A 57671-nucleotide genomic window follows, 5' to 3' on the forward strand; every position below is an offset into this window, starting at 1 on the left:
TCAAGTGGTTTTCACGAACCCAACGAACCCAAAAGTGGGACATCCACCAATCACTCAAGCAAGTCACTACCTTATTTATATGAAAAGCCTCTCAGGTCTTACGATCTGAGAGGCTTTTTTTATGCGCTTGTCGCTCAACTGATTTCTACATTTTTAGCTGGCGACTTGAAAGATTATCCGGCATCCTGGGTGAACTCTATTGGAGGAACCCATGAGCCTGTGGCCGGAAACCAGCGAAAGTCTGATTTGTCGTGTAAAGGATCCGCAGGATGAAATGGCCTGGAATCAGTTCATGGCCATTTATCGTCCGGTGATCTATCGCCTTGCAAAGGCAAAAGGCCTCCAACATGCAGATGTTGAGGATCTTGTTCAGCGAGTCTTTGTCTCTCTTGCCGGTTCCTTGGCAGATTGGAAGCCAACTGCAAGTGGGCCTGCGTTTCGGAACTGGCTTGGTCGCATCGCTAAAAACGCGATTCTTAATGCGCTTGCGCGAGCAAAACCGGACCAGGCTGCTGGTTCTACCACGGTCAATGACTTGCTGAATGATTGGCCTGCCGATTCGGCAAGTGAAGAAGATCTACTTCGTGAAAGTCGCTTGCAGGCCTTTCGCTGGGCTACGGAGCAAATCGAAGGTGAATTTAATGAACCTACCTGGTTTATGTTTCAGGAGACGGCGATCAAAGGGCGTCCTGTTGCCGAAGTCGCCGGCCAGGTAGGTAAATCGGCTGGGGCGGTTTATATCGCCCGTTGTCGTGTGATGCAGCGGATCAAGGAAAAGGTCAACGAAGTTTCTGAAATGTGGAATGGCTAATGAGCACGTCAGTTTGCCTCGGTGTGGAAGAGATTCACGTTTTGCTGGCAGGTCAAATGGAGCCTAGTCTACTGAGTGAGGCTGAGCAGCATTTATCTGCTTGTGATCATTGTCGGGCAAAGCTGGAAAACCAAATAGGGGATTCGCTTTGGTGGGGGGAAGCCGAGAGGTCTCTGCGTTCGGCAGAAAATAATCAAGCGGAAGTATCAGGCAATGAACCTCCAAATGTTGCTTGGTTGGAACTTCTCGGGCCGACCGATGATCCTGATTTTCTGGGACGTATAGGCCCGTACGAAATTGTGGGCTTGTTAGGGCAGGGGGGGCATGGGAACGGTTTTCAAGAGTTTCGATCGTAGCCTGAACCGTTTTGTCTCGCTTAAGGTGATGCTTCCTCATCTTGCTGCTTCCGCCGCAGCTCGAAAAAGATTTGCGCGAGAAGCACGGGCGGCAGCAGCTGTCGTGAACGATCATGTCCTGCCCATTTATGGTGTCGATCAGTGGCAGGGAATTCCCTATTTGGTTTCGCAGTATATTTCTGGGCAAAGTCTGCAGAAGCGATTGAACCAAGAGGGCCCGCTGGAATTAAAAGAGATTTTGCGAATTGGTTTGCAAGCCGAGCGAGGCTTGGCAGCAGCACATGCTCAAGGGCTTGTTCACCGAGATGTCAAACCATCGAATATTTTGCTGGATGGCACGGTTGAACGGGCTTTGCTTACCGATTTTGGCCTGGCCCGTGCTGTCGACGATGCTTCGCTAACGTGCAGCGGTTTTCTTGCCGGAACGCCTCAATATATGTCGCCGGAACAGTCCCGCGGTGAAGCGGTTGATCAGCGAAGCGACTTGTTCAGTCTCGGTGGGTTGCTCTATGCCATGGCCACGGGAAATCCACCCTTCCAAGCCGAAACATCGCTGGGAGTATTGAGGCTGATTAACGAACAAGATTCAAAGCGGCTTAAAGAAGTTAATTCGAAGCTACTGGTCTGGCTGCAGACATTGATCGATAAGTTAATGGCAAAACAGCCAGAGGATCGTTTTCAATCCGCTGACGAAGTGGCAAATTTGCTTGAGCAGTGCCTGGCCCATTTGCAGCAACCGAATCATGCCGAGATTCCCAGCGAGCTTCTGCCAAAGTCCCGCTGGCTTTCCGCTGGAATGTTTCGGGTTGGTATATGGGGGATTCTTCTGGCTACCCTTTTCGGTGGCGGCGCATTTGCATGGCAAGCGGCCAGTGAGCCTGCCGATCCCATTGAGGGAAACTGGAACGGCGAGAGCTGGGGAAACATCTCACTGCAACGAGATGAGTTCGATAACCTACGCGGCACATTCGTTGAAAAGGATTCTCAAGCCAAGGGAACGTTCACCATAGAATGGTCTCGCATTCAGCAGCGTTACATCGGGCCTTGGAGAAATGAAAAAGGAGCCCGTGGGAAGCTTTCGTTACGAGTCGTCAGTGGCGAAATTCGCGGAGCAAGAACTGCACGTCAGGGGAAAGACGATGGCAGCTCACCCAATTTGCCTGCACTCGGAGATTTCCGTTGGATGCGGGCGATCGAAGCGAAGCAAATGACGGCAACCGAAGTCGCGGAAGCGGTCTACCAGGCAATTTATGAACAGAATATCCCCAATATAAAACGGCACTTAGCCAAGCAAAATGCTATGCCGTCAGATAGCACAGGATGGGTGAGCCATGTTGCAAAAACGATATCAAGTCTTTCGCCGCATCATCCCAAGGTGATTGTGGAGTCCGATCGAGCGGTCGCGGTTTTTAACTCGATGAAGTCACCCGCAGAGATGCGATTTCAAGAAGGGGAGGACCGTCTTGGTGAGAGGTGCCATTTTGTCATTGAGCTAAATCGCCTCAATGGAGTGTGGTCTGTTTGGAATATCAATCTTTGGTCTGAAGCCAAGGTAAAGCAGTGGCAGGAGGAGGTCATTCAAAGAGTGATAGCTCGGCAGCAGCGTCCCAAGCCTCGTCCGACCATTCATTTAGCGGCTCCTTCGAGCGAGGCAGAGAAAGCGTTGGCGGCGTTGGAGTTGGTTTTCTTTCAGGACAAGGCACGGCGGAAAGTGCCAGCGATTCTCGTTGGTACAGAAAGTGGAACGTTGGCTATTACTTCTAGGCTTGCGGTCTCCGCTCCGAAGGAGTTGCCCCGTGCGACCGATCAGGTTTTTATTGATGCTCCTGGAAACTCGCCGGTAGAAGCAACTTATTTTCCCCGTGGTTCAACGAAGGAGTTGTTTTTTTATCATACCGCAGAGCAGCTCAGTGATTTTCCCCTCGGGGAAATTGCCACGCTTCGTGTGGGAGACAAAGTGTCGGTTGTCCAGCCAGGCTCGCGGATGATTATCCTCTCGGACGCAGCAATAGTAACCAAGCAAAACGCCTGGATGTATCGTGTTGTTTCCCAACAACGAAACGAAATGGAAGAATATCGTGACCTGGTAGTCGTGGATGCCAATTTGCCACCAGGCACGGTTGTGTTCAAAGAAGGTCAGCTGGCAGGAATTGTGCTGTGTAATAAAGGCGAAGGGAAAGTGGAATCTTTTGTCGTACCTGCTCGAAGAATCCAAGAGGCTGTCCAGCAACTTCGAGATTCAAAGCCGTAAGCCTGGCGACTGGCCCCAGGCCGCGATCAGAAATCGGACGCCAGCAGATGCGTCAGGAATTTTGCCCGGTGAAATCTGGGTGAGGCGTGTTAGAATACGTAAATTGGTTCTTCCGCTGGTATTTATGGAATGTTTTTCTCATGGCCGATTTCAAGCTTCCTCCCCTCAAAAAAGCGAAGAAGGGACAAGCTCCGAAGTTTTCTGATTCGGGGCCGCTAACGAAGAGCATGGTAAAGCAGGTCGAGTCTTACTTGCCTATCATTCTGACGCGTTTGAAAGCAGGCCAAGATTTCGAGAAGATCGCTCGCGACATCGCAACCCATGCTGGGGTGCAGCCTGATCAGGTCGCGAAATATGTGCAAGCGGTTATAAAAACCGGCGCGTCGGCCTAGTGGCTTCTCTTGTTTGCAGCCGCGCATGAAAAAGGGTTTGCGACTAAAGAGAACGCAAACCCTAAAAAAGTGGGCCCGACTGGAGTCGAACCAGCACGTCCTAAAGCGGACACTAGGCCCTCAACCTAGCGCGTCTGCCAATTCCGCCACGAGCCCACAATATTGGCATCGGATCAAGCTAAACAGTCTACGTGAAACACTCGAAAGGTCAAGTGGGGGACACGCCGGTCCCTGGCGAAGTTCGCGCTGGTTAGTGATCGTTTTTTCGCTTCACCAGAACCAATGTCTTGTCGGCGTTAATCCTGATAGCAGCAGAGTTTAGGCGTTCTTGTACGGCACGCATGATGCGATCGGTCGGAAGGTCCATGTGCCGCACGATTAGGTCGCAGAATTTGGCTTGCCAGTTCTTGCCGTCTAGTTCTTCGAGCGTCTCGGAGAGCCCTGAGGAGAGCAACGCCAGCGTTTCGCCGGGCTGAAGCATAGCGGTGGCTAGTTGCGGTTCAACTTCCGGACTGCTACCCAGTGGCCAAGATGGGTTCCAGAGGGGCTTCACGGAATTGTGTTTGAAGGCAAACCCTTGAACATGCCCGCACGATCCGGCTTCCATGGTGCCGAGCATAGGATCGAAAATTGCGTAAGCCAACGAAGCAAAGTGGTCGCCTGCCGACGCTTCCCAGAAAGTTCGGTTGACGCGGTCGAGCATCATTTCTGCGTTGTGTGCGATGCGACAATTTGCTTTGACGGCCGTGGCCAAGCTGGTCGAGGTCATCACGGCGTCGAAATTGTCGTCCATGGCATCGCCAACAAAAATTGCCAGCTTGCCATCTTCGATTACGGCCCAATCATGGAAGTCGCCTCCCATGTCGTTTCCTTGTTGCGTCCAGGCCGAAACGTCCCAGCCGTCGACCAGCGGTTTCACGTTGGGGAGTTGTGCCTTTTGACGATCAGCAATTTGGTTTTTTTGGCGAGCAAGCTTTTGCGTGGTCCGTCGTTCAGAAATGAGTTGATCTCGTTCCAAATCGACTGCTAGTTTGCCTGCGATGATTTCTAAGAGGTTCGTCTCTCGCAAGCTAAAATCTCGCGATGTTTGTGAGTAGACCCACAACGTTCCCAGGGGAGTCGTGGAGGTTGAAATCGGAATGCAAACCGCCGAAGGGGCTTCTTCTGGGCAGGGCCAGTGGGGCAATAGTTTAGTATCTTCCAGGACCACGGCATGGCCAGATAACGCTTCCAGGTCGGCCAGGCTTCCTTCTAAGGGACGCGGCGGATCGAGCAAGCGTGTTGCGGGCAAGTTGTGGGAAGCGCGAAGTTTGAGCTGGCTGGTCGCGTCGTCTAATACATAGAGGCCAGCCGCGTCGGCACCGGTTACATCGACGGCTGAGGCGAGGGCCGCTTCCAGGCGTTCGGCCAAGTCTTCGATAGAAGGATTGGCAATCACGGGAATATGCGTCGCTAGTTCCGCTTCTTGCTTCCGCAGCGTGATCCGTAAGCGGTCGATTTCTGCCAGCAAAAATTCGAGTCCGCCAGCGACTCCGCCCATGCTTTCGGCAGTCAGGGCGTCACTGGCAGCGGAGGACGCTTGCTTTTCGGCTGCGTGCAGTTCGATGCGTGCGGTATTGCCGCCCCGTGTCACTTGTTGCTGTGACATACGTTTCCCCTTGTTAGGTTGACGTTCTTCACGAAGGGCCAAGCGAAAACCGGTTAGGTTGGCTAAGGCCTGGGAGATTTGTGTCAGCCCAGGATAGGCTTCCTGCTTCGCGGTTTCACTGACAGGGGACTCTTCGCGATGGACTCGCAAATAATCGGGAATCGGTCGGGGCATGGAAGTGGCCACGTACTGAAGTCGTTTGTGAGCTATGCTTCGTCCGTGACCATCAAGCGAGAAGCCTTCATGGCAAATCCACTTGCCGGAATGTCTCGTCGTAACGGCATCCTTCGCCGCTAGTAGTGGGAATCGTCACACAAGGCGTTACACATTAGCCAGTCTCGCTAGTTTCTCAGACTCCCGTTCCGGTAATGCCTTTTGCATAAGCAGTGCGGCTTGCACGGCCCAAAAACGCTAGGCATTTTTTGAAACTTTCTTGCAAGCCGTGAATCGCGATGACCAAACGTGTCCCGTAGATCACTGAACATCAGAACAGTGCTTTTGGAAATTGCTCATTAGGGAGATAAGCCATGTTCTGGCATTACACTACCGGACGTCATATCGATGCCATTTTCAACCGCGGTGTTCTCGAACCGCATGTTGCTTCGTGGGCTCAGGGAGGGCTGTCTGCAGTTTGGTTTTCGACGAACGATTTTTGGGAGTCATCGGTCAATTGTGCCGTGCAACGCCCAGCCACGCAGCATCGATTGCTGGGAACTCGCGAGATGACCGAGCTGTTGTGCGACGGCTTATTTCGTTTCTCGGTAAAGTCGACCGTGGGCGTTGTGACGTGGGGGCAGTACTGTGAAGAAAGTCGTTTGACCAACCGCTGTGTCGAAGCATGTCGCCGCGTGGCAGCCATCGAAGGTTCGCACCCAGGCCGCTGGTTGGCCTGCCTCGGAGAGGTTCACGCCGACGAATGGCTTACCGTCGAACGGTGGTACGGCGATCAATGGGGCGTGATTGAAGGAGTGGAAGAGGTATTACCACCCCTGTGGGCTGAAGAAGACTTTTTGCTGCAAGCTGCGGGGTAAAATGTGAGCCCGCGAATGATTACTGCTCTTTCACGGCGCTCACAATATCGAGCACCGCCTTCTTCCCATCGGAGAAGAACATGAGCGTGTTATCAGCGGCGAAAAGCGGGTTGGGGATTTTCGCGAAGCCAGGGCTGAGACTGCGTTTAATGACAATGACGGTGCGGGCCTTGTTGACTTCGATGATTGGCATCCCGCTGATTGGGCTGTTGGGATCGGTATTGGCTAGCGGGTTCACCACGTCGTTGGCCCCAATCACGATGGCTACGTCGACCTGACCTAAGGTTGGATTGATTTCGTCCATTTCCTTAAGCTGTTCGTACGGAACGTCTGCTTCCGCGAGTAACACGTTCATGTGACCTGGCATTCGTCCGGCCACCGGGTGAATCGCGTACTCGACTTCAACGCCTTTGTCGCGTAGTAGGTTTGCCAGGTCACGCACGGCATGTTGGGCCTGGGCGACGGCGAGACCATAACCAGGCACAAAGACCACGCGTTGGGCCGTATCGAGAATCATCGCAATGTCTTCGGCTGATGTCGAACGAACATTGGCGTAGATTTCGTCATCGGAGCCAGCCGGGCCACTGGACGATTGCATGGTGCCAAACAGGACATTAACTAGCGATCGGTTCATCGCTTTGCACATGATTTGCGTAAGAATGATCCCTGACGCGCCAACGAGCGAGCCAGAGATGATCAGCACGTTGTTTTCAATCACAAACCCCGTAGCTGCGGCAGCCAGCCCGGAGTAGCTGTTCAGCAGGGCGATCACCACCGGCATATCAGCCCCGCCAATCGGCATTACTAAGGTAAAGCCCAGAACCGTGGCCAGCACTACGATTGCCAGGTAAGGCCAGCCCACGCCTGCGGTGGCCATCACAATTAGCATTAATATCGCGGCGACCGAGATCAGGGCGTTGATTGCTTGGGGATAAGCGATTGGGAGCGGACGTTCGAACAAATCAATCTCTTGTAGCTTGCCAAAGGCAACGAGCGAGCCCCAGAATGTGACGGTGCCGATTAAGCCCGATAGGCCGATCGCCAGCATCACATCGGGGGTTGCGGTCGTGTCGGTAATGCCCACTAATTCTGCCCCAGCGACGAAGACAGAGGCCGCACCACCCAGGCCGTTGAACAGGGCCACCAATTGCGGCATCTGGGTCATCTCGACCTTGATGGCCATGACGGCTCCGATGGCACCCCCAATTGCCAAGCCGAGGCCAATCAACAGCCAGCCAGACCAAGTGGCATCGCCGTCGGCCAGAATCTGATATGCAGTGATTAACACGGCCAGCAGCATGGCGATACTGCTAATTAGATTGCCTCGCACGGCACTGCGCGGATGGGCCATCATCTTCAGCCCAACGATGAATAAGACCGCAGCGACCAGATAAGTGAGGTTGACGATAATTTGCGAGTCGAACATGGTTGCTCCTTCTGGTTGCTTGCTTGCGACTGCACGGACTCGGCTTCGTTTCGAGCCGTGACACGCGATCTCGCTTCTCTCTTACCGCTTCGCTTTGAACATCGATAGCATGCGGTTGGTAACCATGTATCCGCCAACCACATTTACCGTGGCCATGATGATTGCTAGAAAGCCCAGCAGCGAGGCAAACCAGTTCGCCCCTAACGCCGTGGCCAGCAAAGCACCGACGATGGCAATGCCGGAAATCGCGTTCGAGCCAGACATTAGCGGGGTATGCAGTGTGGGCGGAACTTTGGTGATGATTTCAAAGCCTACAAAAACTGCGAGGACGAAAATCGTGAGACTAGCGACCAGGGCAGTCCATTTGCTGAACTTTGGGGATGTCGCTTCTTCTTCGGGCGGAGCGGGCTGTTGCGGCGAAGTCAATTCTCTTTCGACTTTAGGCGTGTCAGCAGCCGGGCTCGCCGCTTCCTTTTCGGTTTGAGCGAAACTGGTCGCTGGCGAATAGACGCCAACCAGCGTGAACGCGACAAGCAGTAATAGCAGCTTACGAATCACTTGGTGTCTCCTTTTTACCGGTTTGGGGTTCCGTGGCTGGGGAAGGTGAAATCGGTTCCAAGCCCAGCATTTCTCTTAGCCGGTTGTTGACCACCTCGCCTCCTTGAGTGGCAATCGTACCGGAGACAATGGCGTCGTCCATGTTCAGGTGAAGTTGGTTGTCCTGCACCATGTTCAGAAGAAACTTCGTGATATTGTTCGAGAACATCTGACTGGCATGGTTAGGAATCTCTGACGGTAAATTGGTTGGACCAAAGATCGTGATTCCCTCCAGGTCGATCTGCTGGTTGGCTTGGCTTGGTTCGATGTTGCCACCTCGTTCGGCTGCCAGGTCGATGGCGATACTGCCGGGGGCCATGCGTTTAATCCCTTCGGTGGTAACCAGTAGCGGGGATTTGCGACCTGGGATGGCGGCCGTGGTAATTACCACGTCGTTGTCAGCACAGATTTCTCCCATGAATTCGCGTTGCTTTTGGTAGAACTCTTCCCCGAGATCTTTGGCATAGCCACCTTTGTCTTGAGCGCCTTCTGCAGCCAGTTGGAATTGGGCCGCTTTGGCCCCCAGGCTTTCAATTTGTTCGGCCGCTTCAGGGCGAACATCGTAAGCCGTGACGACCGCACCTAAGCGTTTGGCGGTGGCAATCGCCTGCAGGCCAGCCACGCCAGCCCCAATCACAAACACCTTAGCCGGCGAGAGAGTGCCCGCCGCTGTCATTAACATGGGGTACATCTTCGGAAGGTGGACAGCCGCCAGAAGTACCGCACGGTATCCAGCGATAGTGGCCTGGGACGAGAGAACGTCCATGCTTTGAGCCCGGGTAATCCGGGGGATCATTTCCAGGGCAAACATATTTACCTGGCGATCGGCCACTTCTGAAAGAGCCGACAGATTGCCGAGCGGGTCCCACATGCCGACGACGACTTGATTGGGCTTCATCCAATCGAGATCGGCCTTGCCTGCTTCTGGATTGGCACCGTAGCCACGAACCTGGAAGAGAATGTCTGCTTTCTCGAAAGCTTCCTGGCGAGAACCGACCAGTTGGGCCCCTTTGTCGAGGTAAAATTGATCGGGGAATCCGGCCGCGATGCCAGCTCCTTGTTCGATAAGGACGGTGGCTCCTGCTTTGGTGAGGGGGGGAATCGACGCCGGGACCAGGGCGACTCGCTTTTCACCGGGGAAATTTTCGCGTACGACACCAACAATCATGATGGGCGTCTCCGGGGGGCTTGGGATGTCTGACAAGTTGTGCATTCATGGCAAGCCGTGCCCTCTTGCTGAGGGCCTTTTGTCCGGGGGCTTTCCACAAGGTGTGATGGTGAAGGGAAATTGTCCCATAGCGATTCCGCCTTGAGAAGCGTGTTCAGCAGCTGGCTCAAGGATACGTGTTAGGGTAAGTGGAAAAGTTTAGCGGCAATGCCAGATAAACCCCCTCTGGTTCCTCTATTAATCTATTGAGAAACAGCCAGAAGAGTCGAGCAAGGCAACAATCCCCAAGGTGAGTGCCAATTTCTAGGTTTGGACCCTTGTGAGGTTACCGGCCTCGCGGTAAGATACGTGTTTCTAATTTCCCCCAGCATGCCAATAGGGCGTGTAAAACCTTGCGGGGACTTAGGTTACGAAAGCCACGCGGTTTTTGTGGTTCAAGCTTCTTCAGCGGCAAGCAGGAGGCCGGCTTGAGCCCCAGTAGTGAAATTAACAAAACGATGACGACCAAAACATTCTCAGCCAAACCTGGACAAGTCGAGCAGAAATGGTGGCTCGTCGACGGCGAAGATCAAATCGTCGGACGTTTGGCCAGCGACATCGCCGTGCGTCTGATGGGCAAGCATCGCCCCACCTACACCCCGCACGTCGACACCGGCGACTTCGTCATTGTCGTCAACGCTGAAAAAGTGAAGTTCAGCGGCACCAAATGGGAAAAGAAGCGTTATACCTGGTACACCGGTTACACGCGTCAGCGTAGCGAATCGGCTGCAGAACGTTTGGAATCGCATCCAGACGAAATCTTGCGTGAAGCCGTTCGCCGTATGCTTCCCAAGAACAAGCTCGCCACGAAGATGCTCAGCAAGCTGAAGATCTTTGTCGGTCCCGATCACAATCATCAGGCCCAGAATCCAGAGAAGCTGGAAGGCCTGGGACAGGTTCGCCAGAAGAAACGCGACTAGTCCTGGCGGTCGCGGTTGGATGAATCGCGACCCTGTTTTTGATTTCTCCCCGAACATTTCTGGTCAATAGAGTTAGCAAGTTATGTCGACTGCGGATCCTCAAACCGAAGACGTGCAAGCAGAAGTTGCCGTGGAAACCACCACCACCGAAGTGGCCGAGCCGGCACCGGTTAAGCACATTGAGAAGACTGACCCCAAGACGGGTGAGCACCTCGGCACGGGGCGTCGTAAGTCGAGCGTCGCTCGCGTTCGTATCAAGCCGGGTTCCGGTAAGATCGTGATCAACGATCGTGAACTGAACGAATACTTCCCGCACGAACAAGACCAGAACGCTGTCATGGCTCCGCTTCGCGATAGCGGTTACGACAGCAAGGTTGACGTCCGTATCCTGGTCACCGGTGGTGGTCCGACCGGCCAGTCAGGTGCTTGCCGCATGGGCTTGGGCCGTGCGCTGCTGAGCATGGATCCGGAAGTTGGTCACCAGCTGAAAGACAATGGTCACCTGACCCGCGATAGCCGTATGAAGGAACGTAAGAAGTACGGTCTGCACGGTGCCCGTCGCGGTACTCAGTTCTCGAAGCGTTAATCGCCGAGACGACAATTGGAACATCGAAGAGAGCCTTGTCTGCGGACGAGGCTCTTTTTGCGTGCGCTGTGTGATCTTCGTGGCTCTTTGCGGGAGGTGCTCGGTTATGGCAATTCAATTCGATCGGGATGGTCTTGGGCGGATTAGGTATCGGGGAACCGGCTTAAGCGAATGTTCACGAATCGAAGAAAAGCGGTACCAGGTTCTCGAAATGCCATACGCGGTTGTTGAATGGGTGGAACGATACGTGATTTTTCCACCGCTTCCTCCCTATGTCGAAGATGACGAGGAGGTTTCTAGGCCTCAGACTTGCCCACGATGCTGGCGTTTGATTGTTGTTAGCGACCCTGGGTTCTCGTATTGTACGAATTGCTTTGGCGTGCTTTGCGTGACCGATGCGTTGGAAATTCTGCAAGTGACTCCGCATCCTTTTCATTGCCCGGACTGTCATGGGGCGTTGGAGGAAAAAGATTGCGAGTCTACGGGTGACGGTTACGTGTTCTGCCATCTTTGCGGCTGCCTATTTATTGGTAGCGACGTGCAGCCAGATGGCGTTCAGTTGGTTGGGCCTGGCGAAGATGAATTCTGGCCGTACTGAGTCGCCTGGGGTTTGTCAGGTCGTTAGAAGGTCTCGATATACCCAAGCCGGGCTGCCGTAGCTAGGTCGTCTAGCCAGCTTTCGACTAGCGTAGCGATATTCGCATTCGCGTCGAGTTGAATTTCGGCTTCGGAGCAGCGCTGTAAGCAGGCGGCGGCTCCATCCAGGCCGGCAGGAATCGCCATGGCGGCCGTTCGTAGTGCTGGGTCTTGCGAAGCCTCTTGGCTGGCTGCCAATGACAGGGGAATAAGCTGGTTGCGATAAAAGTCGGCGGCCAGCTCGATTAGGTGAGACAACGCTTCGCGCTTTTTCGGGGCGTCGTCTCCCATTTTCTGAAGGTAGTCGGCAATATCTTTGGCCAATTGCACACTGTGAAAGTCGCGTTTGGCCAGACTGCTCAACAGAACCTCAGCAATCCCTTGCAGGCTATCATCGCGAAGCTGATCGGCACGGGCCAGGCTTCCTTTGCTTTGCTGGGCCAGCTTTTGGGCGGCTGCTTCGTCGCTGACCCATTCTAAATCGAGCAACAGCTTGGCTACCACATCGTCGGGAAGGGGAGCGAAACGGAGGATCTGGCAGCGTGAGCGAATTGTCGGAAGCTGACGCTGTTCGCTTTGACTAATCAAGATGATGACGCTATCGGCAGGGGGTTCTTCTAGCGTTTTCAGCAGGCAGTTCGCCCCTTCCTGGTTCAGATCGTCAGCATCGTCCAGGATGGCGACTTTGCGTTGTCCGCGAAAAGGACGCATGGCAATGTCGTGGCAAAGGCCAGCTTCCATGCGATGCTGCCCGTCGCCAATCAGCAGTTCGATCGGAATGCGGGTTTTGTCTTTCGGACGCGAGACGGTCAGCAAGTCTGGGTGCGTCAGGGCGTCGACCTGTTTGCAGTCTTCGCAATTACCGCAGGGGCGCATGTGATAGGCGGGAACGTTCTGGCAAAGGAGCGTTTTGGCCAGCATCAAAGCAAATTTTCGCTTGCCAATCGAGGCAGGCCCCACAAACAGAAACGTGCTGGCGAGACGATTCTTACTGAGGGCCGTAGCGAACATCTCGCGAATTCGATCGTGCCCCAAGATGTCGTCCCAATTCATCGAGCCAACTCCTTTAGCCGCTTTGTAACCGCCGAGCGGATGGCTGTTTGGATTGCATCAATCGATTGGGCAGCATCGACCACCACCACGTGCGGGTAGACTTCGGCTTCTTTGAGGAAACCTTCTCGCACGCGGTGCATAAAGGCCACCCCTTTGGCTTCCATTCGGTCGAGATTCTTACCCAGGCGAGGGAAAGCAACGTCTTCAGGAAGATCTAACAGGATGGTCAGATCGGGCATTACGTGGTCGACGGCCACTTTGCCAACGCTACGTACGTCTTCTAGCTCGAGTCCGGAGGCATGCCCTTGGTAAGCGATATTCGCCAATAGGTAACGATCGCACAAAACCGTCTTGCCAGCCGCTATGGCCGGACGAACGACATCGTCCACCAATTGAGCCCGGGCTGCCATGTACAAAAGCATTTCGGTTCGCGGATGCAGATCAAGCTCTTTACGATGCAGCAGCAAGTCGCGCACGCGCTCTCCAGCCTCGGTCGTACCAGGATCACGGCACAGGACCACATCGTGTCCTTGCTCGCCAAGCCACTGGGTCAACAGGTCGCGCTGCGTCGATTTGCCTGCACCATCGATACCATCGAAGGAGAGGAATAATGGGCGTACTGCATTGGTTTGGGTCATGCCTCGGATTGTAAAGGAGCCAAGCCGGACGGCAAAGGATAGAAACGAAGATTCGATTTATTGATCACATGCGCAAGGAATCCACGCTTTATTGATGTCTGCGCCGGTAATCCAACATAGCAACGGACCGTTTTGCCACGATTACCGGGCCTTCCGTTGATCGCCTCTGGTGGATCGCTGACGCAGACGTCAATCGGGGCCCCAAGATTGGTGAATTGAAAGGCACCAAAGAACTAGGACTGGTAGTTCTCGATGATTTTACGAGCGTGATCGGCAATCAGTTCTTTTAACGAGTCGGGTTGCAGCACCTTGGCCCGGCTCCCGTAGCCAAGGATCCACCAACTGATTTCACGAATCCCGGAAACGGTGACTTCGTAATTGATGCTGCCGTCGTCGTTCCAGTGAACCTGTTGCGTCTTGTGCCACTGGACTTCTGCCACGTTTTGGGCGACCAGCGGATCGAAGCGAATAACGATCTGTTGATCCGGGCCAGGCTCGGGGATCATGTGCCAGGCGTTACGAAGGAAGCGATCGACCTGGAAGTTCTGGGGAATCTCGAACGTGTCGTCAAGCATCGTGATTTGTTCGATGCGGTTGACTTTAAATGTCCGCACAGCGCGGTGAATCGAGCTTCGACCGATGACGTACCAACTGTGACGACTGAACAGCAGCTTATAGGGGGAAAGCTTGGTTTGAATCGTATCGCCATCAAAGATACTGTGGTACTCGATCCGCACGTTGCGGCGGTGCCCCGAGGCGTCGACGAGCGTTTGGTAGGCCGAGTGGGCTTCTTCGGGTTGGTTAACTGGATTGAGTTTGATTTCTACCGAGTTCGAAATTTCACGAAGCTGCCGCTTCATGTGTTCCGGTAGGCTGTTTTCCAGCTTGGTAGCTGCGCGGCGAGCGGAAGAGTAGTAGGGCAGCCCGGTGCCGTCACCTAGTTCGTGGCACAAGACCATTACCGAGAGGGCTTCTTCCGAGCTTAAGTTGGTGGGGGCAAGGAAGTAAGTTTCAGGGATGTGAAACCGGCTACCTTCAGAATCGAAAGCGAGCGGCACGCCGGCCGCTCGCAAAGTTTCCAGGTCTCGAAAGATTGTACGCCGGCTTACGCCGCACGCATCGGCCATCGAATTAACGTTTTGCGGCCTGCCACCCTGAAGAAGTTGCAGCAGTTTTAGCAGGCGTTGGATTTTGGCCAGATTCATGCGAAGCAGACTCAGTGATGCGTCGCGAAGCAGACTTGGCAGCCGAGATCGGCTGTGGCGTGCTCTTTGATTCGCGGACTTCAGAAACCAATTTGGTTAGTCCTAGTTTATTCCAATCGAGCTCTGATTTCGATTGGGGCGAACTACGAGCTACTTTGGTTGTGGTTGGTGGCTCTAGGCTAACCGCTTCTAACGATGTGGGCGTCTTAGCGGGAGTTGGTGTTTGGATTTCCTCACCATCTTCCGAGATCACATGGTCGTGGATGATCGTGCTATCTTCAGTGAAACCCAACCCGCTCGATCCTTGGGGAACTGGTCCGCGGCTGATAACCGCTGGGCGAGTGTAACCGTAGTCGATGTAGTGGCTGGCCGAGCGGCGTCGGGCATGCCCCTGGGCGTCGAAGTAAGCCTTTTCTGGCCATGGGCCTTCTGCCAGGTACACACCGTTGTAATCGAGCAAGCTTCCCTTTCGCATGTGAACGTCCTTGATCGCGATGTTGTAGCCCACCAACGATTGGAAGTAAGCGATTTGAGCATCGCTACGGCGACGCTGGGCATCGAGTAACAGGTCGAGCGTCACGGTACCGGTATCGTAGGCTGCTTGAACCGAATCGACTTCACGATCGGCAGCAATCAAACGGTTAAGGTTGGATTGAACCAAGTTGTAGTTCGAGTCGAGATCGCGGATGGTGTCGGTCAGCAGGTGCGAAACTTCCAGTTCCATATCTTCCATAACCGCTTTCGCTCGGGCGATTTGCAATTGGACATTGCGGACGCCAGCGAGTTCCTTGCGGAAGCCGATCGGCATCGAGAACTGAGCCCCGAGGGTGTATTCCTGAAAGTTGCCTTCCGTCAGCACGTCCCATGCTTTGCTGCCAACTTGGTTGAAGTTTTTGCCGTCGCGGTTACCGCTGATCAGTTGATCGCCCAGACCAAGGAAGCGGTACAAGCCGACCACGTCTAATTGAGGCAATAACTGGTTGCGGGCGGTGATCATTTCGATTTCCCGCTGCTTGATTCGCCAGCCTTGGCGGCGAAGTTCGGGGCTGCGGGCTAGGGCTTCGTTGTGGATATCGAACCAATCGAATTGCACCCAGGCGTCGGTTGGCTCGGTGGCCGGACGTATCAGTCTTCCATCGGTGGCGGCCAAGCCCATGAAGTAACGCAGGCTCCCTTCCGCTTTGTATAGGTCTCGCAAGGCACTTTCGGTGCGGCTGCGGAACTCGAAGTATTGTTGCATGGCCTGGGCTTCTTTTTCGGCCTCGCCCCCTTCGGCACCGTTGACCTTCAACGCATACACACGACGCCAAGTTACCAGGGCACTGTCGCGACCGATCTTAGCTGCTTCCAGATTGTGATAGGCGAAGTAGAGCTGCCAGTAGGCTTCTTCCACGTCGCTGACCAGGTTGCGGATATTGGTCTCGAAGTCAGCAATGCTAACGTCTTCTCGGATACGAGCCAGCATCACATTCACGCGATTGACCTGAACGCCGCTGCCTCGCAACAACGGATGGCGAGCTTCCATTTCAACGTTCGCCAACCACGAGCTAGGGTAGATCAAGCTGGTTCGGTTGTTGTAATCGTAGGTGTTGTTTTGTCGCAAAAACCAACGCGTACCGGTGGCAGCCTTCTTGGTCAATTCCAGATTGCCGGTGAACAGGTTCTGGCCAAACTGGGAGACGAAGAACGGGTTGCCGGTCTGGTAGTTTTGCGGACGGTCGACGCGGTCCCAGTTGAAGTTGGCGTTCATCTGAGCATCGAATTCAGACAAAGCTGCTTCAACGCCGAACTGGGGATCGGTCGAAACCAAGGCTGGATCGTAGATCGTCGGAATGGCATCGTTTCGCACTGTTAGCGAAGTCGGAATGGCATCCGATGTCAGAGTCGTGCCTGGGATCACCCGGAACACGGCATTACCGCCAGCGGTGCGGATGGCCTTGCTGTTCTTCAGCGAATTGGCGACCGCTTCCTCAAGGCTTAGGTTCCAAATCTTCGATTCGTCCATCTCGAATGGATCGGAAATCGTAAATGGAGCCTCAGAATTCTCCACCTCGGTGAGGCGATCGTGATCGACATCGGCGTATTCGATGTCGGTTGCCTTATCTAAATAGAGGCTCAGGTCCCCCGACTCTTTAAAGTAAAATGGTTGAGTCGGTTGGCAGCCCGTAAAGATCATGGTGCCAATTAGCACAAGTATCCAGGCTTTATGGAACTGGGTTTTCATGGGATACCGAGTCCTGATTTGTTCCATGCGCGTCCGTGCGCACTTCACTTCGGAGGAAGTAAGTCTCTGCTAGTAAACATGCCGGCCTTTTCGACCGTTCATGCTGAATCAATTGTCTCTCGGCCCCCCCGAGACTGAGTTGCCCTGATGTCGGTAAGCTTGCGCACTAACATGAGAAAACTCAGCACTACTGGTATCGTCGAGCTAATCGTCAAACTTTGAGGAAATTGTGTGATCCGCAAAGTTTTACTTCTTGTTGGCAGCAGTGCTGGCAATTTTTGGCCAGACGTGGTCTTTCCTTGGCGGCGGAATGAGGCAAGATGAGAGAAGGCGATCTCGCCTCAAGAGGCCATTTTTCCCGCGTTTTGTCGGTTGAAAGAAGAAGCCTGGATGACATTCTGTGTTGGAGAGAAGGCCGATGGAAACAGCGGAGCAGTTAAGGCAGCACGCTAGCGAGTTGCTAGAGATATTAGAGAAAGGAGAGCCCTTTTCTCCTGATGACCTGACTGAATTGGTAGCTCAGGTCGAGCTCTTTTGCGACCACTTCCCCCCTGGTGAGGAGATTCCTAGAGCCGTTTCTCGCTTACTGACTGAACTGGTGCCAGCGTTGGATGAGGCGAGTCAGCACTATAACTCTGCCGATGCCAATCGGATTCAGGAGACAGCGGCGAGCTTATTCGTGGTGATGCTGGAGAAGCTGTAACCTTCAAGAATAAAGCCCACGATTGCCTTGGGCGATCATGGGCTTTGTTGTTTGTCAGCAAGCAATAGGGGTTAGGCCATTGCGTTGACGTTGATCTTACGGGAAAGCTTCGTCAGCTTCTTGTCGGCTGATTCTTCGTCTTTCAGGTTCTGGCCAAGCAGGTCTTTGGCTTTGGTGTAGCCAAGCACTTTAGCCCAGGTGCAAAGGGTGCCGTAGGTGGCAATCTCGTAGTGCTCGACCTTTTGGGCCAGAGCGATCAGGATCGCGTCCATTACTTCGGGATCGGCCTCTTCCTTCATCATTTCGTCAGCTTCTTTAATCAAGCCGGCCATGGCTTCGCACTTCTTGGCACGCGCAGCCTTGCCGGTTTCCTCGAAGGCCTGTTCTGCTCGCTGGACGTGTTCTTTCGTTTCTTCAAGGTGTTCCTTGAATGCTTGGGCGAGGTCTTGTTTGGATGCCTTCTTAGCCATCTTGGGAAGTGCCTTGAGAAGTTGTTTCTCCGCATGATAAATGTCACGGAGTTCGTCGTAGAATGCGTCGGCAAGGTCTTGCATTGGCATGGGGTAGTGCTCCTTTTTGATTCTGAATTGGCTTTAGCAAACCTGTTTTTGTGACAGAATCAATTGCAACCGTTATGCCAATGTCGGTTTGGCGACCGATTGGTTCATCGTTGGGGATAGGTGTGATAGCACGACGCCCAGAGCGATAGCATGGCTACCAGTCTGTTGGTTGTTTTTTGCCAATTGCCTAGATGTCTAAGCCCACACGACTTCCAGCGGATACCATTGTCCCGGAGCGAGTTGGAAGTGAATGCGGTCCTTTTCGACCTCGCATTGACTAATTCGTTTTCCGTGGAAGTCGCACAGGTGAGCTTCCTGCACGCGACGGAAACAACGGAGCGAACCTTTGGCTGGTCGCCCTTCGGTTTCGAGCATCTTGGTCGTGAAACCGACAATCGCCCCGTTTTCGTTGGTACTGGTCGACAGTGAAGTAAGCATGACGTTTTTGGCATCGAGATGGAACATCCACGAAGAAGTGCCAGCTGCTGGCAGTGGGGCCATTTCGAACGTCGGTTGGGGGTGGTAAAGGAAGTCTCGCGCTGCCGGTAAAGAATAAGGAAGGTCGAGACCAATCCCCAGGCGAAACTTACGCTGCGACTCGCCATGCGGAATCAGAATCGAATCGAGCATGTGCCCATGATTGCGAAGGTGGAATGGAATGCCACCGGTTAAAAGAGTGGTCTTGCCGTGCGAAGCTTCAATTTCAACATAGTTCGCGGCCTCGATGCGGCGTCCTGAGCATCGTGTGCGAACCCATTGCACATCGTGATAGGTGAGGGCCGACTCATCTCCCCAGGCCAGGCGACAGCAATAATGCGAATCCCATGGCAGCGACTTAGGATCGACTTGCGGCTGAATTTCGATGTCGATTTCAAGAACTCGCGAGTCACGCCACAAGCGATACGTTTGCTTGAAAGTGGCCATGACTTCATTTTCTTCCCCGACGAGATTACCGGAAGTATGGATCTCGCCCAAAGCGGCCGTGTTTGTGGCGGGGTCGATTTGGGTAACAATCATTTGGCTATAAATCGCGGAGGCATCTGGCCCCAAGTGTTTTTCGCCGGCTGATTGCTTCTTACCGGGCATGCGAAGCGAAAGTTGCTGGGAAAGGCGGTTGCCGCGCGTTTTGTAGTCGTAAATCGACTTGATGCCCCCGGTTGTCGGGTGAATGTGAACTTCCATGAACTCGTTGCGTAGGACGTGTCCCTCGAGCATGGTTTTCTGTTTGGAAGCCCCACCGTGGGGAGAACCGGCAATCCAAGCATAGCCAGTTCCGGGAACTTCAATGGCAGCCAACTTACGAGTGCTATCATGGGCCGCCACGATCAACGGCTTATCACCAGCGGGTAGATCTTTCAGTTCCGGCAGGAAAATACCGCGATTGCGAACCGTGTTCAAAGTATTGAAGCTGAGATAGGCTCGTTGGGGCGATTCCTCGCTGCGTGGTAATGCCTTGACGAGTTCTTGCTGGGCAGCTTGCACCGCCGGTTCGTTCGCGTCGGTCTTGTCCTCGCCAGGATTCGCGGGATCTTGAATCGAGCGGGAGGAAGTTGTCTCGATCGTGGGATTCGCCTGGCCAGAAATAAGCTCGGCCAGCGAGTGGAGTTTGTTTGCCACTTCTAGCTGAGCATTGAACTGCTCACGCGCAATGTGCTGGGAAATGGGGCCTGGTTGGCGGCGAACGATCGACTGTTTCAGCCAAGGGGTCCGGTAGTCTTCTGGTTTGAAGTTGCCGTGATAGGTCGCCGTATCGGTTTCCTCGAAATAATGCTCGACGGTGACAAACTCTCCTAAACAGTTGCCATAACGAGCAATCGTTTTAAGGTCTTCGTACCAGGGGGATGTAAGTTGTGGCCAGTGGGCGAACGCGAGTGTTGCAACATGCTCGCCGTCCATCGCTTCGCCCAATTTCGTAAAAAGAGAGAGAAAGGTCTCTGGCTTGGTAGCGTCTAGCGGAAATTTGGCCAGGGCATCTATGGTGGAACCGTCAATGCCTTCCCAGCGAACTTTGCCCTGATTGCTGACCGGTAGGCGACCTTCGTCCAAGGTGGCATGGATTGCACCGACATAGCCAAGCCCGCGCAGTATTTGGGGCAGGAAAGCAGTCATACCAAAGCGTCGGCGCCCGAATACCTGCGGAGCGATGCCAAATGCAGCTTCGTAAGCGGCGTGCCCTTGGTGAAAATTTTGTAGTAGGGCTTCTGGATCTAATAGATTGAGGGGCCCCTCGACAAGTTCGCCTCCCACTAAGCCGAGCTGTTTGGCCTCACGTTTTTCGACAATGGCCTGGGCGAGCTGTGGGTGCTCACTCGCAATCTTGGTGGCTAGCAAACCAGAAACCCAGAGGTTGGTTGGTACCGTCCCTTGGACTTCTGCTAGCAAGGCATCCCCTAAGGTCGATTCGGCAACCAGGGTGAAATCGAGCAGGCTGGCATCGACCGAGTAATATTGGTTGCGTTCTTCCATCAGGACATCGAAACAGGCTTGAAGTGCGGCCTGGGCTTCGTCCTGGTTGCCCGCCATGGCAGCTTGAGCGGCTTCGATGGTTTTGTTTTCAAAGTAAATTTCGTCCAAACTGCTGGAATATCGCATCTGGCGGGTAAGCAGTTCGACTTGAAGGTAGCAGTAGCCAAGCGCATAGAAGTCAGAAGCCATCTCGACGGCGAGCGAATTGACTTCAGGGACCGCTGCTAGCAGCTTAGCCACGATTTCCACCCGATCGGTCAGGTTTTTGACCAAGGTCGCCCCAGATTCTTTGGCTCGCTGGGTAAAACCTGCTGGTAGGTCCAATTTGCAAATCGAGGGAATTAAAAGGGCTAGGCCCTCAAGGTTCTCTGGGGGGGTGTCGGCTCGATGCCACTGCGGCTTCTTCCCAGCGGCTGCCAAAAAGGCGGGATGCCACATGGCAGTCCAGTTGGCGAGAAGGCTTTGAGCATCGTCCCCAGTGTGGTACGTGGGGAAATCTTCGAAGCTGTGACAGGGGAGAAGAATCGCGATTTCCTGAATCATCGTCCGGAAAGCCTAGGCAAGATGGGGAGAGGAATAGACGCAAGTAATTATGACTTAATAGGTTATAGGGTATACTACAGAAGCGTCCGAAGGCCAGGGTTGCACTCAATAAATGTGAGACAGACTTGGAATAGACCCACACGAGGGGGCGAGTGGCAAGGTGCCGATGTCCAGAAGGTTCTCTTTAAAAGCCAAAAGAGAGGTTCTATCTTGTTGCAAGATACTGGTTTACATAAAACACCGGAAATTGCATTTTCGTTGACATTCTAGAGAAGTTCGCACTAGAATGAAAACGTCGCCCAAGAAACAATGGAAGTTGAAAACCTTCTGGGTGAGACACCCTTCTCCTTAATTTGCTTGTCTTAACCTGCGATCTGCGGAGCGTACCTTCAGGGGTGCTGAGTTTCAGGATGTGGTCCTGGGTCGGTCAGCCAAGGTGCGATACGAGTCGCTTATGATCGCCGTGAGGAATAGAGATGGCTGTTGGTAAAGCCGTATGGGGCATCGACATCGGTCAAAGTGCTGTGAAAGCATTGAAATGCCGTATGCACGAAGACGGATTCTGGATGGTAGCCGAGGCGTTCGACTACATCGAATACCCGAGCCCCTTGAATCAGGCTGGTGCCGGTTCGGAAGGGCTCGTTAAAGACGCGTTGCGTGAGTTTCTGTCTCGCAACGATATCCGTAACGATACCGTCAGTATTTCCGTGCCTGGTCAGGCTGGGTTGGCTCGATTCTTCAAAGCTCCGCCAGTCGAAGCGAAGCGAATCGCCGACATCGTGAAATACGAAGCGAAGCAACAGATCCCGTTTCCGTTGGAAGATGTGATCTGGGACTATCAGCCCATGCCAGGGGCACACGAGGAAGAAGGGATCTCGCTAGAGACCGAAATCGGTATCTTTGCGATGAAGCGAGACCAGATTTTCCGCTCGCTGCAGCCTTACCTAGATACCGGTATCGATGTCGATTTTGTCCAGCTCTCGCCGATCTGCTTGTACAACTTCGTTTCCAACGACCAGCTAACGGTCAACCCGCTTAAAGAAACGTACGATCCGGCCAATCAGCCGGAATCGTATGTCGTTGTCTCGATGGGGACCGAAACAACGGACTTGGTGATTACCAATGGTTTCCGTGTATGGCAGCGTAGCTTGCCCATTGGTGGTAATCACTTCACCAAACAGTTAACCAAAGAGTTGAAGCTGACCTTCGCCAAAGCAGAACATCTCAAGCGACACGCTTCCGAAGCGGAAAACGCGAAGTTGGTTTTCCAAGCGATGCGGCCAGTGTTTAACGACTTGGTTACCGAAATTCAGCGTTCGATCGGGTTCTTCCAGACTTTGGACCGCAAGGCCAAGATCTCACGAATTATCCCGATTGGTAACGGCATGAAGTTGCCTGGGTTGATTCCCTATTTGGGGAAGAATCTTGGTTACGACGTTGTCGAACTCGAGGGCTATCAAAAGCTAACGGGAACGGATGTCACCGCTTCGCCAACGTTCCGCGAAAACATGCTGTCCTTCGCGACCTGCTACGGTTTGTGCTTGCAAGGTTTGCAGAAGTCGGCCTTGCGAACCAATTTGCTGCCCCAAGAGATTCTCGTCGACCGTTTAGTTCGGCAGAAAAAGCCTTGGGCAGTCGCAGCCGTCGCGGCTTTGCTGGCTGCCTGTGCATTGAATTTTGGGTTCCATTGGCGTGCCTACAGCGCAGCGCATATCCCTGAGTTCGATCAAGGCTTAAGCGCAATTAGCACGGTGCAAAGCAGAAGCTCAGGGTTCACGTCGACCGATACGACCTTGTTGAGCGAGAAAGAAAATCTCGAAATGATCGGTCGGTATGTTGTCGGCAACGAAGAAAACCGCCGACTCTGGCCCGAGTTAATGAAGGCAATTACGACTGCCCTGCCGGTAGATCCCGATGTGCCACCAGGCCAGGTTTCGCAGAAGCCGTTGGATCAGCGGCCAGATTTAGAAATTTCCAGCATCGAATCACAATACTTCCCCGATTTATCGCTGTGGTATTCCGACGCGGTTAAGCAGAAGTACGCCGCGACCCTGGAAAATCGCAAAGCCATTTTGCGACGTGAAAGTGAAGGGGAAGAAGCGTCGCCTCCCATCGACGAAGAAATCGCTGCGGAAGAAACCGAGACGGTTGAGAAGACAAAGCCCGTTGCCGAAGGGGACGGGGCAGCCCCCACGATCGATCCTGAAGACGCTCAGCTAACGGCGGCAGAAGCCGAGGCGAATGTCGAGCTGGATGAATCAGAAGTTGAGCCTGAGGATGAATTGGCGGGCCCCACTGCGGAAGAAAGTGGCTGGATCATCGAATTGACTGGCCGTCACTTGCACAACAGTAAAAGTGCTCGTGAGAACGCTGGGGCTCAGTACGTGCGAAATACGTTGATCGATCAACTCGATCGCGGGTTCGTGGAATTGATTAACGACAAAAACGAGCCGGAACTGGTATCGATGAAGGAATTGGGGATTTCTCACCCCATCATCGCTATCGATAAGGTGCCAGAGGAAACGGATTGGCCCAATCCCGACTATGAACCGCCAGCCGGTGGGATTGGTGGCGCCGAAGGTTACGACATGTATGGCGGTGGCGGTGCCATGCAAAACCCGATGGATCCTGACGCCGAGCCTCCGGCTCCGCCCACCATCCGGGTGAAAGTGTACTATTTCAAGGTTCAATTCTGCTGGCGAGAGACGCCTCTCTCGAAGCGTTTAGAGGCTCGCCGGGCTGCGGAACAAGCAGCAGCCGATGAAGCTGAAGCCAATGCTCCTCTTACCGATGATGTGGAAACGGAGAACTAACCCATGGATCAGTTGAAGCCCATTTTTGCTGGACTGAAGAAGTATTACTTCTGGGTTTGTGCTGGCATCATCACGCTTGTCGCAATCGGTGGGTGGTATATGGCCACATCCGGAGTCGATAAGCAAACCGAGGCCAAGGTTCAGGAAATCAAGAGCAGCTTAAATACTGCGAGTACGATTGCCTCTACCCAGAATCATCCCAACGCTGCTTACGAAACTGGGATGAAGCAGTGGCTAACGAAGTACCGTGAAGATATTGAACAAGCCTGGAAAGAGAAATGGAATGCTCAGCGAAAGTTGCTGAAGTGGCCTGCGGAATTAGGAAAAGGCTTTGAAGACGAGGTCAATGGGATTCTGCTGGACCCGACCACAGGAGGCCGGCGTCCGATCGAGGCTTTAACCGAGGAAGACATGAAAGAACTCCGCGTGCGCACTCGCGAGCTCTATCGTGACTACATCAAAGAAGAACTCCCTAAACTTGCCGATATCATTGGAGCCCACTGGCAGCCAACCGGTGGTGCCGGAGGTGGTGGTGGAGGAGGGTACGGACTCGGTGGCGATTCGTTCGGCGGAGAAGATTCTTTCGGTGGCTTTGCAGCTACCGGTGGAACAAATAGTGAATACGGCGGACCAGGTGGCGGCGGGGCCAACCCGAACGAACCACCTAAGAAGGCTCCATTGGTGATCTGGAGTTCCACAAATCAAGGCGCGATTCAAGCCAAAAGCTTCGATTGGTCGGGAGCGGCCAGCAAAAACACGCCGACGACCAAGGAAGTTCTTTATGCCCAGGAAAACCTATGGGTGCTAGAGAACTTAATGAGAATCATCAAGAAGACCAACGGAGACATCTCTAGTCCCCATCAAGCGACCATTAAGCAGATCATTTCGATTGAATTCGGCCGTGATGTCATGCCAATTCGTTCTCGTGTTTCGGTGCCACGTTTGGCGACCGGTATGGGAGAAGGTGGTGAGTACGGCAGTGGTGGCGAAGGTGGCTATATGGAAGATTCTTCCATGATGGATGCCGGAGGCTATGGTGGCGAGGATCCATCGATGATGATGGACGGTGGCTACGGCGGTGAAGGGGGCATGATGGGTGAAGGTGGTGCCACGATGGCTACCCCTGGTGAATATCGGTATGTCGATAAGGACTATAAAAAACTAACCCTGGAAGAAGTTCAGGCAGCCTCGACAGCTCCCACTTCCGAAAATTACTATCTGACGGTCGCCAAGCGGTTGCCGATTCGGATGCGGCTAGTTATGGATCAGCGCGAGATCGATAAGCTACTGGTCGAATGTGGCAATGCCGACATGATGGTGGAAGTCCGTCAAGTTCGTGTCAATGCAACCGATTCCAACAACGGCGGTGCTGGCGGCTACGGTGGCGGTGGTGGTGGTTATGAAGGTGGCGGCGGCATGTCCGGAGTTGGAGGCGGTTACGCAGATGATTTTGGTGGCGGCATGGCCGGTGGCGGTATGAGCGGTGAGTCCGGACCAGGTGGGGCAAATAACGAGCAAAACGAAAAGCTGTTTGAAGTGCCTGTCGAAATCTACGGAATCATTTACATCTACAACCCAGTCAACAAGGCATTGTTGTGGCCCGATGGAGCTCAGACAGCAGATGAAGAAGCTGTCACGGAATCGGCTAGTTTGATGCCGCCGGCTGATCGGCGTTAGTCGCAACTTTTCCCTCATCACAGATCGCAAGGGCATATAACGGAATAATAAGGACAATCCACCATGAAAAAGCTGGATCTACAAGACCGCGGAATCAAAACCAAATTGATTCTGCATGTCGAGAAACTGGTTTTCGGATTAGCGATCGCCCTGGTTGCCGTATTCATTTACTTGGGGACGCAACGGGAAACGATTCAGACGGATCCCCAGAAACTCAAGGATGAAGCTAAACGGGCCGGCGAACAGATTGAAAAATCTACCTGGACCGAGGTGGAAAGCGAACGCTGGGTTGCGCCGGAATACCAGACTGCTGCAGCTCGCGCTAGTAAGCCAATTCCGCTCAACCCTTACGAAACCCCTTCAACCTTGAATGTGCGTTACAAGGAAAGCGTCGAGCAACGTGCCGATCCTGATTTGTTGACGGTTACCGATATTCAGCTTCGGGCGGGGTATGCACCTATTTCTTACCTCAGCACGCAGCGCGGCATGGCCAACGGTGGCTATGGTGCCGAAGGAGGAATGCCTGGCGGAGGCTACGACGGTGGTTATCCCATGGGCGGTTATCCCATGGGTGGCTACGGTGGTGGCTACGATATGTACGGTGGCGAGATGGGACAAGCAGACCCCGACGCCCCGCCAACGCTAACTCCCGAACAGCAGCAAGCATTTGGCCCAGCCAAAGCAAGCACCGGAAGCAAAATCGAAGGAAAGTACTTCATCTCGGTTTTGGCTTTGGTGCCGCTGAAAAAACAGCTTGATCTATACAACGCAGCGTTCAAGGATCGTGCTAACTACATCGAAGCACGCGACTACCCTCGCTACGTCTATTTCTCGGTTGAACGACGCGAACAAGCCGCTGACGGCGCTTGGAGTGAATGGGATAGTCCCATCAAAGTTAGCCAAGAGCGTCTTATCGCTCAAACCCGTTGGGCCTTTCCTACCGACGAAGTGGTGCCACCGGAATACGTAGACCCCGTGCTCACTTTCCCTATTCCGCCGATCCTCTTGTTTGATCCATCTGAGTGGGCGCGGCACCCAGAGATCCCGAAGTTTGAGCCCAAAGATATGTATGGAATGGGCCAGGAAACCGAGATGATGGCCGAGGAAATGGATCCATTGATGGGTCAGGAAATCGGCGATAATCCTGGTGACGTTCCGTTCTCGGGCGGCAATATGATGGAAGGGGGATACGGCGCGCCGTATGGCAGGGGAGGCCAAGGTGGCTATCCAGGTCAGCAAGGGCAAATGATCAATGGCCGGCTGGTGATCACTCCGCCTGAGGGAATGATTCCTAAGCCTTCCGGTGCCGGAGGTATGTCTGGTGGCGGTGGCGGCTACGAAGGTGGCGGCTATCCTGGTAGTGGCGGGGGGGCTTATGGCAACTCGATGTTCGATGCGGAAAACAAGATGTTCCGTTTCTTCGATACATCCGTGAAGCCCAATAAAACCTATCAGTACCGTATTCAGCTATGGTTGGAAGATCCCAACATGCCTGAACAGATTCAACAGATTCCGCCTGCCCGGGCGTTGGAAGGCAGCGTGCTCGCTCGTGTTCAGGAAGAGCGAAACAAGGTTTCCAAGGCAATGAACATGAATCGTGGTGGTGCCGGTGGCTATGAAGGAAACATGAGCGGTGGCAATCAACGGGCTAAACATACCTATTGGAGAAAAACCGAATTTAGTGAGGCAAGCCCCGCGATTCGAGTGCCTTCCAGTGCGGATGTGTTGGCTGGTTCCATCGACGCAGGGCGGACGATTACCAGTCGTAAAGAACCAGGCCGTGTCTTAAGTAACGCCAAGCCTACTGCCAAGGTGTTAGCCATGAAGTGGGATCCAACAGAAGACGTCAAAGCCGTCGTTACGAAGGAAATCAAGAGCGTCACACGTGGTTCCGCTGTGGAATACAAGGGGGATCTCTGGGTTCTCGATCCGGCCACCTATCAGTTCAAGAAGCCTTGGCCGGTAGATACCGAAGAAAAGAATCCTGAGTATGTCCTCAAGACTGGTTACACCGTTCTCGATATTCGCGGCGGCCAAGATACCTTTGGTCGATTCGCAAACGAGAAGAACGAAAGGCTCACCGTTCCCGGCGAGATCCTAGTGATGGACGATGCTGGTAACATTCACATCAAATCCGAATTGGACGAGGAAAAGAAGTTTGCCAAGTTCAACTTCGAGAAACCTGAAGTGAAGAGGAAGAGCAGCAGCAATATGGATGAATACGACATGGGAGGCGGCTACGAAGACTACGGTTCCGGTCGTGGTAGTGGCCGACGAGGCCGTGGTGGATCCTAGCTTCCGCTACTTCGCTAATCGATTTGCCAAAGCAAAATTAACGCCCGCTAAATTGCGGGCGTTTTTTTGTAATCTTTCTTCCAATCTCTATTGAGCCGCTCTCGGCTTCTGGGTACTGTACCGCCCGGCGATTTTGCGCTGTAGCACAATAAAACAATTGCTAGCAGCGTATCCGGACGGAAATCCAAAAAAACAGATGCTTGCCCTAAAAGCGGCCTTGACCCAATTTTGGACAGCCGGTATTTAACCGCCTCACCTAGAAATGCAAGGATGCAGATTCACCAATGCGCGTGATGCGTGGGGATTATCTGCGAGGACGTTTTGCCTCGTGGAAGCCTGGTCCCAATCGGAAACGTGTCATCGTGGGGGGAAGGATAGGAACACCATGAATTATTCTCGGTCGATCCCGATGTACACGGATCGCAGGCTGCCACAAGTTCAGACAAGGAGAGTCGCGTTGAATTTGGCCACGCGTGTGCTAACCGTCGGTCTCGCCGCCGTCGTGTTAATTGGCACTGGGAAAGGGGTCGTCGCAAATCCGTTGACCGAGATACAACTCGTCACGTCGATGTCGGCGACAGGTCAACTACAAGGATCATCGCTAGAGAAGCGGAAGCAGGGCGAACTGCTTCAGCAAGCTCGTGCTGCTATGCAGCAGGGTGATCTCGCCAAGGCAGAGGAACTTATCGAACGTTCAAGAGCGTTCAACGTTCCGACGGCTTCCGCTTACAGCGAAGACGACACGCCGGAAAAGGCAACCAAGGCTCTGCAAGAGCTCAAAGCCGTCCAAGCGAACCCAGATTATCTTGGCCAGAAGCTGATGGGACAGTCGCCAGACAAGTCACAGCAGATGGCTACAGAAGCTCTGGCTCGTGGAAAGGATGCTTTGAAGAGTGGTCAACGCGGTGCCGCGATGAACTACTACGAACTGGCACTGAAGCATGGCGGTCCCGACTTCCGGAGCAGCCAATATTCGGTCGCCGCCTTCCGCCACGACCTGGAACAAGCTGGATTGCAGACCTCTATCACCAGTGGTGGTGCTGTGAACCCAGCTATGGCTCGTTTGCCGCAAATCAACGAACCTGCCGCTCCGGCGACAACCAACAATCCTTACACGGCTGCCGTTAACCCTCAGGGTAACGCGGACACCGCTCGCCGCTTGTTGTTGCAAGCTCGAATGGAGTTGGCCAAAGGGAATGTCGCTTTAGCTGAAAAGCTCGTTGGCCAAGTTAAAGCATTGGGGCTCGTTTATCCGGCTCATCAAGATTCGCCGGACAATGTCGACTACTTGATTCGCAAGCTGAATCAAATTGCTGCCAGCCCGGTCGGCCCACAATCGGCCTTCCAATTCGGCGAGACCATGTTGCACCAAGCAGAAGGTCTGATGCTGTACGGGCAGTATGACATTGCCGAGCAGATGACTCGTCAAGTGGAATCGATGCACCTCGACTTTAAGCAAGCCCGAGTTTCCCCCGAACGCTTGTTGACCGAGATCAATCGTCGACGCAGTGGTGCAAATGGCTCCTCCCCGGTTAGCCCCAGCCTACCGCAAACGGCTGGTGGCGATGCCCGAACAAATGAACAAGCGATTCTGGTTCAAGCCAAGACCGCACTTGATCGTGGTGATGTTGGCACAGCGGAAGCTTTCGCTAAACAAGCGGCATCGCTGGGTAACCGAAACTACCAAGAAGGCGACCTTCGTGCTGACCTGTTGTTGTTGGAAGTCCAACGAGCCAAGGCAGCCAGCCCGATTCGTCATGCTGGGGCGACACAAGGCATCGGTGGTGTAGGCTTCCCGGTTGCTCAAGGTGTGTACCGTCCGGAAGGTGACGATACACGCAATGTGCCGGCTTCCGCTCAAGGTGGTGCTACCGGAGAAGCTGGTACTCGTTACCTGCACGAAGGAGAGCAAGCTCTGGTTTCCGGCGACAAGGTCAAAGCTCGCAAGTTGTTCGAGGAAGCTTGGAAGTACGAAAACCAACTCGATCCTAATTCACGTCAACGCCTGCAAGACTACCTACAGCGTCAAACCAACCCGATTACCTCCGGTGTCGCTCAGACCAGCGGTCCTTCGCCTCTAGGTGAAATCGATGCTCGTCAGCAGGTTTTGCAACAGCAGATGATTGCCGAGGTCACTCGCGAACAATCGATGGCTGATGCTCTGCGAGAGTTCAACCCGAAGGAAGGTTTGGAGAAGCTGAAAACGGTCCGTGCAACCGTCGAACAATCGTCGATCGACGCTGTGGCCAAGAAACAGTTGCTCGCTCGTGTCGATCGAAGTATCGAATCGCTCGAGAACTACATCGACATTAACAAGTCGCAGATCGAACTGGACGAACGCAATGCTGCGATTGATGCCCAGATCAAGAATGAACGCGACCTGCATTTGGAAGTCAACCAGAAGCTGGCCCAAATGGTCGAACAGTTCAACGAACTAATGGAACAGCAACGTTGGCAAGAAGCGGAAGTGATTGCCCGCCAGGCTCGCGAAATGGATCCTCAGAATCCAGTCGTTGAAACCTTGGTGTGGAAGTCGAAGTTCGCTCGTCGCTTTGCTCAGATCAATGCGATGAAGGATGACCGAGAACAAGGTTTCTGGCAGGCGATGCACAACACCGACCTGGCTTCGATTCCGTTCGACGACAACAATCCCTACCAATTTGGTCACACTGCCAAGGAATGGGACGACATGACTTTGGCTCGGCAGAAGGCCCTCATGGAGCAGTCGCAGCTCTCCGAGGACGAAGTCGAGATCCGTAAGGCATTGAAGACCAAGGTCGACGTCAAGTTCGAGCGTCAATCGCTGCAGAGCGTGATGGAAACCCTAGGCAACATGGCCGGTATCAACGTGCAGTTGGATCCTCGCGGTCTTCAGGCTGAAGGGGTGACTTACGACACGGAAATCACCATCAGCATGCAACAAGCTGTCCGTCTGGAAAGTGCATTGAATCACATTCTCGAACCGCTTCGGTTGAGCTACGTGATTCGAGATGAAGCATTGGTAATCACCAGTGAATCGTTCCGCAGCCGCAATACCTACTCGAAGGTGTACAGTGTCGCGGACTTGGTTCTGCCGATTCCGAACTTCGTGCCTAGCTACAACATGGGTCTGCCGGGTGCAATTAAAGCTGCCTATGAAAGCCAAGGGCTGACTGGCGGTGGTTCGGCCATTCCTGGTGGTCCTAGCCCATCTCCGTTGTTCGCTCAGAATCAGGACATGAGCAACCCCAATGTGCTCGCTCAGATGCCACAAGGCGGGTTCATCCCCGGTTTGGGCAGCGGCCAAACGGTTTCTGGTCAGCCACAAGGTAACATGGGCTTCGGTCCTGGCAGCGGTATCGGTGGAGCAGGCGGTTTTGGTGGTGGCGTTCAGCCAGACTTTGATTCGCTGATCGAACTAATCACGACAACCGTCGAGCCAGACTCGTGGGAAGAATTGGGTGGACCAGGTTCGGTCGCCCCGTTTGCTACGAACCTGAGCTTGGTGGTGAGCCAGACTCAAGAAGTTCACGATCGCTTGGCCGACTTGTTGGAACAGTTGCGTCGTCTGCAAGACTTGCAGGTGACCATCGAAGTTCGCTTCATCACGCTGAACGATAACTTCTTTGAACGTATCGGTGTCGACTTCGACTTCGATATCGCTGACAACACTGACGGTAACCTCTCGGGAAGCCCGAGCGTTACGGTCGGTTGGGATGGGCAAACCACGACGCCTGACTTGGACTTGCAGTTCATGCAGCAGACGTTTGGGAATTCGATTCCTGCGATCGGTGGTTTAACCGGTTCGGCAGGGGCGACCTTTGGGTTCGCAATGCTGTCCGACATCGAAACGTACTTCTTTGTCAACGCCGCCCAAGGTGACTTGCGATCGAACGTGATGCAGGCTCCGAAGGTGACCTTGTTCAACGGTCAAACGGCCTTCGTGTCGGATACCACGCAAACTCCGTTTGTGACGAGTGTGGTCCCGGTGGTGGGTGACTTTGCCGCAGCTCAACAGCCGGTGATCGTGGTGCTTAACGAAGGTACCTCGCTCAGCGTGCAGGCAGTTGTTTCCCCTGATCGTCGCTTTGTCCGCTTGACCCTGGTACCGTTCTTCAGCCGCATCGGCGACGTGCAAGAGTTCACTTTCGAGGGCTCAAGCACCACGCGTTCCGATTCAACGGTTGAAAACCCAGATTCGGCCGACGGTGGTACGAAAACCGACAACACGGAAGACGTGAATACTGGTACCACGATTCAGTTGCCTCAGTTCTCCTTCGTTACCGTGAGCACGACTGTTAGCGTGCCAGACGGTGGTACGGTGCTGCTGGGTGGTATTAAGCGTCTGAGCGAGGAACGCCGCGAGCGAGGTATTCCAGTGTTCAGCAAGCTGCCTTACATCAACCGATTGTTCCGCAACGTGGGTATCGGTCGCGAAACCCAGAGCCTCATGATGATGGTTACGCCTCGTATCATTATCCAAGAGGAAGAGGAAGCTCGCCTTGGCTTCACTCCGTAAGCAAGTGATCGGTTAACTCGATTATGACCTCCTGCCGCCGTGAAATGTCTTCGGGCTTTCACGGCGGTACTTTTTTGCGCATTGGGTTTTTATCACGTACAATACTTTCCCAGTAGCTTAGTATGCTCTTAAGATAGATCGCTAGAAAACCTTTGCTTCCAGCTTCATGAATTGCACTTTGAGGGAGACCACGTGGCCAAGCTTGTAATGATTCTCGGCGTTTTGTTTGCGATGACGGCGGTTGTGGCAGGAGCTATGGAGCATGCGGTACGCGGAATGATCATTCGCGATACGACCGATGGCAAGGTTTCCGAGGAAGCGTCTGAAGAACTCTCCGACCCTCCTCCGAATGCGGCCGCTGCTAAACGACTGGCCCAGTATGAAACGGGCGTGCGTTATCACATGTACCACGGTTTGGCGATGATCGGGCTGGGGACCATCATGGCGATTTCGGCACGTGGCCAAGTGTTAGGGCTGATTACGGCCATTTTCATGGTGCTGGGGATTAAGTTATTCAGCGGAACGCTCTACTTGATTTCAGCCTACGGGATGGACCAGTTAACGATGCTGGTGCCAATCGGTGGAAGTTGTTTGATTTTAGGATGGTTGCTGTTCTTCGGAGTGGTTTTGTTGTTTGATCCGCTCGTTGACAAAGATGATTTAGACTAGCGGGCAGTAAGCAAATCCCGCGAAAATCAGCTCCCTTTCTTCCAGCATTTTGAACTTACGCCAACGTCAGGTTTTCTATGAGTCGCATCGCCAAGTTGGAACGTGAACTTCGCGGACAAACGATCTGTCAGGCGATCTTGGTTGGAGGTTTGGCTCTTCTTGCGCTACAGTTGCTACGGCCCGTTTTGTTGCCTTTTGTGTTGGCAATCTTCATTGTCAGTGGGCTGACACCGGTGCTTTCGGGGATTGAATCCCGTTTTTCTACGACTCGGCTGGTTGCCGTGGTCATTGCTTCGATCTTGGGCTTGGGATTGGTTGTCTTGCTATGGTCCATTTTGTGGGTTTCGATCGCCCAGTTGGCCGATGACAGCGAGAAATACCAAGAACGCTTTACCGAGATGTACACATATGTTGAAACGAAACTCGATCAAACTTCCGATTGGTTTCAGTCCTATGTCACTCCTGGATCGAGCAATGAAGAGACCTCGGACGCAAATCAAGCAAGCGGCAGCGAAGGGGAAGCGACTGAGAATAGCGGTAGTCAGGAAGCATCCCCAGCAGGTCGAGCGAACGGGAAATTAAGATCGAATCCGATAAAAAACAAAATCGGCGAGATGCTGCGTTCCTGGTCAGATAGCATTTTGAGGCAAATCCAAGAGGCTACGGTCGAACTGGTCACCTCAGGAACGATGGTTGTGATATTCGTGTTTTTCCTTTTGTTGGGTAGTTCTCAGGCAATCCCTGAGAACGAAACCTGGAAACAAATCGATGCCAAGATTCGCGAGTATATCGTCACCAAGACGTTGATTTCGTTCTTCACTGGCATCGTTTTCGCCTTCTCGTTGTGGATCTTTGGAATACCGCTGGCCATTGTTTTTGGTCTCATGGCGTTTCTATTTAACTTTATTCCCAACATCGGCCCGATCTTAGCGTGCCTCTTGCCCTTACCGCTGATCATTCTTAACCCGGAACTAAATATATTTGAGATGTTCCTGGCTATCACGCTTTCTTCAACCGTGCAAATCGTCAGCGGCAACGTCGTGGAACCGCGGATGATGGGGGATTCGTTCGATGTGCATCCCATTGCGATTTTGCTGGCGTTGATGTTCTGGGGCCTGATCTGGGGCATCGTGGGCATGTTCTTAGCCGTCCCGATGACCGCGATCATGAAGATCTTGTTCGCGAAGTTCGAGATGACCCGACCGTTGGCTGATTTGTTGGCGGGGCGAATTGATGGAGTTAGCTTCAAGAACTTCTACTTCGGCGAAGGGGACGAAGCAGAAAAGAAAGCCGCAACGCCTTCGAAAGCGAAGGGAGCTGCTCCTGCAAGTGGAGAAGCAGGCCAATAAACGCCTGCACAGACACCGAAATATAATTAGATGGTGTCCGTGATACCTCTTCTGGATTCATGCCAAGAGAGTACGCGAATCCTGTTTCGTTTACTGTTCCGAATCGAGCCGAAAGGCAATCTCGTCGTCGGCGTAAAGCGCCGACTCACACTTTTCGCAGATGATCGATTGGTCCTCTTGCTGGATTCCGTGAACGACGTTGCTGCATTTTTGGCAACGGTACATCTGCTTAAAGCAAATACTCTCCGTATCGATGAGGAAAACTTCGTTAGAACTGATGATCATAGAATGAGCCTCACATGAACGATGGACAACTAAGAACAATGAATAATCCTCAGGCTGAAGCGCGTGTTACCTGAGAAAGCCTCAAAACGGAAAAAGGTATCTTTGATATATCGTTCCAGCGTACGCGAAATATAAGGGTTCTAACAGGAACGAAACCAGAACGGTATTCGCCAAGTGCTTGTCAATATTCGTGTTAAGCACGCTTGAGAGAATAAAAAAACGTTCATGTTGGTGGCGATTATTGGCCCATAGGGGCGGTTTTGTGGTGCTGTGATCCGCTCTTTAGTGGGGGCATGGGTGCGTTTCTTGTGAAAAAGCGCAGTCGGTATCTTCCTAATTTGAACGTTGGCTGAGGGGCTTCAAGGAGTTAAGTCCATCTCCAGGCGGCTTCGCGAGGACAAGGGAGAATGTGCCGTTTCCGCGAAGTTCCATTCCCAGCAGGAGGAATCTCCTCAATCCGGGGACGCGACTACTGGTGGAGCGATTCCCAAGCGTGGATCAACAGTTCGGCTGCCTGCAGGACATCTTCCTCGGACGTATACCAGCCGACGCTCAGCCGGATGGTCCCTTGTCGATCTTGGGGCGGGACTTTCATCGCCGCCAAGACTTGCGAGCAATTTTCGCCGCCAACCGTATCGCTGGTGGAAGTCGCGGCGCAGATTTCTGGTACGCGGCGTAAGATCTCTTGCCCAGAGATGCGCGGGAAATTGATGCACAGCGTATTGGGAAGCCGCTGAGCCTTGGCGCCGTGAATCACCATTCGATCAGGAATCGACAGGGTGAGCTTCTGGTTTAGCAGTTTGATCAAGCCAGAAAGTTTTTCGTCGGCGGCATCAATGCTGTGTCCGACAAGATTGGCGGCTTTGCCCATTCCGACCCAGGCCATGATGTTCGCAGTGCCGGCACGTAGAGAATGTTCGGCCCCGCTTCCATGGATCAGAGGTTGAATCAGGATTCCTTCGCGTAGATATAATGCCGCAGCTCCCTTGGGGCCATAAAACTTATGGGCCGAGATGCTCAGTAGGTCGACCCCTAACTGTCGCGGGTTCACGTGGATTTTACCAGCAGCTTGGCAAGCATCGCTATGAAACAGAATGCCACGCTCTCGACATAGATTCGAAAGTTGGCGAATGGGCTGCACGACGCCAGTTTCGTCGTTTGCCAGCATGATCGAGACTAGCTTCGTCGTAGGGCGCAGGGCATCGAGCAAGGCGTCGGGGTGAACGACCCCATCGCGGTCGACGGGAACAATGGTGACGTCACACCCCATACGCTGGCAATAGGCAGCCGACCCAGCCACGGCAGCGTGTTCTACGGCGGAAATAACCAAGTGACAGGGTACTCGCTGCGTGAGGTATTCACCTATTACCCCTTTGATTGCCAAATTGCAGCTTTCGGTTCCTGTGGCGCAAAAGATGATTTCGTCAGAGGTTACGTTCAGAAGATGAGCGACTTGCCCGCGAGCATCTTCCAACGTTTCATCAATCGCCCGGCTGCCGGCGTACATTCCATCGGGGCAGGCGAAGAACTCTGCCATGAATGGAAGCATGGCTTCCTGAACGCTGGGCGCGATGGGTGTTGTCGCGTTGTAATCAAGGAAGATGGACTTCATCAGACCTTAGGCAATGTCCCCTTAAAACCAAACTCGGTATAGGCTTTGGGAAGAACAATGGCCGTTATTTTGATGTAGCTAATCGCGCGAAAAGGGATAATGGCCTGACGTGCACCAATTGCATCGGGGGTCTGCCGCTGAACGACCATAAGTGTGTCGTCGTAAACAAAGCCCACGAAAGGGATTGATTCGTTGAGCTCGGTCATGATTACCCCCTTTTGGGGCATGTCTTTAGGCCACCTTTCAAGCAGTTGGTGCCAGGTATTCGTTTCAGAGCTATCAGCCATGATTTATTGATGCCGGTTTAGCTAGCAGGGTGTGATCAAGACATCCCCTCAATTCGGTCCACTAGAGTGTGAGAATTCAAGAAAGATTGTTCCGCCTGCGGATTCCAATTCGTTGTCGGATCAGGCAAAACCGTTATTAAGAGTCAGGTTACGGCAGATGAGGGGGACAAAACACTCGACATTTCCGTCGAAATCGGTGATACTTAAAAGTGGCCATGCACCGCTAAAAGCTTTTCTTGAGACTTCTCCGCGAATTAAGGATTTCTGGATATGATTAACCGCCGTCTCGGCTTCACACTGGTGGAATTGCTGGTCGTGATTGCCATTATTGGAATTTTGGCTGGCCTCCTGTTGCCGGCAGTACAAATGGCGCGAGAAGCCGCACGGCGTACGCAATGTTCCAATAATCTGCGTCAGGTTGGCTTGGCGGTCACCACTAAGACAACCAACCATCCGCGTAACGAAATGCCCGCGCACATGTCGTGGAGCAAGAACCCGGGCATCAGTCATTCCGATTACACATCTCCTGGTGTGTCTGGCATTACGCATGGCGTGGTCGGCTGGGTTGTGCCGTTGTTAAGCGAAATTGAACGGGGTGATTTGTACGAACTGTACGTCGATGGTGGTGGTACGCCTTACAACCCGACGGCGCTGAATGGCAATGTGATTAAAACGCTGATCTGTCCCAGCGATCCGCTCGATCCGGAAGAAGAAGGGGCAACCAATAACCCGGTTAGCTACAACCCGAACGGCGGTTACCGTAATGGTGATTCCTCCAGTTCGCCGCTCGATTTAGCGGCGAACGGTGCCTGGAGTGACCTATCGAATTTTTCAGGCCAAGCCGATCTTGCTCTTAGCTCTGGTAAGTTCAAAGACGGTCTTTCAAACACGATCTTGATGACCGAACGTATCCGTCGTACGTCGTTCACCGCTGGCGCCCCGGTGACAAATTGGAATCGCGTTGAGGCGCTTGATGTAACGCATTTGAACGAAGCCCAGTCTTCGATGCTCTGGAATAATAACTTTGGCGGAACAGGTTTGCTTTCCGACATTTTGCCGGACAAATTTGTAGCCGCAACGGATGGACCCGCTCATGTGCCATCCAGCTATCACGGCAATTCGGTGCTCGTCGCCTTTGCGGACGGATCGGTGAAGCAGGTCGATACGTCGATGTCGCAAGACGTCTATGGCCGGTTGATGACCAGCCATGGGCTGAGTGCTCGTTTGCGTGGTACGTCGACACCTTACTTCGACAAGGGTAATAATAAGCCTATCGACAACAACAACCAAAACTGGCAGGCGGATATCCTTAGCGACAACGAAGTTCCTTAACTCGATTGTTAGCCTGGGTCGTTCTGGCCACGGTTTTCGGTACACTCAAAGACATCCTTCTCATGATCGAGGAGGATGTCTTTTTCTTTTGGCCTGCGGAAAGCATCCATCGTGAACGACCCTGAGTTATTCGAGCAATTTGAACTTCCCGACTTACATCAGATGTACATGCAAATGGCCCTGCAGCAAGCCGAGCAAGCTGCCCGTGTGGACGAGGTGCCGGTCGGGGCAATCATTGTGCATGAAGGAAGCGTGATTGCAGCCGCCCATAACCAGCGTGAAATGCTCCGCGATCCAACGGCCCATGCAGAAATGATTGCGATCACCCAAGCGGCAGAAGCGGTCGGTGGATGGCGGCTGGAAAACTGTTTGCTGTACGTTACGCTCGAACCTTGTCCGATGTGCGCTGGGGCGATTTTACAGGCGCGGATTCCGGTGGTCGTGTACGGTGCACTCGATCCGAAAGCAGGCGCAGTCGATTCGCTATTTCACATGCTCAACGACAATCGGCTGAATCACCGCTGCCAGGTGGTGCCTGGTATTTTGCAGGAAAGGTGCGGCCAGATATTGACCGACTTCTTCAAACAACGCCGCGCCGAAGGGAAAAAGTGAGCTTACTTTTTCCCAGACGATTTTATTGAGAAGTGAAAGGTGGATGAGCTTCGCTTCGCCGTGAGGTAAATGCTGCCACTAACGGGCCGAGGCTGCCTTGGCTTCTTTTAGCTGTTGAGCTTCTGGCAGCACCTTATAAAACGGATCGAGCGGGTAACAGCCAGAGATCAAGCCTTTGCGTGGCCCCGAAGTACAATCGCTGAACGTGCGGCAGATTTTCTTACGCGGCATGGTCCCTTCTTCCAGCGTCACCTGGGGCAGTTCTGGCAGGGAGAGAACCATGCGGCCCAGCCCCACACTATCGACCCAGCCTGCACGCACAACCGCTTGGGCGACATGCGGAACGTATTCTTGCAGGTAGGTATAACCGGTCCCCACCATCGCCAAACTAGGGACGGCCTGTTTGCAATCGCGCACGGCCTCGATCTGACGCACAACGCCTAGCAGTGGATCTTCGGGCGGTGGATAGCCGTCGGTGGGTGGGAAGATGGCTGGACGCTGAATATGCGGGTTGTAGTAGGGACTGCCCGCCGAAAGATTCACGGCGAACACGCCTTCGGCTTCCAGCAGCTTGAGCAGTTGAATCGGTTCGCTCAAGTCCATTCGTTCTGGATCGTCGGCATCGACGCCGAAGCCAAACTGATACGGCAGCAGGCTCGCGTAGTCGATCGGCTCGCCTGCTTCTGGGCCGGCATGAAATGGAATCAAGTCGAAGATACTTAAGCGAACCCCAATCAAAAGGCCGGGACATTCCTGCTTGATCCGCCGAATGATCGTCAGCAGCAGACGCGTTCGCCCATCGAAGTCGCCTCCAAATCGGCCTGGCCGCTGCCGAGCGCTGAGGAACTCATGCAACAAGTAACCGTGGCAACACTTCACATCAACAAAGTGAAAACCGAGTTGCTGGGCCAGCTTGGCCGCACGAACGAAGTTATCGATTAACTCGTCAAGCTGATCATCAGTCCAAATTGCCGAGTCGTCGTCGGGAGCAATGCCAACACGCCCGTCGAGAACCGGGTGGTGGTAGGCGATCCGTGGCTCGGCGAGATGTTTTTGATTGGGACGGCAATAGCGGCCTGAGTGCGTTAACTGCAAGCCAACAAGCAAATCGGACGGATCTCCGATTTCTTTTCGATGTGTACTGACTAACGCATCGAACAGCTTCTCCAGACCAAAACGATTCGACTCGGTGCCGAGCGTTTGATTGGGATTGGCTCGCCCATCTTCCTGAACCGCAGCCGCTTCTCCCCCCCAAATCCACTTGGCGCCACTACGGCCAAAGTTCTCCCACCGGCGAATCGTATACTCGCTCGGCGAGCCATCCGGGTTGGCGTCCCAACCTTCCATAGGGTGAATACACCACCGATTGCCCATGGTGAAACCGCCAGCCGTTAAAGGAGCGGCCATAGGCGAACCTTGCTCACGCGTCAGAATCGTATCGTCGCACGGCAACTCGAGCCCTAATTCCGCCAAACGTTGTTGAAATGTAGCGACGGTTTTTAACTGGGCGACTTTGATATAACGACTACTCATGCGTGTTTTAACTTGTGGCAGCAGGTCGGAGTTCGGAAAAGGCCAGCACGAATTTTTTCGTCTCTTGCTCGCCTGTCAGGAATTTGACCGTCGCCGTTCGTTTGGCCCCCTCGCCACTCATCGCGATAATCTTGCCCAATCCGTAAGTCGGATGTAGGACAGCCATCGATTGATGAAATCGTTCTGGATCGGATTTCGGACGCGAAGATTGCGGTCCTTTTACCATGTCTGCGGCGGTCATCAGCATTTTAGTGTAAGCCGAGCCACTCTCGCTTGGCGAGTCGCTGGAAAAATCGCCCGATTCGCCAACTTGGCTGAAGTCGTCCTCGGGGATGTCATGCACGGCATCCCAATCTTCCCTGGATATAGCGACTGGCCGACCAAGTTGGGCCTGGAAGTCCATTTCCTCGCGAGGCAGTTCAAAGAGGAAATTACTTGGTACGGTCATCTGGCGACGCCCACGGAAATCTCGCTGATTGGCCGTGCTTAGTTCGAGTTCTTCTTGAGCCCGCGTGATCCCCACAAACAAGAGTCGGCGTTCTTCTTCAAGCTGTGCATCCGAGTCTTTGGAGCGTTCGTGCGGCAGCAGCCCTTGCTCGACCGCTACGATAAACACCCACGGAAACTCTAAGCCTTTAGCGGCGTGCAGGGTCATCAAGGTCACTCGATCTAGTTCGGTATCGAACTCGTCCGTCTCGTTTACTAGGGCTTTATCTTCGAGGTATTGCTCGAGCGTACCATCTTCTGGGTGTTGGATATCAAATTCTCGCGCGGACGAGAGAAGCTCTTCGATATTTTCTAGGCGAGTCAGGTCGTCCTCGTCCTCAGAATTTTCAAACTGAGCTCGATAGCTACTTTCGGTCAGGATTGCTCCCAGGATCTCTTCGACCGGTTCGTTGATCTTCAGCGAGATGCGGTCGAAAAGGGCCACGAACTTCGCTACGGCTACCGCGGCTCGTTTGCTAAGCGACTCGATCATGCCTGCTTCTCTGGCAGCTTCCATCATCGAAATACCGTGATCCAACGCATGAACTTGCAGCTTCAAGATCGTTGACTTGCCAATCCCACGCGTTGGCGTGTTGACGATGCGCGAGAAGGCCACGTCGTCGCGTGGGTTGTTCATTAGCATGGCATAGGCCAGAACATCTTTGATTTCTTTGCGGTGATAAAACTCGACCCCGCTGACAATCATGTAAGGAATGCCTTGCTGGCGAAGAGCTTCTTCGTAGGCCCGCGATAAGGCATTCACTCGATAAAAAATGGCGAAGTCGCGTGGGCGTCGTTTGCCTTGGGCAACCTGGGCGGCGATTCGCGTCGCAATTGCCTGGGCCTCTTCGTGGCTGGTGGCATAAGTCAATAAGCGAACCGGTTGGCCGGCTGGCAGTTCGGTGAACAGCGATTTCTTCTTGCGGCGTTTGTTGTGCCCAATCAAGTGATCGGCGACCGCAAGAATGTTGGGCGTGCTGCGGAAGTTCTGTTCCAGCCGGACAACATTGACCCGCTGGAAGTCTTTCTCAAAGTCGAGAATGTTGTTTAGGTTCGCTCCGCGCCAGCCGTAAATCGATTGATCGGGATCGCCTGTCACGCCCAAGTTGGGGAACTGCTGCGAGAGCGACCGTACCAGGAGATATTGCACTAGGTTCGTATCTTGATATTCGTCGACCAGAATGTAGCGGAAACGCTCGTCTAACGCTGCACGCAACTCTTCGTTCTCTTGCAACATCTGGGCGACGAGCATCAGCATGTCGTCGAAATCGACCGCGTTAGCAGCCCGGAGCTGTCGCTGATACTCTGGGTAAACATCGCGCACAATTGCACTGATCGCGCTGGCCGAGTCGGCTTCGTACCGCTCCGGCAGCACCATGTTGTTTTTGGCCCAGCTGATCGCGCGGGCAATTTTTTCTGGCGTAGCGTGCGAGGTCGAGATTTCTTCGGTTTGCAGGGCTCGCTTTAAAATCTGCAACGAATCAGACGTGTCGTAAATCGTGTAGTTCGAATCGAGTCCGACAAGGTTCGAATAGTTACGCAGCAGCCGCGCACAGAAGCGGTGAAACGTGCTGATCCAAACCGTGCTTTGCGGGGCTAAGCGTTCGACACGGGAACGCATTTCTTCGGCGGCTTTGTTGGTAAACGTCAGTGCCACGATTTGCGACGAGTAGACACCGCTTTGCAGCATGTGGGCGATGCGATGCGTGACGACACGTGTCTTTCCACTGCCAGGGCCTGCGAGAACTAACAAAGGGCCATCAACGTGCGCAACCGCTTGCTGCTGCGACTCGGTCAGGCCATGAAACAAGGGATCGGTCATCCATCAACCTCTAGGGGGAGGACGCTAGCGTCACAACTTGAAAGCAACGCTAGCACTACCTTGGGTAGTTTCCGTAAATTTTTCCGAATCTGGTATTCAATGCTAAAGAAATGAGTATAGTAATTCCCACTGCAACGCGAGACCCTCACTGACCCGTTTCCTATTCGTAAGAATTGAGGTGGCTTGCATTGCGAGAAAAGTGGCTCTAGGGATGGGCCGCATTACAACTTTTTCATCTTGCGACAGGGAGGGAACCCATGCCACGAATTCCTCTGAATTCAGCTGACCAGCAACACGACGATCTGTTGGCTAAGCTCGAAATGAGTACTGCGGAAATCGGATTGACCGTCCGCACTACGAATTGCCTTGAGGAAAAGGGCATCTTCACCGTTCGCGATTTGCTCAATTGCACGCCCGCCGATTTGTTGAGTATTTCCAACTTCGGCGAAAAGACCCTCGACGAGGTCTACTCGGCGCTGGAAAGCGTTGGGTTCTATCGTCATACCCGCCAACTTGCTCGTGCGACGGCTGCAGCCGTTTAACGTGTTGGTTTGGCCCCAGGTTCCCTTGATCGGGTCGATCGGTTACTTGGCGCCTATTTGATAACAGCGAACCGGCCCTCCGCGCTGGCCGGACTCGCGGACTAGCAGCATTCCACCGCTCAAGGCGGGCAAAGCCCAAACGGTGTCTTTGCCCGCCTGGAAGCGGCTGAGCTCTTGAAACTTCTGCGGATCGGGCTTGAAGAGGATTGCGGCTCCATCATTCTTCACCGCAATCAATTTTCCATCGGCGTAAATCAGGTGGGAAGTGCCAAAGCCCGCTTCTGACCACATCACTTTGCCGGTAGCCAGTTCCACACAGCGAAGCTCGGCCCGGCCAAGATCTTCCCGTCCATGTACCCCATACAGATAATCACCGACCAAAATCGGGGTGTTGTAGTGGCTTGAAAGGGAGTCGTCGTTTTCCCAAATGGGCTTGAACTGAGTCTTTTCGAGTTCGACTAGCCTCGATCCAACTCCGTAATTGGAAGTGACAAACAGTTTATTCCCTGAAACAAGCGGAGTTGCTGCATTGACTGTCGGGCCGCGTTGACCAAACGGGAAGCCGTATAGAATTCTTCCCGTGAATGGGTCGAACAAAAGCGTTTGAAACCGGGTAACGAAAACGGCATAGGGACGATCGGCAATCGTGGCCATGGTTGGCGAAGAATAACTGGCCCCATCGTTCCCGGCTCGCCAGGCAAACTGGCCATCTTTCAGAGTTACGGCTACGACCGCCGCGTTGTCGCGCCCGCCGACATTGGTCAAAACAAGCTTGTCGTAAACGATGGGAGTGCTGCCGAATCCAAAATAACCTTCCTGCGCCCCAAACTCTCGGGCTAGGTCGACGGCCCAGCGAATCTTGCCGGTTTCGCGATTGATGCAACGCAATTGGCCTGCCGCTCCGAAGACAACCACCGAATCGTCCGTGACAACCGGTGTGCAACGAGGGCCATCATCTGGATTGATCGAGGCGCGGTACGAGGCCGGCATATCGCACGTCCAGATGCGCTCCCCCGTTTTCAGATCGACGGCGTCCAATAGCTCCGAACTCGATTGCCGGTGGAAAAGATAAACCACGTCATCTTTCACCGCCGGACCAGCATAGCCGGTGCCCAGGTCGCGTCGCCAAAGCTCTTGAGGGCCATCTTCGGACCATTTGTCGGGCAGCTTTTCGTTTTCGGCATGCCCATTACGATGAGGCCCTAGGATTTGTGGCCAATCGCCAGCCTGGGTGGTAGGGACCAGAGCCGCAGCAATCAGCAATGCGGCAAGCGATTTCCAGGGGAATCGGCGGTGAATCATGAGAGAATCCTGACGTGTGTCGGTGCCGTAGGGTGCGAATGCAGTTATATTTAGCATGGTATCGCGCAGGCGAGTTCCAATCCAATGGCCCGCTGCTTGTCTAATCGCCTGCTCAGGAATGCTTCGAAGCGGCAAAGCTGAAGGATTTTGGCCGAAGAATAGACCATTTATGCCACGCTGGTTTCGCATCTGGGAGAAAAAACGGGGTTCTCGCCGTACGGTTTCGCGTGTCGTTGCCACGGTCGGCGAGACGTTCTTTTTCTCTGCGCTCTTCTTTTTTGGCGTTATTTTCACGGCAATGGCCGGCGCTTCGACCTGGCTCGAAACCTGGCCCATCCGAGCAATGTTCCCAGAGGTCGCCTACGTCAAGGGAGAAGGGATCGTTCAAGAGATTCGGGTGGTGGAGGTTGGAAACGAAGGGTATCCACGCTATCGCCCGGAAGCGTTGGTCCTGATCGAGCTTCCTGAAAGGCGCTGTCTACGCTGGACGCTTCGTCGGAATGAAATCACCTTTGCTACCGCAGAAGAAGCCTGGCAGCGAATCGAAGGGTATTATCCTGGCTGGATTTATCCCGCTTGGTACGACCCGGAAAGCCCAGCTCAGAGTATTGTGTTGGAACGGACCCCGGCCTATGGGTTGTGGGTGATCTTCCTGGTGCTGATTTCGTTCATCGTGATCGGTGGAATCGGGCTCATTTATACCCTGCTGCTAATGGGGACTTCGGTCGAACGCCGGGCTGCGATGGCTAAGAAAGCGAAAACCCTAAAGCTGCTTCGCGAGGCTATGCCAGCGGCAACTTACCCTTCCATTCCCAACGATGCCAACCTCACCAACAGTCCAGGTGTACGCTTGGCGTTTCGCTTGCCAATCGAAGTGTCGCCCGGTTGGTGGCTGCTGGCGACGTTGATTTTTAGTTTGCTGTGGAGCGGAATGGCAGCCGTTTTCTTTATTGCTGCTCTGGGGAAACATTTGGCCGGGAAGCCTGACTGGCTGCTTTCAATCGTGGCTTTACCCACGACGGCGATCGCGTTGGCGGCGATCTACCAGTTTTTGCGCGAAGTGACCAATCACACGCGGGTAGGGCCAACTGGATTGGAAATCTCGAACCATCCTCTTTATCCTGGCAAAGAGTACCGTGTGTTTGTCACTCAGGCTGGGAAGATGAAGGTCAAGCATCTGCGGATTACGCTAATATGTGAAGAAGCGGCCACTTTTCTGCAAGGAACGGACGTCCGCAGCGAGACCAAGCGGGTTGCGGAAGAAGAAGTCGCGCATGCCCAAGGGTTCGAGATCAAACCCGGGATGCCGTTCGAGGCGGATTATCAATTGAAAATCCCAGAAGGTTCGATGCATAGCTTCAAGTCGGATCACAATGCGATTCACTGGAAGCTTGTAGTACAAATCAACGCCGACCATTCAACGCGAATTAGTCGTAGCTTTCCCATTGTCGTTTATCCGGCGGAGGTCGAATCGATCCGATGAATCTACCGCCAAAAATCGAAATCAAACTCGATCGTCCCAGTCGGGCCTATTTGCCGGATGAGGAATTGATTGCCAGCTTCGAGATCAGCGGCATTTCGCCTGCTGATGTCCAGGCCATCGAGGCTTCGGTCTTGTGGTATACGGAGGGGACCGGGGAAGAAGATTTGGCGATGCACGACTTCCGCCGGTTGTTACCGATCGATCGCAACGACGCGGACTTGACCAAACGGCGACGTTTTCAGACACGCTTGCCGCGCAGTCCACTTTCGTATCAAGGGCTGATTGTGAAAATTCGCTGGGCGATCCGTGTCCGCGTGTTTATGCAGCAGGGCAAAGAATTTATGGAAGAGGTTCCGTTTCGGCTGGGCGAATTGGAGCCTGTCGTCCCGATGGCGGCCAAGGCCCGAAGTCGAAAGCGTGCCGATGATGCGGCGTAACCCATTTTCCACCTGCTTTACACGGCCAGGGCAAATCCCGTTTCATTTTCCAGCCGGGACAGCGGCCGATAAGTGCGCCGCAACGTTTGAGAAGCTCGGAGCTCAGCGTGCGATTGTTGGGCCACATGGTAGTGGCAAGTCGACGTTGCTCGAAATGCTTTCGCCAAAGTGGAAAGAGCTAGGCTGGCGCGAGCAACGTGTCCGCCTGACAGCAGCACGAAAGCGAAAATCTATTTCTTGGGGCCAACTCGATGAAAGCAGCATTCTGGTCATCGACGGTTTCGAGCAGCTTTCGTGGTGGCAGCAACGGTGGGTGCGGGCACGGTGCTGGCAGAAGCGAGCCCGTTTGCTGGTAACGTGCCATGCGGACTGTGGCGTGCCCATTTTGCTGCGGACAGAAGTCAATTGGCCCTTGGCCTACGAATTGGCAGGCATGCTTCTGGGCGGCGATGTCACGCCTTACGAAGCCGAGCTTCGCGCGATTTGGGAAGAGGAACCTGGCAACATTCGCGATTTCTTTTTCCGGCTGTATCACTGGTGCGAGCTGCGCGGGTTATATCGGCCAGAGCATGCGAAACCTCGTTGCCAAGCATTCGCTATCTGATAAAGATTCTCTCGTCGGCAACGCTTTCGTGGTCGGAAGCGTTTGACCAAGAGTTACCTCTGCCCTTGGGGAGGGGCAAAGTTGGGGAAATCAGTACGATTTTTCCTGTTCCGACTCGAGGCTGTGATCTATCCTTCACCGTCCCCATTTTTCTGCGTGGCAATGGAAAGCCCGTTTTTGCTAGTTCGATGGATCGACGACTGATGCGTTTTCAACCGGAAGGATCGTTCCCGGATGACTGCTTCGCCGATCAAAACCGTATTCACCCTGCTGGTTTGCAGCCTAATGGTGCTGAACAATCCTGGTGCTGCCCAGGCTTGTTGGCTCACCGATTGGCTTTGGGGTAACAACACCGAAGCATATCCGGTCCAGCCGCCAGTTATTACGACGAACTATCCCGGTTACCCGACCACGGTAAATTACGCGCCGGCCCAAGGGGCTTGCCAGCCATCGGTTGTGGGATCTTACCCTGGTACAACCGTTGGCTACACGCCGATGAATTACCAGTCGCAAATGCAGCGCGTTCCGGTGACGGTCTACCGTCCGACAACCGTTTATCAACCAACGCCAGGTGGCGTACCAGTGGTTGGTTATCAAGGATGCACCACGTCGCGCAATCAGGTCCAACGTATCCCTGCGATGGGATATGCTCAGTCCCCTTCGAGCTGCGGTTGTGCATCGGCGGGCTATAATACGCCTGCTCCAGCTGCCGGTGGATCGATTCAGATGGGACAACCAGGTGCGTGGACACCTCGTGACCAAGCTCCTGTTGGCAGTTATTCCCCGCAACAATCGCCGGTTCAAGTTCCACCACCTCCCTCTTCGGTGCCTCCGGCAGGAAGTATGCAGGGGAGTGGTTCAAGCTATATCCAACCGCAGCAGCCTCAGCAATCTTTCGGAACGCAGCCTGGCTCGCGCTACGGTACAGAGCCGCAGCCTCCAGCAGCGGACACACAGCCAGCGCTGCGACCTGGCTATCCTGCGCAAGGTTTGGATTTGAACGGTTCGATGGGTGCGACCACTACCAATCCAAGCACGAACGCTCCGATTTCGCGCTATGTTCCTCCGGCGGTGACCAGTAAGCACCCAGCAACCACCACGGTGACTCCTTCGTCTTCATCCAGCAAGAAGCCAAGTGCCAACCCATGGCAGGGGATACCGGTCAATCCGATTCCTGACCCGCAGATTTCGACCTCTGGCACCAGCCATGAAGCACCTCGTCTGTTAGATCCACGCGATAAGACCGCTGGGTTGGGGACTCGTAGCGTGATCATGCCGGTTGGTTATCAAATGGAAAAAGAGCCGCCCCAGCGTAACTACCGCTTGCCAACGGCTTCGATTCAAACCGACGCCAACGGCTGGGGAGCCCCTAGAAAATAGGGCACGAGTTAAAGTGCCGTGTTGCAAAAACATTTTGGGGACCGATGACCGTCCCCTTTTTTATGCGCCACAAGGGGAGTTGATCGAAGCGATTTACAGCGGCTACGCTGGAGGGTGTCACCCTTTGCCACGGAAGTTGCTATCGCTATGAACAATGCCCAGATTGCCGCTAAATTCGAACTGTTGGCTGACCTATTGGAATTTCAAGGGGCGAACGCTTTTCGCGTTCGAGCCTATCGTAATGCCGCACGGACAATCGAAGGGCTATCGCAGCAGATTAGCGACATCTTGGAAGATGGTAGCCAAAAGCTGACCGACTTGGATGGAATAGGCAAAGACTTGGCGGAGAAATGCCAAGTGTTAGTCGAATCTGGCGAGTTGCCACAGCTTGAAGAACTGCAAAAGAAAATTCCCCAGTCTGTTCTGGCCATGCTGCGAATCCCTGGTCTTGGCCCGAAGAAAGCAGCCGTGATCTACCAAGAGCTGAAGATCACGACACTCGACGAACTGAAGCAGGCCTGTCTCGACGAACGTGTGCGTGAATTGAAAGGTTTTGGCGCGAAGACCGAGCAAACAATCTTGGCAGGCATCGACCTGGCCGCGACTGCCGAGCAGCGAACCTATTGGGCCACCGCCGATAAGCTGGTGCAACGTTTGCGTCAGCATTTGAGTACCGCTAAGGGGATAGAGCAGTTGGAAATTGCTGGCAGCTATCGCCGGGGAAAAGAGACGGTGGGGGACATCGACATTCTGGTCACCGCCAAGTCTCCGGAAGCGGCCATGGATCGTTTGGGCGATTTTACGGAACTGAGCGAAGTGATCGCTCGGGGAGAGACGAAGATGTCGATTCGCCTGGAAAATAACATGCAAGTCGATCTGCGTGTGGTACCAGCGAAAAGCTACGGAGCGGCGCTGCAATATTTTACCGGTTCCAAAGAACATAACGTCAAGGTGCGTGGAATCGCGAAGCAACATGGTTTGAAGATTAACGAGTACGGCGTTTTTCGCATGGAAGAAGATGGCAGCGAAACGTACATCGCCGGAAAGACCGAAGAAGAGGTTTATCAGGCTTTAGGCTTACCTTGGTTTCCTCCAGAGTTGCGAGAGAACCGCGATGTGATCAAACTGGCCGAAGCTGGGCTGCCAAAGTTGATCACCGTTGACGATATCGTGGGGGATATGCACATGCATACCAACGCGACCGACGGCAAGAACACGCTAGAGGAAATGATCGACGCGGCGATTGAACGGGGCTACGAATACGTGGCGATCACCGATCACTCGAAGCGAGTTAGCATGGCCAATGGGCTGGATGCCGAGCGTTTACTAGAGCAGTGGAAAGAGATCGACAAGCTAAATAAGAAGCTCAGCGGCAAAATCCAGGTTCTAAAAGGTCTCGAGTGCGACATCTTGGAAAAAGGGGGCATGGACCTGCCAGACGAAGTGCTAGAGCAGGGGGATTGGATCATTGCCAGTGTTCACTACGGGCAAAACCAATCGAAGCAGCAAATCACCGATCGCATTGTCGGAGCGCTCGAAAACCCCAATGTTTGCATTGTTGCCCATCCGACGGGCAGATTGATCAATCGCCGCGAACCGTACGACGTTGATTTGGAAACGGTCTTTCAATGTGCGAAAGAGAACAAAAAGTTCGTCGAGCTAAACGCGAATCCAATGCGGCTTGATTTGAATGATGTGAATTGTTCTGCCGCCAAAGAGCGAGGTATTCCGATTGGCATCAATAGCGATGCCCACAATCTCGAAGGCTTCAACGTCATGCAGTATGGTATCAAGCAGGCGCGTCGCGGAGGGCTAACCAAGGCCGACGTGGTAAACACGCGGTCTTGGAAAGAAATTCAGAAACTGCTGGGGAGATAGCGGACCGAGAAAATGGTTTACCAGTCTGTTAAGCCATTGCTTCGCGGAGTTGTTCGATGAATTTCGGGCACTCTTCGCGCGGATTGCCTGCTTCTTCATATTCGAGAACCACGAACCCACGGTAGTTGGCTTCTTGCAGAATGTTGAAGACACGGCGGAAGTCAGTAGGGACTTTCTTTTTGTCTGGTCCTGAGACGACAACTTTGATTTGTACATTCAGGGCGTAGGGGGCTACCTGGGCCTGTTCTGCGTAGATGTTTTCGCTATGAAAGTTGCCTGAGTCGAGGTTCACGCCGAACCAATCACTGTCCACATCGTGAACAATTTTCAGCAGGCCAGCTGCCGTGGCGGTTGGACCGCCGTGGTTTTCCAAGGCGAGAAAAACACCTTGTTGGCCAGCATATTGGCAAACTTCGTTCAGCCCATCGACCATTAACCGATGAGCCTCTTCTGGTGAGGAGCCCTTCTTCTGATGCCCTGCGAAAACACGAATTACGGGAGCCCCAAGTTTAGCCGCATGGTCGATCCAGGCCTTCGTCATGGCGATTTGCTGGTCGCGTGCTTCCCCCGGAGGATGTCCAAAATCATTCCCGATAGCGGTACCCGATACGCTTAGCCCTTGCTGGAAAGCCCGTGCTTTGAGGCCGTACAGAAACTCTGGCGTTGGTTCGGCGGGAAAGTAATACGAGGTTAGCTCGGTGCCATCTAACTGCATTTTGGCGCAGTCGTCGATGAATGTTTCGAGTGTTACGCCTGACTGGGGATCTTTCAGCAGATTCCGATAGCTGTAGGCGGCCAGGCTGAGCTTAAACTTGGGAGCGGTGCGGTTGGCAATCGGTCCAGAAGCAACCGCCGAACCAGTGATTAGGCTACCAGCGGTGAGGCCCGATGTTACAGCAAACCAAGAGCGACGACTGAGGCGCGAGGTGTTAGCCATGGAGGAAACTCCTTCCAAGTTTTGGGAGAGTCGTGGTCAGGCAGGATTAAACACCAGAGCCAACTGGCTCTGGCGTTTGTGTGGCTTTGTTGTTTGCCGGCGAGGAGGTTTCGGACTTTGCGGTCAATACTTCTAGCGGAGCAAAGGCCAAGCTTAGCCCAATCATCAGGATAGCAAATACCCAGTGCCCAGTAACTAGTCCCAGGGCTATCCAGTGAATCGTGGCCACGATTGCCAAGAGGGGACGGAGGATCCGCACCCAAATAAACAACCCGAAAACCAGTTCAAATAGCACGACCAAATGAGTCCAAGCAAAGACCAGGGTGGGCAGGCCGTTGGCACGCAGAAACGTGAGGTCAACCAACCGAGTATCAGGTTGAGCGATCAGCCACCACATCGCTTGACCATTCCACCAAACGTTGTTGCCCAGCTTGGCAAACGCCAGCATCAAGTAGAACATCGAAACGTGAACCTGAACCAGACGCACCGCCAAGTGAGCCAGGAACGAATCGGGAACGGGAACTGTCCGTCTGCGGTCGCGTAGCCAAGCATCGACCGAAAAATACGCACCGCACGGAGCTAGGCATAGGTAGAGCATCACGGGGCAGAGCAGCGGCTCGACTAATCCGGTTAGCATAGGAGCCCGCTGGGCATAAGAAATCACAAACACGGTGGCTACGATCGCTGCGATTCGTGTTTGAAAACCGACTGTGAACATCAGAATCGAGATCAGCCCGGTCGCATGCAGCAGGTACAGGTATAGTTGCGAATGAGCAAAGTAGAAAACCGACCAATAGTAAATACGGTTTGTGGGATCATCGGCCCCGGTCAGGCGAAGCGTACGGGCGTAAGGAAGGACGCCCCCGTCCGAAAACCAGATAGCCAGTTCGGATGTGAATGAGAAAGCGTAAATCAACGCCACGATACCGGCGACGATGCGCAGGATGCTAACGGTCCGTGGGCTTTCTTTCTGAAACCAAAACGAGTTCCAGGCGTCGGAGATAGAATCGGAAAGTCGAGTGAAATAAGTGCCAAGCACGCGTGCAATTCCTGTGATTACTGGACGGGGGCAACATGTTCGGTCGCCATCTCTTTGATGTGCTCGACGGCACCGTGATCGTCTAGCCAGACTTGGGCGCGATAAAGAACGTCTTCGTAGGATGCGTCACGCGGATCGGCAGCGAACTGCTGTCCATCGATCAGTAGTTCCATCGGTTGTGGGCGACGACGCACACACTCTATGGCAAGCTTCCGCTGACCTGTTAGGCGAATGAAGTATTGCCCGATTCCTTTGGTGATTTCAGCAGGGATGGTATCTTCGCCCGCTTCCGCTTGCATGCCGACAATCTTGGCCAATCGCTGATAGCGATAAGGATCGTTCAAGCCAGACCCAAGCTCTGGGCCGGGAACTTGGTAGATTTGCGTTTCCCCCGAATCGGTCGCCAACTCGACCCGAAAGAAGTGCTCGTAGTCTGTTGGGCGCCCACTGTAGAGAGGAATAGGAGCGGCGCGGACTTCAAGGTTGAGGGGCTCGGTATAGAGCCGAAAAAAGTTCAACAGCTTTTCATGCACCGGCGAAGAATGGGAGTCATCAAGAGAACTGGAAACAACCACCCACACGCCAAACAGATAAATGAACAAAACGAGCGAGACAATGCCCCGCGCAGTTGGGCTGAGGACGCCATCAGCCGATGGGCTGGTAGTTGTGTCTTTCTTGGACGACATCCGAGGGCATTTCCGGGTGGGAGTTTATCTTTGAGGGTCAACGTTCGATTGTAATTCGACGAAATCGGGGATCGACTGTTTTCTCTCGGGTTATGCGATTTCGAGAAATTGATTTTAGGCAATCGCAGTGCAGTGAGGGACGAGCCATTTCACCACGAAGCATAGAAGCTGCGGCATATTTCTGACGTTAGGTCGCGGAGTGCCGGCATGGCTTGGGGATTCCGAAATAAAAAGACCCGGCATCCAAAAAGGAAAACCGGGTCTTTTTTGTAATCCGCTGAAAGGGACGGGCAACAGGGCGAATCCCGTTAGACCCTTCAGGCAGGCTTCTTATGTGACCGCAGGCCGGGCCAGCGAATAAGAAGCCGTTCGGAAATTAGGCTTCAGCCGGAGGAGCCGGAGGAGCGGCTTCTTCCGAAGGGGAAGCGGCCGGAGCAGCTTCAGGAGCAGCACAGGTCGGTTCCGGAGCGCAGCAGGTTGGCTCTGGAGCACAGCAGGTTGGCTCTGGAGCACAGCTAGTGGGTTCCGGAGCGCAGCAGGTCGGCTCTGGTGCACAGCAGGTCGGTTCCGGAGCACAGCAGCTACGGCGAGCCTTCAGGCGAGCGAACAGACCACAATGCTTCTTCTTGCCACAGCAGGAAGGTTCTGGAGCACAGCAGGTTGGCTCAGGAGCACAACAAGCTGGTTCCGGGGCACAGCAGGAAGCCTTGCGAGCGAACATGCCGCCACAGTGCTTACCACCAAAACATCCATGGCAACCGAAAGCAGCGTCAGCTTGACGTTCGCCGCCGATCAGGGCCATACCAACGACCGCGAAAAAGATCGCGATACCGAGAGTGAAAACACGATTCATTTGAGAATCCTCCAAACTTCACTTTCTGAAGTGCAAGGGAGTAAAACACGAAGACGCCGTCCGATGTGATCCCCCGACCACGACGGCAAAACGTCGGAGGACTTGTCCAATGCCTTGTTAAGGTCACCGGTAATCCCGCGAATCGCCTTAGCTTACCCTGTTGTGAAGCTGTAGTGATTACGCGGAATTTATGCGTTGCATAGCATAGGCCGTAAAATTACCAGTCTTCCAGGCTAAGTCAAGCAGTGAGGCGGGTATTTAGAGTGTTTAGAGAAGATTTTCCTTTTTAGGGAAATCTTGCCGAGGAGGCCTCACTTGACGTGTCTAAGGAATTGGCTATTTCGCCAGATAAGGCTAGGTGCCTAAAAAAAGCCCACCCAGAATGCCTGCAAACAGGCTATGGGTGGGCTTAGTGGTGTCTATACAGCCTTAACGGCTTGCTTAGCGGCTGAGCGGTGAAGAATGCGAAGCTGGCATTACCTGGGTGCTGCCAGCAGCGGCGGCTCCTCGGCGGGTCAATTCCAGCTCGGCTCGCTGTTGTTGGGCCAGCATGTCCAGTGGATCTTCAAAATTCATGACCAGAGGAGTTTCTCCGGAAAATAATTCGGTCGCCATACCGGCAACCGCCCACCCCAGCGATTCTTGCCGCAAGATCCAAACGATCTCGTACGATTGGCGGCGTCCGGCTTCGTCGACATCGGTCCAATTCGATTCGACGTGGGCGATATCATGGGATTCGGTAGTGTAGATCGTCTGGCCCACCACAAACTGGGCAGTTTTGCTGCCGGGGGGATGAACGACCATATCGTGCTTCGCCGTTTCGCTGCGAGCTTTGTTGGTCAACAGGCGACTTGTCGTTGCTTCGTCGCCGTCGCGTAACGAGTGGAGGAACAACTCGACCACCGCTTTCGGATCTTTCACCGCTTTTTGAACTTCATCGTCGATCTTCTCGACGATAATAGTCTCTTCTGTCGGTTGGCCAGAAGCTGGATCGTTGTCGACGGTCGACGTTGCGTCGTTGGACTGATTGCATCCGAAGAAAACGATCGCGATCAGCAATAGCCAAGCGTGCTTGCTTCCCTGCATGACGCTCAATTCCTTAGTGAAAATTAGCGCCGGGATTTCGAAGTGTTTTCCCGGCCGGATTCCAATGGTTGTCGGAAACTCTCGCAAAACGGCCAGGAAATGTCAACGTCGATTTTTGACTTCGCCGACTAACCGGCGCCCAGGCCCCGATCGAAGGCATCTTGTTCACGAAGATACACGGCCAGAGTCGACTCAAAGGTTTGGCTAGTGATCTTGTAGCTGGGGTCTTGATCGGTGTAGTTGTTGCAGTGAGCAACCAGCAATCGGTACAAGAATTTAAAGAGGTGACGCGGCACTCGCAGCGAGCGGAAGGCATCGAATAAACGCTGTTTGGTGATACCCTCGTCGAACAATTCTTGGACCGAGGGGGCCTCGCCGTGGGAAACCGCTTGAATGCGGGCACTGGCCACATCGTAAAGCGCCTCGCTGGTCCACTGCAGCGAAGGAATCATGTTCTGTTTATCGAGTCGGGCACGCTGGTAAAACTCTTTGCTTTCGCGCTCGACAAACTGTTGCAATTCAATTGGTAGCAACAATTTAACGCCAATTCCGGACTGTTTGAGGAATTTATTGTCGAGCATCGGCCACAACAGCAGCCGCATCAACTCCGGGGAACCATTAATCAGGTGAGGTTCGTCCACCCGGTCGACGATGACAATGATACCGGTAATTCCCATCGACCGCAGAATGCCAGAGAACTTGTTGAGCATCGCATAGCGGTCATCCGTTCGTGGATGCATGGGCAGCGGTTGTGAAGCCAAGTCCGTAAGTGTGAAGTCCATCAGCGTTTTGGCCAACGGAATACGCTCGTGGTTGCCCACCTTCACGTTACGGTAGATTCGATGTGCTTTCCACAAAGCACGCGTGGCCTTGACGAGCCAAGGCATCCAGCCGGCGATCAACGCCAGCAGGTACAGCCACCAGGGGCCAATCAACTCGCCTCTGCTCGCCACCAACGAGATGACCAAAGCAACCACAGCGACCGAAACACCAACCCCAATGCTAAAAGCACCATAAGGGGCAAACGACCAGATGCCTAGCTTTTTCCGAAGATTGGTCCAACGCGATTGAAAGGTTTCGGTGGTCGATTCGTCGTAGCAAGCTGCTAGCAACAATAAATCGCGGGCCTGGTTGGCATCGAGCTTCGACAGGTTGGAATCGGTAATATCGCAGCCAGGCGTGGCCATGCTGTTGCGTGTACCGAGAATTCGATCGATCAAGCTGGTAACGCCAATCATCAAAATGGCGTCCATGTGATCCCACAACATCCAGCGTTTTAGCGTTCGGTCGGGACGGCGGGCACGTCCCATTTGGTGTTCGCGAAAGCGATCGAGATACGGATTGAAGTCGTCGTACTCGATGACGTAGACCTGTTGGGTCGGATTCTGCTGGTTGAAGCGGGCGATGTGCTCGATGATTTGCAGCCGCATCGCTGTCTTGCCGGCCCCTTTTTCTCCAAACACGATCGACGTTGAAGGCTCTTTCGGGTCGCCAAACACCTTCTGCCAAGCAGGATGATAGGTTGTGTCGATGCAGCCACTTTTGAAGACGGTGTCGGTTTGGGCATCCTCCACGGCGAACGGGTTCGATTGGATGCCATAGTGCTCGAGGAACTGATGAATCTTCATGAGTGATTGCGTCGGGGAAGAATCGTCAAAATCGGGATAATAGGCGAAATCCCGAAAATCGATCGGGTTTCCGCCATCTACGCTTCTTTAATATAGCCCTGAGCTAAGAACAGGACGATCAGGGCAAACATTTCACTGCATTAGCCGCATGTCTGCCTGGCTTTGCGCAGCAAAAAGGGAGGCGGAATTTCCATTACGTCTCCCTTAGCATGTCTTTTTGGTGCTTTGTTGAAGCTTACTTTACCTTCAAGCTGTTGACCATCTCGGTGAACTTTTCCTTGTTTTGCTCGATTGTTTCTGACGGTCCATAGAACTTGAGAAAGTAGTCCCCGAGCTTGTCGGTGGTGATGATAGCGCCCAGAACGGTGTAGTCCTTTTTGGTCTCGGCCGGCGCAAAAGGACCGCGTTGGTCTTTGAAGTCCCCTTTGAGCTCGACGAAATGAACTTTCTGGCCAGCAATCTTTTCCTCTTTGACCTCGTCGGAAGTCAGCTTCGAGAATTGGCCTTTCCAGCGAGCAATGTTCGCGTCGACACCCCCACCGGCGCCCATCAGTGTGGCACGACCTGGGGTCGCATCTTTTTCTTTGGCGGGAGCTGAGAATTCGTGATCGATGATTCTGACCTTCGGTTGGACGGTCTTCCAGCCTTCGGGAACGGTCATCTCGAAGTGACCTTCACCGAACGAAATGGTTTTCGCTTCCTTTTCTTCGGCGGCTTGGGCACAAACGGACGTCAACAGGACAAGGCCGAAACAGAGCGGCGCGAATTGTTTCATCTTGGAATGCTCCTGGTTGGGGCGAAATGAGGTAGGTGAACCTGCTTCATGATACCCCAAAAAACGGGCAATTCACCCATACTTACCCTGCTTGGCTGCCAACTTGTGTCGATTCGCGCAAAACAGATCGAGCAAGTTTGCTTAGGGGCAGGGTAGGGAAGCCCAGCGAGGGATCCCTTACCCCGGTATGCGAATGGGGTATCATAAGCCGGAATGCAATCGAGGACTTGCAATCTTTTTAGGTATCTTAAGAGAGAATCGCCATGGCGAAGAAATCTTCCGCATCGCCTTCCCCTGCTGAAGACCAAGAAGAGCAGCCAGGTCCGTTGGAGATTGTCATCTCAGGCGAATTCGGTGAATCATGTACCGAGATCTACGAAAAGTTGCTGGAAGTTCCCCCTGAAGGGGAGTGTACGCTCTATTTCGATTCGCCGGGTGGTAGTTCTTACGCGGCGATTGGGCTGGTGAGCCTCATTCGGCTGAGGAAGATTCAAGCTACGGGAATCGTTATCGGCGAG

At 53.7% G+C, this 57671-nt stretch carries 46 protein-coding genes and 1 tRNA gene (1 of these 47 running past the window's edge); 23 read left to right on the forward strand and 24 right to left on the reverse strand.

Going from position 1 to position 57671, the window contains the following annotated elements; all coding sequences use genetic code 11:
- The first annotated feature begins 211 nt into the window (after positions 1-211).
- The 3 genes from DTL42_RS09735 to DTL42_RS09750 all read left to right on the forward strand — a co-directional run bounded on the left by DTL42_RS09735 (position 212) and on the right by DTL42_RS09750 (position 3810).
- Positions 212-811 (forward strand): RNA polymerase sigma factor, encoded by a 600-nt coding sequence (locus DTL42_RS09735; protein WP_114368540.1) that lies wholly within the window; start codon positions 212-214, stop codon positions 809-811.
- A 324-nt stretch (positions 812-1135) separates the two neighbouring features.
- Positions 1136-3418, forward strand: a complete 2283-nt coding sequence (locus DTL42_RS09745) for a serine/threonine-protein kinase (RefSeq protein WP_114368542.1) — start codon at positions 1136-1138, stop codon at positions 3416-3418.
- Between the two features lie 140 nt (positions 3419-3558).
- Positions 3559-3810: a hypothetical protein gene (locus tag DTL42_RS09750; RefSeq protein ID WP_114368543.1), complete on the forward strand. Its 252-nt coding sequence runs from the start codon at positions 3559-3561 to the stop codon at positions 3808-3810.
- Between the two features lie 70 nt (positions 3811-3880).
- Here DTL42_RS09750 and DTL42_RS09755 read toward each other — a convergent pair.
- Positions 3881-3966: transfer RNA gene (locus DTL42_RS09755), tRNA-Leu, on the reverse strand.
- A 94-nt stretch (positions 3967-4060) separates the two neighbouring features.
- Positions 4061-5632 carry a PP2C family protein-serine/threonine phosphatase gene (locus tag DTL42_RS09760; protein WP_114368544.1) on the reverse strand — a complete coding sequence of 524 codons (1572 nt, stop codon included), beginning with the start codon at positions 5630-5632 and terminating at the stop codon, positions 4061-4063.
- A 353-nt stretch (positions 5633-5985) separates the two neighbouring features.
- Between DTL42_RS09760 and DTL42_RS09765 the strand changes: the two genes are divergently transcribed.
- Positions 5986-6489, forward strand: coding sequence for a hypothetical protein (locus tag DTL42_RS09765; RefSeq protein ID WP_114368545.1), 504 nt, complete (start codon positions 5986-5988; stop codon positions 6487-6489).
- Between the two features lie 19 nt (positions 6490-6508).
- On the opposite strand, the gene DTL42_RS09770 is transcribed toward DTL42_RS09765, so the two are convergent.
- The 3 genes from DTL42_RS09770 to DTL42_RS09780 all read right to left on the reverse strand — a co-directional run bounded on the left by DTL42_RS09770 (position 6509) and on the right by DTL42_RS09780 (position 9680).
- Positions 6509-7915 carry an NAD(P)(+) transhydrogenase (Re/Si-specific) subunit beta gene (locus DTL42_RS09770; protein WP_114368546.1) on the reverse strand — a complete coding sequence of 469 codons (1407 nt, stop codon included), beginning with the start codon at positions 7913-7915 and terminating at the stop codon, positions 6509-6511.
- Positions 7916-7996: 81 nt separating this feature from the next.
- Positions 7997-8473, reverse strand: a complete 477-nt coding sequence (locus DTL42_RS26735) for an NAD(P) transhydrogenase subunit alpha (protein WP_234824149.1) — start codon at positions 8471-8473, stop codon at positions 7997-7999.
- Positions 8463-9680, reverse strand: a complete 1218-nt coding sequence (locus DTL42_RS09780; protein ID WP_114368547.1) for an NAD(P) transhydrogenase subunit alpha — start codon at positions 9678-9680, stop codon at positions 8463-8465. Before DTL42_RS09780 ends, DTL42_RS26735 begins: the two co-directional genes overlap by 11 nt.
- A 497-nt stretch (positions 9681-10177) precedes the next feature.
- Here DTL42_RS09780 and rplM point away from each other — a divergent pair, with 497 nt between their 5' ends.
- The 3 genes from rplM (at position 10178) to DTL42_RS09795 (ending at position 11823) form a co-directional block, all read left to right on the forward strand.
- Positions 10178-10639, forward strand: coding sequence for a 50S ribosomal protein L13 (gene rplM / locus DTL42_RS09785; RefSeq protein ID WP_114368548.1), 462 nt, complete (start codon positions 10178-10180; stop codon positions 10637-10639).
- Between the two features lie 82 nt (positions 10640-10721).
- Positions 10722-11225 carry a 30S ribosomal protein S9 gene (rpsI, locus tag DTL42_RS09790; RefSeq protein WP_105354135.1) on the forward strand — a complete coding sequence of 168 codons (504 nt, stop codon included), beginning with the start codon at positions 10722-10724 and terminating at the stop codon, positions 11223-11225.
- Positions 11226-11331: 106 nt separating this feature from the next.
- Positions 11332-11823, forward strand: a complete 492-nt coding sequence (locus tag DTL42_RS09795) for a hypothetical protein (RefSeq protein WP_114368549.1) — start codon at positions 11332-11334, stop codon at positions 11821-11823.
- Positions 11824-11846: 23 nt separating this feature from the next.
- Here the strand turns inward: DTL42_RS09795 and DTL42_RS09800 are convergent, their stop codons facing one another.
- The 4 genes from DTL42_RS09800 to DTL42_RS09815 all read right to left on the reverse strand — a co-directional run bounded on the left by DTL42_RS09800 (position 11847) and on the right by DTL42_RS09815 (position 16981).
- The gene (locus DTL42_RS09800) at positions 11847-12914 is read right to left on the reverse strand and encodes an ATP-binding protein (RefSeq protein ID WP_114368550.1); all 1068 of its coding nucleotides are present in this window, start codon (positions 12912-12914) and stop codon (positions 11847-11849) included.
- Entirely contained in the window at positions 12911-13552 is a 642-nt protein-coding gene (tmk, locus tag DTL42_RS09805; protein ID WP_114368551.1) for a dTMP kinase, read from the reverse strand. Before tmk ends, DTL42_RS09800 begins: the two co-directional genes overlap by 4 nt.
- A 233-nt stretch (positions 13553-13785) precedes the next feature.
- Positions 13786-14757 (reverse strand): helix-turn-helix transcriptional regulator, encoded by a 972-nt coding sequence (locus DTL42_RS09810; RefSeq protein ID WP_114368552.1) that lies wholly within the window; start codon positions 14755-14757, stop codon positions 13786-13788.
- Positions 14684-16981, reverse strand: a complete 2298-nt coding sequence (locus DTL42_RS09815) for a TolC family protein (protein ID WP_158545302.1) — start codon at positions 16979-16981, stop codon at positions 14684-14686. The genes DTL42_RS09810 and DTL42_RS09815 overlap by 74 nt, the downstream gene beginning before the upstream one ends.
- Positions 16982-17399: 418 nt before the next feature.
- On the opposite strand from DTL42_RS09815, the gene DTL42_RS09820 reads away from it, so the two are divergent.
- Positions 17400-17684 (forward strand): hypothetical protein, encoded by a 285-nt coding sequence (locus DTL42_RS09820; RefSeq protein ID WP_114368554.1) that lies wholly within the window; start codon positions 17400-17402, stop codon positions 17682-17684.
- Positions 17685-17755: 71 nt separating this feature from the next.
- Here the strand turns inward: DTL42_RS09820 and DTL42_RS09825 are convergent, their stop codons facing one another.
- Both DTL42_RS09825 and DTL42_RS09830 read right to left on the reverse strand, forming a co-directional pair.
- On the reverse strand, positions 17756-18244 hold the full coding sequence (locus tag DTL42_RS09825; protein ID WP_114368555.1) for a ferritin-like domain-containing protein: 489 nt from the start codon (positions 18242-18244) through the stop codon (positions 17756-17758).
- Positions 18245-18439: 195 nt separating this feature from the next.
- Positions 18440-21253 (reverse strand): hypothetical protein, encoded by a 2814-nt coding sequence (locus DTL42_RS09830; protein ID WP_114368556.1) that lies wholly within the window; start codon positions 21251-21253, stop codon positions 18440-18442.
- Positions 21254-21729: 476 nt separating this feature from the next.
- Here DTL42_RS09830 and pilM point away from each other — a divergent pair, with 476 nt between their 5' ends.
- The 6 genes from pilM to DTL42_RS09860 all read left to right on the forward strand — a co-directional run bounded on the left by pilM (position 21730) and on the right by DTL42_RS09860 (position 34554).
- On the forward strand, positions 21730-24066 hold the full coding sequence (gene pilM, locus DTL42_RS09835) for a pilus assembly protein PilM (protein ID WP_114368557.1): 2337 nt from the start codon (positions 21730-21732) through the stop codon (positions 24064-24066).
- A 3-nt stretch (positions 24067-24069) separates the two neighbouring features.
- Complete coding sequence (locus DTL42_RS26540) at positions 24070-25743, forward strand: hypothetical protein (protein ID WP_199590116.1); 1674 nt, start codon at positions 24070-24072, stop codon at positions 25741-25743.
- 63 nt (positions 25744-25806) lie between these two features.
- Positions 25807-28038 (forward strand): hypothetical protein, encoded by a 2232-nt coding sequence (locus tag DTL42_RS09845; RefSeq protein ID WP_114368558.1) that lies wholly within the window; start codon positions 25807-25809, stop codon positions 28036-28038.
- 457 nt (positions 28039-28495) lie between these two features.
- Complete coding sequence (locus DTL42_RS09850; protein ID WP_158545303.1) at positions 28496-32536, forward strand: general secretion pathway protein GspD; 4041 nt, start codon at positions 28496-28498, stop codon at positions 32534-32536.
- Between the two features lie 192 nt (positions 32537-32728).
- Positions 32729-33205 (forward strand): DUF423 domain-containing protein, encoded by a 477-nt coding sequence (locus DTL42_RS09855; protein ID WP_114368560.1) that lies wholly within the window; start codon positions 32729-32731, stop codon positions 33203-33205.
- Between the two features lie 77 nt (positions 33206-33282).
- A complete protein-coding gene (locus tag DTL42_RS09860; RefSeq protein WP_114368561.1) occupies positions 33283-34554 on the forward strand; it encodes an AI-2E family transporter in 1272 nt (423 codons plus the stop codon).
- Positions 34555-34644: 90 nt separating this feature from the next.
- On the opposite strand, the gene DTL42_RS09865 is transcribed toward DTL42_RS09860, so the two are convergent.
- The 3 genes from DTL42_RS09865 to DTL42_RS09875 form a co-directional block, all read right to left on the reverse strand.
- Entirely contained in the window at positions 34645-34839 is a 195-nt protein-coding gene (locus DTL42_RS09865) for a hypothetical protein (protein ID WP_114368562.1), read from the reverse strand.
- 469 nt (positions 34840-35308) lie between these two features.
- Positions 35309-36451, reverse strand: a complete 1143-nt coding sequence (locus tag DTL42_RS09870) for a cysteine desulfurase family protein (RefSeq protein WP_114368563.1) — start codon at positions 36449-36451, stop codon at positions 35309-35311.
- The gene (locus DTL42_RS09875; RefSeq protein WP_147274224.1) at positions 36451-36657 is read right to left on the reverse strand and encodes a hypothetical protein; all 207 of its coding nucleotides are present in this window, start codon (positions 36655-36657) and stop codon (positions 36451-36453) included. Before DTL42_RS09875 ends, DTL42_RS09870 begins: the two co-directional genes overlap by 1 nt.
- A 351-nt stretch (positions 36658-37008) precedes the next feature.
- Between DTL42_RS09875 and DTL42_RS26545 the strand changes: the two genes are divergently transcribed.
- Positions 37009-38070, forward strand: a complete 1062-nt coding sequence (locus tag DTL42_RS26545) for a DUF1559 domain-containing protein (RefSeq protein WP_261341599.1) — start codon at positions 37009-37011, stop codon at positions 38068-38070.
- A gap of 162 nt (positions 38071-38232) precedes the next feature.
- Positions 38233-38682, forward strand: a complete 450-nt coding sequence (tadA, locus tag DTL42_RS09885) for a tRNA adenosine(34) deaminase TadA (RefSeq protein WP_234824154.1) — start codon at positions 38233-38235, stop codon at positions 38680-38682.
- 78 nt (positions 38683-38760) lie between these two features.
- Here tadA and DTL42_RS09890 read toward each other — a convergent pair whose 3' ends face one another.
- Positions 38761-40215 (reverse strand): NADH:flavin oxidoreductase, encoded by a 1455-nt coding sequence (locus tag DTL42_RS09890; RefSeq protein WP_114368566.1) that lies wholly within the window; start codon positions 40213-40215, stop codon positions 38761-38763.
- 7 nt (positions 40216-40222) lie between these two features.
- Positions 40223-42523, reverse strand: coding sequence for an ATP-dependent helicase (locus DTL42_RS09895; RefSeq protein WP_114368567.1), 2301 nt, complete (start codon positions 42521-42523; stop codon positions 40223-40225).
- Positions 42524-42780: 257 nt separating this feature from the next.
- On the opposite strand from DTL42_RS09895, the gene DTL42_RS09900 reads away from it, so the two are divergent.
- Positions 42781-43065, forward strand: a complete 285-nt coding sequence (locus tag DTL42_RS09900) for a DNA-directed RNA polymerase subunit alpha C-terminal domain-containing protein (protein ID WP_114368568.1) — start codon at positions 42781-42783, stop codon at positions 43063-43065.
- A gap of 42 nt (positions 43066-43107) precedes the next feature.
- Here the strand turns inward: DTL42_RS09900 and DTL42_RS09905 are convergent, their stop codons facing one another.
- A complete protein-coding gene (locus tag DTL42_RS09905) occupies positions 43108-44367 on the reverse strand; it encodes a PQQ-binding-like beta-propeller repeat protein (protein ID WP_158545304.1) in 1260 nt (419 codons plus the stop codon).
- A gap of 169 nt (positions 44368-44536) precedes the next feature.
- Between DTL42_RS09905 and DTL42_RS09910 the strand changes: the two genes are divergently transcribed.
- The 5 genes from DTL42_RS09910 to polX all read left to right on the forward strand — a co-directional run bounded on the left by DTL42_RS09910 (position 44537) and on the right by polX (position 50149).
- On the forward strand, positions 44537-45850 hold the full coding sequence (locus DTL42_RS09910) for a hypothetical protein (RefSeq protein WP_158545305.1): 1314 nt from the start codon (positions 44537-44539) through the stop codon (positions 45848-45850).
- Positions 45847-46287 carry a hypothetical protein gene (locus DTL42_RS09915; protein WP_114368571.1) on the forward strand — a complete coding sequence of 147 codons (441 nt, stop codon included), beginning with the start codon at positions 45847-45849 and terminating at the stop codon, positions 46285-46287. The genes DTL42_RS09910 and DTL42_RS09915 overlap by 4 nt, the downstream gene beginning before the upstream one ends.
- A complete protein-coding gene (locus DTL42_RS09920) occupies positions 46274-46891 on the forward strand; it encodes a hypothetical protein (protein WP_114368572.1) in 618 nt (205 codons plus the stop codon). The genes DTL42_RS09915 and DTL42_RS09920 overlap by 14 nt, the downstream gene beginning before the upstream one ends.
- Positions 46892-47125: 234 nt before the next feature.
- Positions 47126-48271, forward strand: coding sequence for a hypothetical protein (locus DTL42_RS09925; protein ID WP_114368573.1), 1146 nt, complete (start codon positions 47126-47128; stop codon positions 48269-48271).
- Positions 48272-48418: 147 nt separating this feature from the next.
- The gene (gene polX / locus DTL42_RS09930) at positions 48419-50149 is read left to right on the forward strand and encodes a DNA polymerase/3'-5' exonuclease PolX (protein ID WP_114368574.1); all 1731 of its coding nucleotides are present in this window, start codon (positions 48419-48421) and stop codon (positions 50147-50149) included.
- A 28-nt stretch (positions 50150-50177) separates the two neighbouring features.
- On the opposite strand, the gene DTL42_RS09935 is transcribed toward polX, so the two are convergent.
- From DTL42_RS09935 to DTL42_RS09960, 7 genes are all read right to left on the reverse strand, one after another.
- A complete protein-coding gene (locus DTL42_RS09935) occupies positions 50178-51086 on the reverse strand; it encodes a sugar phosphate isomerase/epimerase family protein (protein ID WP_114368575.1) in 909 nt (302 codons plus the stop codon).
- Positions 51087-51132: 46 nt separating this feature from the next.
- A complete protein-coding gene (locus tag DTL42_RS09940) occupies positions 51133-52125 on the reverse strand; it encodes an HTTM domain-containing protein (protein WP_158545306.1) in 993 nt (330 codons plus the stop codon).
- Positions 52126-52142: 17 nt separating this feature from the next.
- Positions 52143-52811, reverse strand: coding sequence for a hypothetical protein (locus DTL42_RS09945; protein WP_114368577.1), 669 nt, complete (start codon positions 52809-52811; stop codon positions 52143-52145).
- Positions 52812-53187: 376 nt separating this feature from the next.
- Complete coding sequence (locus DTL42_RS25985; RefSeq protein ID WP_147274226.1) at positions 53188-53664, reverse strand: hypothetical protein; 477 nt, start codon at positions 53662-53664, stop codon at positions 53188-53190.
- 441 nt (positions 53665-54105) lie between these two features.
- Positions 54106-54750, reverse strand: coding sequence for a hypothetical protein (locus DTL42_RS09950; RefSeq protein WP_114368578.1), 645 nt, complete (start codon positions 54748-54750; stop codon positions 54106-54108).
- Between the two features lie 128 nt (positions 54751-54878).
- Positions 54879-56378 (reverse strand): hypothetical protein, encoded by a 1500-nt coding sequence (locus tag DTL42_RS09955; RefSeq protein WP_114368579.1) that lies wholly within the window; start codon positions 56376-56378, stop codon positions 54879-54881.
- Positions 56379-56613: 235 nt separating this feature from the next.
- A complete protein-coding gene (locus DTL42_RS09960; protein WP_114368580.1) occupies positions 56614-57153 on the reverse strand; it encodes a hypothetical protein in 540 nt (179 codons plus the stop codon).
- A gap of 263 nt (positions 57154-57416) precedes the next feature.
- On the opposite strand from DTL42_RS09960, the gene DTL42_RS09965 reads away from it, so the two are divergent.
- Positions 57417-57671, forward strand: the beginning of a protein-coding gene (locus DTL42_RS09965) for an ATP-dependent Clp protease proteolytic subunit (RefSeq protein WP_114368581.1). It continues 294 nt past the right edge of the window; the window shows 255 of its 549 coding nt (coding positions 1-255); it begins with the start codon at positions 57417-57419; the stop codon falls past the right edge of the window.

It is taken from the genome of Bremerella cremea, assembly GCF_003335505.1.
In the GTDB taxonomy this organism is placed as follows: Bacteria; Planctomycetota; Planctomycetia; order Pirellulales; family Pirellulaceae; genus Bremerella; species Bremerella cremea_A.

Coding starts and splice junctions, on each gene's coding strand:
- DTL42_RS09895 (WP_114368567.1), bottom strand. CDS start 42,523: ATGACCGATCCCTTGTTTCATGGCCTGACCGAGTCGCAGCAGCAAGCG.
- DTL42_RS09760 (WP_114368544.1), bottom strand. CDS start 5,632: ATGCCCCGACCGATTCCCGATTATTTGCGAGTCCATCGCGAAGAGTCC.
- DTL42_RS09935 (WP_114368575.1), bottom strand. CDS start 51,086: ATGGCTAACACCTCGCGCCTCAGTCGTCGCTCTTGGTTTGCTGTAACA.
- DTL42_RS09925 (WP_114368573.1), top strand. CDS start 47,126: ATGACTGCTTCGCCGATCAAAACCGTATTCACCCTGCTGGTTTGCAGC.
- DTL42_RS09770 (WP_114368546.1), bottom strand. CDS start 7,915: ATGTTCGACTCGCAAATTATCGTCAACCTCACTTATCTGGTCGCTGCG.
- rplM (WP_114368548.1), top strand. CDS start 10,178: ATGACGACCAAAACATTCTCAGCCAAACCTGGACAAGTCGAGCAGAAA.
- DTL42_RS09735 (WP_114368540.1), top strand. CDS start 212: ATGAGCCTGTGGCCGGAAACCAGCGAAAGTCTGATTTGTCGTGTAAAG.
- polX (WP_114368574.1), top strand. CDS start 48,419: ATGAACAATGCCCAGATTGCCGCTAAATTCGAACTGTTGGCTGACCTA.
- tadA (WP_234824154.1), top strand. CDS start 38,233: ATGTACATGCAAATGGCCCTGCAGCAAGCCGAGCAAGCTGCCCGTGTG.
- DTL42_RS09860 (WP_114368561.1), top strand. CDS start 33,283: ATGAGTCGCATCGCCAAGTTGGAACGTGAACTTCGCGGACAAACGATC.
- DTL42_RS09890 (WP_114368566.1), bottom strand. CDS start 40,215: ATGAGTAGTCGTTATATCAAAGTCGCCCAGTTAAAAACCGTCGCTACA.
- DTL42_RS09820 (WP_114368554.1), top strand. CDS start 17,400: ATGGAAACAGCGGAGCAGTTAAGGCAGCACGCTAGCGAGTTGCTAGAG.
- DTL42_RS09910 (WP_158545305.1), top strand. CDS start 44,537: ATGCCACGCTGGTTTCGCATCTGGGAGAAAAAACGGGGTTCTCGCCGT.
- DTL42_RS25985 (WP_147274226.1), bottom strand. CDS start 53,664: ATGAATCGTGTTTTCACTCTCGGTATCGCGATCTTTTTCGCGGTCGTT.
- DTL42_RS09795 (WP_114368549.1), top strand. CDS start 11,332: ATGGCAATTCAATTCGATCGGGATGGTCTTGGGCGGATTAGGTATCGG.
- rpsI (WP_105354135.1), top strand. CDS start 10,722: ATGTCGACTGCGGATCCTCAAACCGAAGACGTGCAAGCAGAAGTTGCC.
- DTL42_RS09750 (WP_114368543.1), top strand. CDS start 3,559: ATGGCCGATTTCAAGCTTCCTCCCCTCAAAAAAGCGAAGAAGGGACAA.
- DTL42_RS09905 (WP_158545304.1), bottom strand. CDS start 44,367: ATGATTCACCGCCGATTCCCCTGGAAATCGCTTGCCGCATTGCTGATT.
- DTL42_RS09950 (WP_114368578.1), bottom strand. CDS start 54,750: ATGCAGGGAAGCAAGCACGCTTGGCTATTGCTGATCGCGATCGTTTTC.
- DTL42_RS09780 (WP_114368547.1), bottom strand. CDS start 9,680: ATGATTGTTGGTGTCGTACGCGAAAATTTCCCCGGTGAAAAGCGAGTC.
- DTL42_RS09945 (WP_114368577.1), bottom strand. CDS start 52,811: ATGTCGTCCAAGAAAGACACAACTACCAGCCCATCGGCTGATGGCGTC.
- DTL42_RS09815 (WP_158545302.1), bottom strand. CDS start 16,981: ATGAAAACCCAGTTCCATAAAGCCTGGATACTTGTGCTAATTGGCACC.
- DTL42_RS09765 (WP_114368545.1), top strand. CDS start 5,986: ATGTTCTGGCATTACACTACCGGACGTCATATCGATGCCATTTTCAAC.
- DTL42_RS09920 (WP_114368572.1), top strand. CDS start 46,274: ATGATGCGGCGTAACCCATTTTCCACCTGCTTTACACGGCCAGGGCAA.
- DTL42_RS09865 (WP_114368562.1), bottom strand. CDS start 34,839: ATGATCATCAGTTCTAACGAAGTTTTCCTCATCGATACGGAGAGTATT.
- pilM (WP_114368557.1), top strand. CDS start 21,730: ATGGCTGTTGGTAAAGCCGTATGGGGCATCGACATCGGTCAAAGTGCT.
- DTL42_RS09825 (WP_114368555.1), bottom strand. CDS start 18,244: ATGCCAATGCAAGACCTTGCCGACGCATTCTACGACGAACTCCGTGAC.
- DTL42_RS09810 (WP_114368552.1), bottom strand. CDS start 14,757: ATGAATCTGGCCAAAATCCAACGCCTGCTAAAACTGCTGCAACTTCTT.
- DTL42_RS09745 (WP_114368542.1), top strand. CDS start 1,136: ATGGGAACGGTTTTCAAGAGTTTCGATCGTAGCCTGAACCGTTTTGTC.
- DTL42_RS09915 (WP_114368571.1), top strand. CDS start 45,847: ATGAATCTACCGCCAAAAATCGAAATCAAACTCGATCGTCCCAGTCGG.
- DTL42_RS26545 (WP_261341599.1), top strand. CDS start 37,009: ATGATTAACCGCCGTCTCGGCTTCACACTGGTGGAATTGCTGGTCGTG.
- DTL42_RS09900 (WP_114368568.1), top strand. CDS start 42,781: ATGCCACGAATTCCTCTGAATTCAGCTGACCAGCAACACGACGATCTG.
- DTL42_RS09870 (WP_114368563.1), bottom strand. CDS start 36,451: ATGAAGTCCATCTTCCTTGATTACAACGCGACAACACCCATCGCGCCC.
- DTL42_RS09845 (WP_114368558.1), top strand. CDS start 25,807: ATGAAAAAGCTGGATCTACAAGACCGCGGAATCAAAACCAAATTGATT.
- tmk (WP_114368551.1), bottom strand. CDS start 13,552: ATGACCCAAACCAATGCAGTACGCCCATTATTCCTCTCCTTCGATGGT.
- DTL42_RS26540 (WP_199590116.1), top strand. CDS start 24,070: ATGGATCAGTTGAAGCCCATTTTTGCTGGACTGAAGAAGTATTACTTC.
- DTL42_RS09800 (WP_114368550.1), bottom strand. CDS start 12,914: ATGAATTGGGACGACATCTTGGGGCACGATCGAATTCGCGAGATGTTC.
- DTL42_RS09830 (WP_114368556.1), bottom strand. CDS start 21,253: ATGATTCAGGAAATCGCGATTCTTCTCCCCTGTCACAGCTTCGAAGAT.
- DTL42_RS09955 (WP_114368579.1), bottom strand. CDS start 56,378: ATGAAGATTCATCAGTTCCTCGAGCACTATGGCATCCAATCGAACCCG.
- DTL42_RS09960 (WP_114368580.1), bottom strand. CDS start 57,153: ATGAAACAATTCGCGCCGCTCTGTTTCGGCCTTGTCCTGTTGACGTCC.
- DTL42_RS09875 (WP_147274224.1), bottom strand. CDS start 36,657: ATGACCGAGCTCAACGAATCAATCCCTTTCGTGGGCTTTGTTTACGAC.